55 protein-coding genes and 1 tRNA gene (1 of these 56 only partly in view) are annotated in these 55692 nt (G+C 70.4%); 31 read left to right on the top strand and 25 right to left on the bottom strand.

The window, feature by feature from the left end; all coding sequences use genetic code 11:
• Positions 1 to 24, bottom strand: partial view of a hypothetical protein gene (locus ACIBEC_RS21645; RefSeq protein WP_396288396.1) — the 5' portion only. Its footprint begins 351 nt before the window's first position; the window shows 24 of its 375 coding nt (coding positions 1-24); its start codon is at positions 22 to 24; its stop codon lies beyond the left edge, outside the window.
• A 355-nt stretch (positions 25 to 379) separates the two neighbouring features.
• Between ACIBEC_RS21645 and ACIBEC_RS21640 the strand changes: the two genes are divergently transcribed.
• Positions 380 to 715: a hypothetical protein gene (locus ACIBEC_RS21640; RefSeq protein WP_396288395.1), complete on the top strand. Its 336-nt coding sequence runs from the start codon at positions 380 to 382 to the stop codon at positions 713 to 715.
• A gap of 14 nt (positions 716 to 729) precedes the next feature.
• Here ACIBEC_RS21640 and ACIBEC_RS21635 read toward each other — a convergent pair whose 3' ends face one another.
• The 3 genes from ACIBEC_RS21635 to ACIBEC_RS21625 form a co-directional block, all read right to left on the bottom strand.
• Positions 730 to 1341, bottom strand: coding sequence for a hypothetical protein (locus ACIBEC_RS21635; protein WP_396288393.1), 612 nt, complete (start codon positions 1339 to 1341; stop codon positions 730 to 732).
• A 130-nt stretch (positions 1342 to 1471) separates the two neighbouring features.
• The gene (locus ACIBEC_RS21630) at positions 1472 to 1852 is read right to left on the bottom strand and encodes a DUF6354 family protein (protein WP_396288391.1); all 381 of its coding nucleotides are present in this window, start codon (positions 1850 to 1852) and stop codon (positions 1472 to 1474) included.
• A gap of 73 nt (positions 1853 to 1925) precedes the next feature.
• Positions 1926 to 2573 (bottom strand): hypothetical protein, encoded by a 648-nt coding sequence (locus ACIBEC_RS21625; RefSeq protein ID WP_396288389.1) that lies wholly within the window; start codon positions 2571 to 2573, stop codon positions 1926 to 1928.
• Positions 2574 to 2861: 288 nt separating this feature from the next.
• Between ACIBEC_RS21625 and tap the strand changes: the two genes are divergently transcribed.
• The 7 genes from tap (at position 2862) to ACIBEC_RS21590 (ending at position 10728) form a co-directional block, all read left to right on the top strand.
• A complete protein-coding gene (tap, locus tag ACIBEC_RS21620) occupies positions 2862 to 5378 on the top strand; it encodes a telomere-associated protein Tap (RefSeq protein ID WP_396288387.1) in 2517 nt (838 codons plus the stop codon).
• Positions 5379 to 5400: 22 nt separating this feature from the next.
• Positions 5401 to 5976, top strand: coding sequence for a telomere-protecting terminal protein Tpg (tpg, locus tag ACIBEC_RS21615; protein ID WP_060880709.1), 576 nt, complete (start codon positions 5401 to 5403; stop codon positions 5974 to 5976).
• Positions 5977 to 6014: 38 nt separating this feature from the next.
• Entirely contained in the window at positions 6015 to 8414 is a 2400-nt protein-coding gene (locus ACIBEC_RS21610; protein ID WP_396288385.1) for a Helicase associated domain protein, read from the top strand.
• 260 nt (positions 8415 to 8674) lie between these two features.
• Positions 8675 to 9325, top strand: a complete 651-nt coding sequence (locus tag ACIBEC_RS21605; protein ID WP_396288383.1) for a DCL family protein — start codon at positions 8675 to 8677, stop codon at positions 9323 to 9325.
• Positions 9326 to 9672: 347 nt separating this feature from the next.
• Entirely contained in the window at positions 9673 to 9954 is a 282-nt protein-coding gene (locus ACIBEC_RS21600) for an HU family DNA-binding protein (RefSeq protein WP_060880711.1), read from the top strand.
• Positions 9955 to 10145: 191 nt separating this feature from the next.
• On the top strand, positions 10146 to 10349 hold the full coding sequence (locus ACIBEC_RS21595; protein ID WP_060880712.1) for a cold-shock protein: 204 nt from the start codon (positions 10146 to 10148) through the stop codon (positions 10347 to 10349).
• Positions 10350 to 10654: 305 nt separating this feature from the next.
• Positions 10655 to 10728, top strand: a tRNA-Met gene (locus ACIBEC_RS21590).
• A 118-nt stretch (positions 10729 to 10846) separates the two neighbouring features.
• Here ACIBEC_RS21590 and ACIBEC_RS21585 read toward each other — a convergent pair.
• Positions 10847 to 11086, bottom strand: a complete 240-nt coding sequence (locus ACIBEC_RS21585) for a hypothetical protein (RefSeq protein WP_159057309.1) — start codon at positions 11084 to 11086, stop codon at positions 10847 to 10849.
• Positions 11087 to 11544: 458 nt separating this feature from the next.
• On the opposite strand from ACIBEC_RS21585, the gene ACIBEC_RS21580 reads away from it, so the two are divergent.
• From ACIBEC_RS21580 to ACIBEC_RS21550, 7 genes are all read left to right on the top strand, one after another.
• Positions 11545 to 13101: a protein kinase gene (locus ACIBEC_RS21580; protein WP_396288380.1), complete on the top strand. Its 1557-nt coding sequence runs from the start codon at positions 11545 to 11547 to the stop codon at positions 13099 to 13101.
• 19 nt (positions 13102 to 13120) lie between these two features.
• Entirely contained in the window at positions 13121 to 14362 is a 1242-nt protein-coding gene (locus tag ACIBEC_RS21575; protein WP_396288378.1) for a hypothetical protein, read from the top strand.
• A 71-nt stretch (positions 14363 to 14433) separates the two neighbouring features.
• The gene (locus ACIBEC_RS21570) at positions 14434 to 16125 is read left to right on the top strand and encodes a DUF4209 domain-containing protein (RefSeq protein ID WP_396288376.1); all 1692 of its coding nucleotides are present in this window, start codon (positions 14434 to 14436) and stop codon (positions 16123 to 16125) included.
• A 296-nt stretch (positions 16126 to 16421) separates the two neighbouring features.
• Complete coding sequence (locus tag ACIBEC_RS21565) at positions 16422 to 16859, top strand: hypothetical protein (RefSeq protein WP_396288374.1); 438 nt, start codon at positions 16422 to 16424, stop codon at positions 16857 to 16859.
• Between the two features lie 617 nt (positions 16860 to 17476).
• Positions 17477 to 19258, top strand: coding sequence for a hypothetical protein (locus ACIBEC_RS21560; RefSeq protein ID WP_396288372.1), 1782 nt, complete (start codon positions 17477 to 17479; stop codon positions 19256 to 19258).
• Positions 19259 to 19293: 35 nt separating this feature from the next.
• Complete coding sequence (locus ACIBEC_RS21555; protein WP_396288370.1) at positions 19294 to 19785, top strand: hypothetical protein; 492 nt, start codon at positions 19294 to 19296, stop codon at positions 19783 to 19785.
• Between the two features lie 241 nt (positions 19786 to 20026).
• Entirely contained in the window at positions 20027 to 20227 is a 201-nt protein-coding gene (locus ACIBEC_RS21550; RefSeq protein ID WP_190154187.1) for a hypothetical protein, read from the top strand.
• A 61-nt stretch (positions 20228 to 20288) separates the two neighbouring features.
• Here the strand turns inward: ACIBEC_RS21550 and ACIBEC_RS21545 are convergent, their stop codons facing one another.
• Both ACIBEC_RS21545 and ACIBEC_RS21540 read right to left on the bottom strand, forming a co-directional pair.
• Positions 20289 to 20678, bottom strand: a complete 390-nt coding sequence (locus tag ACIBEC_RS21545; RefSeq protein WP_396288368.1) for a hypothetical protein — start codon at positions 20676 to 20678, stop codon at positions 20289 to 20291.
• A 62-nt stretch (positions 20679 to 20740) separates the two neighbouring features.
• Positions 20741 to 21373, bottom strand: coding sequence for a hypothetical protein (locus tag ACIBEC_RS21540; RefSeq protein WP_396288366.1), 633 nt, complete (start codon positions 21371 to 21373; stop codon positions 20741 to 20743).
• A 262-nt stretch (positions 21374 to 21635) separates the two neighbouring features.
• Between ACIBEC_RS21540 and ACIBEC_RS21535 the strand changes: the two genes are divergently transcribed.
• The 5 genes from ACIBEC_RS21535 to ACIBEC_RS21515 are packed head-to-tail and all read left to right on the top strand — an operon-like array spanning position 21636 to position 27919.
• On the top strand, positions 21636 to 25508 hold the full coding sequence (locus tag ACIBEC_RS21535) for an SNF2-related protein (protein WP_396288364.1): 3873 nt from the start codon (positions 21636 to 21638) through the stop codon (positions 25506 to 25508).
• On the top strand, positions 25505 to 26719 hold the full coding sequence (locus ACIBEC_RS21530) for a hypothetical protein (protein ID WP_396288362.1): 1215 nt from the start codon (positions 25505 to 25507) through the stop codon (positions 26717 to 26719). The genes ACIBEC_RS21535 and ACIBEC_RS21530 overlap by 4 nt, the downstream gene beginning before the upstream one ends.
• A 47-nt stretch (positions 26720 to 26766) precedes the next feature.
• Entirely contained in the window at positions 26767 to 27069 is a 303-nt protein-coding gene (locus ACIBEC_RS21525; protein ID WP_396288361.1) for a hypothetical protein, read from the top strand.
• A gap of 38 nt (positions 27070 to 27107) precedes the next feature.
• Entirely contained in the window at positions 27108 to 27275 is a 168-nt protein-coding gene (locus ACIBEC_RS21520; protein WP_396288359.1) for a hypothetical protein, read from the top strand.
• Between the two features lie 53 nt (positions 27276 to 27328).
• Positions 27329 to 27919 carry a hypothetical protein gene (locus ACIBEC_RS21515; protein ID WP_396288357.1) on the top strand — a complete coding sequence of 197 codons (591 nt, stop codon included), beginning with the start codon at positions 27329 to 27331 and terminating at the stop codon, positions 27917 to 27919.
• A 90-nt stretch (positions 27920 to 28009) separates the two neighbouring features.
• Here the strand turns inward: ACIBEC_RS21515 and ACIBEC_RS21510 are convergent, their stop codons facing one another.
• The 3 genes from ACIBEC_RS21510 to ACIBEC_RS21500 form a co-directional block, all read right to left on the bottom strand.
• A complete protein-coding gene (locus ACIBEC_RS21510; RefSeq protein ID WP_060880727.1) occupies positions 28010 to 28375 on the bottom strand; it encodes a hypothetical protein in 366 nt (121 codons plus the stop codon).
• Entirely contained in the window at positions 28372 to 28635 is a 264-nt protein-coding gene (locus ACIBEC_RS21505; RefSeq protein WP_396288355.1) for a hypothetical protein, read from the bottom strand. The genes ACIBEC_RS21510 and ACIBEC_RS21505 overlap by 4 nt, the downstream gene beginning before the upstream one ends.
• Before the next feature lie 762 nt (positions 28636 to 29397).
• A complete protein-coding gene (locus ACIBEC_RS21500; protein WP_396288353.1) occupies positions 29398 to 29826 on the bottom strand; it encodes a hypothetical protein in 429 nt (142 codons plus the stop codon).
• Here ACIBEC_RS21500 and ACIBEC_RS21495 point away from each other — a divergent pair.
• From ACIBEC_RS21495 to ACIBEC_RS21480, 4 genes are all read left to right on the top strand, one after another.
• Positions 29770 to 30843, top strand: a complete 1074-nt coding sequence (locus ACIBEC_RS21495; RefSeq protein ID WP_396288351.1) for a hypothetical protein — start codon at positions 29770 to 29772, stop codon at positions 30841 to 30843. The two genes, ACIBEC_RS21500 and ACIBEC_RS21495, sit on opposite strands and share 57 nt — an antisense overlap.
• A gap of 137 nt (positions 30844 to 30980) precedes the next feature.
• Positions 30981 to 32969: an ATP-dependent nuclease gene (locus ACIBEC_RS21490; protein WP_396288349.1), complete on the top strand. Its 1989-nt coding sequence runs from the start codon at positions 30981 to 30983 to the stop codon at positions 32967 to 32969.
• A complete protein-coding gene (locus ACIBEC_RS21485) occupies positions 32956 to 34824 on the top strand; it encodes an ATP-dependent helicase (RefSeq protein WP_396288347.1) in 1869 nt (622 codons plus the stop codon). Before ACIBEC_RS21490 ends, ACIBEC_RS21485 begins: the two co-directional genes overlap by 14 nt.
• A gap of 57 nt (positions 34825 to 34881) precedes the next feature.
• Positions 34882 to 35760 carry a M48 family metalloprotease gene (locus ACIBEC_RS21480; protein WP_396288345.1) on the top strand — a complete coding sequence of 293 codons (879 nt, stop codon included), beginning with the start codon at positions 34882 to 34884 and terminating at the stop codon, positions 35758 to 35760.
• Positions 35761 to 36033: 273 nt separating this feature from the next.
• On the opposite strand, the gene ACIBEC_RS21475 is transcribed toward ACIBEC_RS21480, so the two are convergent.
• From ACIBEC_RS21475 to lexA, 3 genes are all read right to left on the bottom strand, one after another.
• Complete coding sequence (locus tag ACIBEC_RS21475) at positions 36034 to 37377, bottom strand: hypothetical protein (RefSeq protein WP_396288343.1); 1344 nt, start codon at positions 37375 to 37377, stop codon at positions 36034 to 36036.
• Between the two features lie 81 nt (positions 37378 to 37458).
• Positions 37459 to 37776: a hypothetical protein gene (locus ACIBEC_RS21470; RefSeq protein ID WP_396288341.1), complete on the bottom strand. Its 318-nt coding sequence runs from the start codon at positions 37774 to 37776 to the stop codon at positions 37459 to 37461.
• Between the two features lie 74 nt (positions 37777 to 37850).
• Positions 37851 to 38552: a transcriptional repressor LexA gene (gene lexA, locus ACIBEC_RS21465; RefSeq protein WP_396288339.1), complete on the bottom strand. Its 702-nt coding sequence runs from the start codon at positions 38550 to 38552 to the stop codon at positions 37851 to 37853.
• A 151-nt stretch (positions 38553 to 38703) separates the two neighbouring features.
• On the opposite strand from lexA, the gene ACIBEC_RS21460 reads away from it, so the two are divergent.
• The 3 genes from ACIBEC_RS21460 (at position 38704) to ACIBEC_RS21450 (ending at position 41643) form a co-directional block, all read left to right on the top strand.
• Positions 38704 to 39480: a GntR family transcriptional regulator gene (locus tag ACIBEC_RS21460; RefSeq protein WP_396288337.1), complete on the top strand. Its 777-nt coding sequence runs from the start codon at positions 38704 to 38706 to the stop codon at positions 39478 to 39480.
• Between the two features lie 668 nt (positions 39481 to 40148).
• Positions 40149 to 41156 (top strand): hypothetical protein, encoded by a 1008-nt coding sequence (locus ACIBEC_RS21455; protein WP_396288335.1) that lies wholly within the window; start codon positions 40149 to 40151, stop codon positions 41154 to 41156.
• Positions 41157 to 41316: 160 nt separating this feature from the next.
• Complete coding sequence (locus ACIBEC_RS21450; protein ID WP_366104440.1) at positions 41317 to 41643, top strand: WhiB family transcriptional regulator; 327 nt, start codon at positions 41317 to 41319, stop codon at positions 41641 to 41643.
• An 82-nt stretch (positions 41644 to 41725) separates the two neighbouring features.
• Here ACIBEC_RS21450 and ACIBEC_RS21445 read toward each other — a convergent pair whose 3' ends face one another.
• The 3 genes from ACIBEC_RS21445 to ACIBEC_RS21435 form a co-directional block, all read right to left on the bottom strand.
• On the bottom strand, positions 41726 to 43543 hold the full coding sequence (locus ACIBEC_RS21445; protein ID WP_396288333.1) for an RNA-binding domain-containing protein: 1818 nt from the start codon (positions 43541 to 43543) through the stop codon (positions 41726 to 41728).
• Between the two features lie 193 nt (positions 43544 to 43736).
• The gene (locus ACIBEC_RS21440) at positions 43737 to 43955 is read right to left on the bottom strand and encodes a hypothetical protein (RefSeq protein WP_396288331.1); all 219 of its coding nucleotides are present in this window, start codon (positions 43953 to 43955) and stop codon (positions 43737 to 43739) included.
• 150 nt (positions 43956 to 44105) lie between these two features.
• The gene (locus ACIBEC_RS21435) at positions 44106 to 45146 is read right to left on the bottom strand and encodes a hypothetical protein (RefSeq protein ID WP_396288330.1); all 1041 of its coding nucleotides are present in this window, start codon (positions 45144 to 45146) and stop codon (positions 44106 to 44108) included.
• Between the two features lie 245 nt (positions 45147 to 45391).
• Here ACIBEC_RS21435 and ACIBEC_RS21430 point away from each other — a divergent pair, with 245 nt between their 5' ends.
• Positions 45392 to 46195 (top strand): GNAT family N-acetyltransferase, encoded by an 804-nt coding sequence (locus tag ACIBEC_RS21430; protein WP_396288328.1) that lies wholly within the window; start codon positions 45392 to 45394, stop codon positions 46193 to 46195.
• A 38-nt stretch (positions 46196 to 46233) separates the two neighbouring features.
• Here the strand turns inward: ACIBEC_RS21430 and ACIBEC_RS21425 are convergent, their stop codons facing one another.
• Complete coding sequence (locus ACIBEC_RS21425) at positions 46234 to 46398, bottom strand: hypothetical protein (protein WP_396288326.1); 165 nt, start codon at positions 46396 to 46398, stop codon at positions 46234 to 46236.
• A gap of 192 nt (positions 46399 to 46590) precedes the next feature.
• On the opposite strand from ACIBEC_RS21425, the gene ACIBEC_RS21420 reads away from it, so the two are divergent.
• Both ACIBEC_RS21420 and ACIBEC_RS21415 read left to right on the top strand, forming a co-directional pair.
• Positions 46591 to 47046 carry a hypothetical protein gene (locus tag ACIBEC_RS21420; RefSeq protein ID WP_396288324.1) on the top strand — a complete coding sequence of 152 codons (456 nt, stop codon included), beginning with the start codon at positions 46591 to 46593 and terminating at the stop codon, positions 47044 to 47046.
• A 608-nt stretch (positions 47047 to 47654) separates the two neighbouring features.
• Positions 47655 to 48815, top strand: coding sequence for a hypothetical protein (locus ACIBEC_RS21415; RefSeq protein ID WP_396288322.1), 1161 nt, complete (start codon positions 47655 to 47657; stop codon positions 48813 to 48815).
• 51 nt (positions 48816 to 48866) lie between these two features.
• On the opposite strand, the gene ACIBEC_RS21410 is transcribed toward ACIBEC_RS21415, so the two are convergent.
• The 5 genes from ACIBEC_RS21410 to ACIBEC_RS21390 all read right to left on the bottom strand — a co-directional run bounded on the left by ACIBEC_RS21410 (position 48867) and on the right by ACIBEC_RS21390 (position 52498).
• A complete protein-coding gene (locus ACIBEC_RS21410) occupies positions 48867 to 49025 on the bottom strand; it encodes a hypothetical protein (protein WP_396288320.1) in 159 nt (52 codons plus the stop codon).
• Between the two features lie 459 nt (positions 49026 to 49484).
• Entirely contained in the window at positions 49485 to 49937 is a 453-nt protein-coding gene (locus tag ACIBEC_RS21405; protein ID WP_396288318.1) for a hypothetical protein, read from the bottom strand.
• 51 nt (positions 49938 to 49988) lie between these two features.
• The gene (locus ACIBEC_RS21400; protein WP_396288316.1) at positions 49989 to 51098 is read right to left on the bottom strand and encodes a DUF4262 domain-containing protein; all 1110 of its coding nucleotides are present in this window, start codon (positions 51096 to 51098) and stop codon (positions 49989 to 49991) included.
• A gap of 156 nt (positions 51099 to 51254) precedes the next feature.
• Positions 51255 to 51728, bottom strand: coding sequence for a hypothetical protein (locus tag ACIBEC_RS21395; protein ID WP_396288314.1), 474 nt, complete (start codon positions 51726 to 51728; stop codon positions 51255 to 51257).
• Positions 51729 to 52279: 551 nt separating this feature from the next.
• Positions 52280 to 52498: a hypothetical protein gene (locus ACIBEC_RS21390; RefSeq protein ID WP_396288312.1), complete on the bottom strand. Its 219-nt coding sequence runs from the start codon at positions 52496 to 52498 to the stop codon at positions 52280 to 52282.
• 870 nt (positions 52499 to 53368) lie between these two features.
• Between ACIBEC_RS21390 and ACIBEC_RS21385 the strand changes: the two genes are divergently transcribed.
• On the top strand, positions 53369 to 54154 hold the full coding sequence (locus tag ACIBEC_RS21385; RefSeq protein ID WP_396288310.1) for a transcriptional regulator: 786 nt from the start codon (positions 53369 to 53371) through the stop codon (positions 54152 to 54154).
• Here ACIBEC_RS21385 and ACIBEC_RS21380 read toward each other — a convergent pair.
• The 3 genes from ACIBEC_RS21380 to ACIBEC_RS21370 form a co-directional block, all read right to left on the bottom strand.
• On the bottom strand, positions 54101 to 54433 hold the full coding sequence (locus ACIBEC_RS21380; RefSeq protein ID WP_396288308.1) for a hypothetical protein: 333 nt from the start codon (positions 54431 to 54433) through the stop codon (positions 54101 to 54103). The genes ACIBEC_RS21385 and ACIBEC_RS21380 overlap by 54 nt on opposite strands.
• Before the next feature lie 80 nt (positions 54434 to 54513).
• A complete protein-coding gene (locus tag ACIBEC_RS21375; RefSeq protein ID WP_396288307.1) occupies positions 54514 to 54789 on the bottom strand; it encodes a hypothetical protein in 276 nt (91 codons plus the stop codon).
• A 444-nt stretch (positions 54790 to 55233) separates the two neighbouring features.
• Positions 55234 to 55524 carry a hypothetical protein gene (locus ACIBEC_RS21370; RefSeq protein ID WP_396288305.1) on the bottom strand — a complete coding sequence of 97 codons (291 nt, stop codon included), beginning with the start codon at positions 55522 to 55524 and terminating at the stop codon, positions 55234 to 55236.
• Positions 55525 to 55692: the final 168 nt, after the last annotated feature.

Here is a 55692-nt window from a genome sequence, read left to right as displayed (position 1 = left end):
CTCCTCCTCCAGGTCCACCGTCACGGTTGGCCGGAGGGTCGGCCGCCTCGCCGCACGCTGCTGCCAGCCGCGCCATGCTCGCCGAGGCAGCCGGCCCGCACGCGCATACTTCCGCCTGCACGTCCGCCTCGCTCATGCACAGCCGGATCGGTTCCAGCGGGCCGCAGGCATCCAGCAAGCGGGCAACCGCTTCGACGCAGCGGGCCAGGGAGAGTGACATGGCCGCCATTCTCGTCCCGGTGAGGCCGAGGATTCCTGTGTCCGGTCAAAGGGTGGTTCCATCTGTGCGGCGGCCACCGGGATTCGGACAACGCAGGAGGCAGGCGGATCCGTGTGGATAGCATGACCTGGCCAGGAACCCCGCCCGCTGCAACCGGAGATGACCCTTCTGACCGTCGCCGCTGCCCGGGAGAAGGTGGCCGCTTCCGGCCCCGCCGGGACGATCATCGTGGGCTGGACGGAGGTACGCAGCGACGCGAACGACGAGTTGATCGGATGGGAGTTCGAACTCCTCCCCCTGCACGAAGGCGCGTCGCCGAGCCCCGGGTGGATCATCCGCCACGGCACCCTCAGCACCGACGTCCGCTACCCCCGCCCCCACGCCCAGCGGCTGCGCGAACTCACCGAGCAGGCACCCGCGCGGCACGAGCTCATCGAGATGGCCTACGCCCACGCCATCGCAAAGCTCAACCATCCCCGCCTGACCGCCGGGTGAGTACGCACTCACTATCACTGGTGGACGTGCCAGTCCCACAGGTCTCGGGCGCTGTTCAGGCTGGGGCACCAGGTGACCTTGCGGCCGTCTCGGCAGATCTCGCCGGCACCCGGCGCACACCGGCACACCACGCGGAACTGCCCGGCGCGCGAGGACACGACCGCCTGCACGATCCGGCCCCGGTGCGTGCCGTGGACGACCTCCAGCCGGACGGCCGCGGTCAGCTGCTCCGGCGTGACCACCTCCAGCCGGTCGACCGCGTCCATCGTGCGCCAGACCCTGCCGTCGGGCAGCGTGTACGACTTCACCGCCACCCACTGGCCCAGCCGGAACACGGCGCCGACCACTGCGGCACGCTCCTGCTCGGGGTAGGACTGCATCACCAGGTCGCCCCGCCGCACGTGGGGAGCGTCACCCAGACGCTGCAGCGCGCTCACCGCAGCCTGCGCGCTCACCCGGTCCTCGAGCCGCGCAGACTCCACGGTCCACACGCCCGGACCGGGCTCCATCAGCTCCCACTCGCCCGGCCAGCCTTCCACGGCCACGATCTCACCGGACCGCAACACCTCGTCTCCGGACGCGGTGTCCGGGGCCCTGGCGGCCCCGGTCTTCGCCGACAACGCCATCTCTTCTCTGCTTCCTTCCATCAGCGATCACACGAATCGGCCACGAGGCCGTGGGTTAGCGGGGTGCGGGACCGGCGGCCACCCTCGGGCGGCCGCCGCGCGGCCGGATAGGCGGGTGCCGAGGGCCGGGTCAGTCCTGGCCTTTCGCTGCCTCGGCGGTGAGCTCCTTGTGTACGCGCATTGCCGCGGTCGCGTACTCCACGGGCGACGGGCTGCCGCCCTGCACGCCCGTGATCGCCGCCAGGAAGCGGGCGTAGACGAGCTGGTCGGCGTCGTCGACGCCGTCCTCGATCAGGGTGAAGGCGCTCGTCGCGAAGCGCCTCAGTGCCAGCGGACGCGCCTTGCGGCCGGCCGCGCCCGGCCTGTTGTCGCGCTCGACCACGCAGTCGGCGTGTGTCGCGCCCACGGCGACCACGCGCAGCATCCGCTTGCGGTCGACCATGTCGGGGGCCATGTCCTGCCACAGCTGCCCGGCCCGGACGGGGCCGACGGCGGACGAGGTGATGCTCATGGTGAACTCCTGGCTGGTGGGGAAGGGGTAGTGCCGGGCAGCTGGCGTGCGCCCGGTGAAGGGGAGAAGAGGTTCAGGCGAAGGCGCCCGGGGCGGGCGTCTTCAGAATGCGGAGGTTCTCCGCGTGGATCTCGGCGCAGAACCGGCTGATGAGCACCCACAGCGGCATGGACAGACCGTCGAGTTGGTCATGAAGCAGCCAGGCGGCTTCGTGCATGCCGTGCTGTGCGCGGGCGATGTCGATCGTGTCCACGCCGCGCGCCGCCCGCTCCAGCGACCGGCCGGCGCCGAGGACGTGGTCGTGGGCATCGCGGCTGACCGTCTCCAGCCGCAACGGGTGCACCGGGGTGAACAGGGACGGCGGGGCCGGGGCCGGGTCGAAGGCGGCCGGGCGGCCCGCGGTGTAGCGGCTCGCCCACAGCTCCACCATGTAGACCACGACGGCCTGCCAAGCGGCCTCGTCGTGCTCGCCGGTGCGCTCCTGGAAGGTCGTGACGGCCCGGCGGGCGAGGATCTCAGCGCGCTCCAGCGCGGCGCCGCGGCCGAGGCGGAAGTCCTCCAGCGCCTTGGCGGCCTCGATCACGTTCACCTGGGCCGAGCGGGCGTGATCGTTGAGACCTCGTCGCATCAGGATGTCGCCGGCCTCCACGGTGATCCGCGACCCGGGCGCGGCAGGCTCCCCGGGCTCAGGGGGCAGAACGTGCCGAGAGGGAAAGGCCATGGCTGTCGTACTCCTCAGGTGTCTTGCCGGACAGGAACGGGGCTCCCAGCTCGGCCGGGGGTGGGCTCGGTGTGTGCCGACCCTGTGTGGGGGCGCGCCCGCCACCGGCGGCGGCCCCTCTCAACAAGCCATCAACTTACATCTTGAAACAAGAACAAGCAATAACCATAATGCACATTGAAATGTGAACAGAACTTGCAATCGCCGACCGGTGCGAGTACGTTAGATTCGCGTTAGATTCTGTTTCTTGGGGTGGAGGTGGAAGTGGACCCGGCAACCGACCCGGTAATGGCGGTACTCGCACGGATCCCGCTCGACGGCCCCGTGCCGCCGCTGCCGGACCCGGCCGCACGTGTCAGGCTCCGGGAGGAGTTCGGCTGGACCGTGACGCAGATGGGCAAGGCGACCAGCGTGCGCCGCGAGACCGTGTGGACCTGGGAATCGGATCCACCCCGCACCCCGCGGGGAGAGAAGGGGCAGCTCTACGCCCGGCTCCTCGCCTACTTCGCCGACGAGCTCGCTCGCGCCGCAGCGACGAGCGGCGCCACCGCTCCGGTGCCCGTGCCCGATGCCGCGCTTGTGCCGCAGCCGGCGGCCGCCGCGGAGGAGGCGCAGCCTCCCCTGTTCGACTACGACATCGAGGACCCGCCCGAACTCGCCTGGCCGGACACCGACCAGAGCCCCGCCCTCGACAACACGGCGGCGCAGGACGAGTACCCCGAGTACGACGCGCCCGGCTCCGGGACCTACCTGCCCGAGGACGTCACCCGCCCCTGTGTCCGCTGCGGCAAGCCGACGTCATGCCTCGTCGCAGGCCAGCCCCGCCACATCTACCTCCAAGCCATGGCCGCCATGGGCGTGCCCCGCTGCGGCACGCAGCCCACTGCCCCGGCCGAGCCCGTCCTGCCGACCGCAGCCGAGACGGCCGCCCCCGTGCCCGCTGCCCTCGCACCGGCTCCCGCCCCCTCGGCGGACGCCGCACCCCCGACCGCCGCACCGGCAGTCGCGCTTCCGGTTGTTGCTCCCGCGTCTCCCGTTCGTCCGCCGGCCGTGCCGCGCCGCCCGGGCGCCGCCACCAGTTCGGCCTCCCGCCGCAAGACGGCGAAGAAGCCGGCCGTGAAGGCGGTGGCCCCCGAGTACGCCGACGGTCCGCTGGCCGTCCTCGACATCACCGACGGCGCCCTGACCGCACACCTTGTCGACGGCCGCACCATGCCGTGCCCGGCCAAGACGCTCCAGGCCTTGGCCGCGTGGGCGCTGGACAAGAAGAAGATCCGCCTGGGGGCAGCCAAGCTCCACGACAACGGGTTCCACCAGGACCCGCTGATCATCCTCACCGAAGGGGCCGTGGCCCACTTCGGCCTGCCCACCAACCTCGCAGACCAGGAGGACCTGCGCCTGCCGGCCGACGACAAGATCGTCAAGAACATCACGAAGGCAGGCTGGGAACTCACCAAGTCCGGCTTCGGCCCCTGGACCAGGATCTTCAAGCGCCTCGACGGAAAGCGCCACTGCGTCCAGCTCGCCCTCGTGCCCTGGGGCGCGCTGGAGACCCGCGCCTGGGGCAAGGCCGGTGACCTGCCCGCCGGTGAACTCGCCAGGATGCTCGGCACCTACGCCCGCCTGGTCATCACCCCCCGCGGCACCCTCGCCGTCACCGGCGAACAGCTCATGACCTCGCTGCGCCCGCCCACCAAGGCCGAGTGGAGCGAGAAGGAGAACAAGTACGTCTCGGCGAAGGTGCCCCACACCCTTCACACCGTCGTCGACCCCGCCCCGTGCGAGGCCCCCGACGAACACCCCGTCGTCGTCGCTGACTACCCCGAGGAAGGCTCCCGGCCCGCCAGCGAGGCCCTCGACGAGGAAGCCTGCATCTGGGTCCGCCCCGCCGAACTCATCACCGACGACGAACGGGCCCGCACCCACGTCGCCGCCCTCGACGTGCAGGTGGCCTTCCTCGCCGCCTGCCGGCGCCTCCACGTCGGCACCGGCCCGGCCATCCACTACCCCCGCAACCCGTCCTTCGACCCCGACCTGCCCGGCTCCTGGTACCTCGACCTCTCCCACATCGAGACCGACCCGCGCCTGCCCAGCCCCTTCACCTCCAGCGGCGAGCGCCCCGAGGGACCCGCCTGGTACGCCACCCCCACCGTCGCCTACGCCGTCGAATTCGGCGCCGACGTCCGCCCGATGGAGGCATGGGTCCGAGAGACCCACAGCCCCTACCTCCAGCCCTGGTACAACACCCTCCGAGACGCCTACCTGACCGTGATGGCCGACCTCGGCGTCACCACGGACCTCGACGACGAAGCCTTCCTCGCGGCGATGGCCCACTACAAGGACGGCGACCCGCTCCTGGTGACGCTGGCGAACGCCATCAAGGCCACCGCCAAGTCCGGGATCGGCAAGCTGCGCCAGCGCCCCAACCTCGGCCTCGACCACGTCTTCGGCGACCCGTGGCCGGCCCTGAAGCGGCTGACGTGGCGACCCGACATCCGCGCCATGATCCTGTCGAAGGCGCGCACCAACATGCACCGCAAGATGCAGAGCCTCACCACCGCGGGCCGGTACCCACTCGCCGTCAACAACGACTGCGTCGTCTACGCGATCGACGGCCTGTCGCCGCTGCCAATCCTGCTCGGCCCCGACGGCGAGCCGATCCGCGGCGGCTTCCGCCTCGGCGTCAACCCGGGCTCCGTCAAGCACCAGGGAAGCCAGACCATCGCCTGGGCACTGGACCTGCTCGCCGACGGAGTGAACATCGCCAACGAAATCAAGGACGCCTCGCTCGTCCGCGTGGCCTGAACCGTAGGGAAGCTGACTGACCGTGGGACTGATCGAAGACCGCCTGGAAGAGGCCGCCGAGACCGCCTACTCCCAGCCGATCCCCAAGACGCTCGGCGCGCGGATCCGCTTCCTGCTCAAGCAGGAGAAGGGCGTCAGCCGCGCCGAGGCCGCCCGCGCGGTCGCCGAGAAGATCGGCAAATCCCAGCGCACCGTCGAGCGCTACCGCGACGACGAGATCAAGGCCGCGAAGCCCGAGACCGCCGCCCTAATCGAGGCCACGGTCAAGCAGCTCTGGCAGCCGATCGTCAAGGCGAAGAAGCTCCAGGCCGCCGTCACCACCGGCGGCATCAAAGTCGACGTGAGAGGGAAATTCGGGTTCAAGTCCCCCAAGGGCACCACCAACGACCCCCGCTACCGCCGCCTCACCCGCCGCCTGGACGCCGCCACCGCCGCAGCCCTCTTCGAAGCCAAAGAGGCCGGCGCCTCGGAGGAAGACCTCGCCCAGATCGTGGCCGACGGGCTGAGGGACGACTACTTCACCGACGGCGGCTCGCGGGCCACCTCCCTTCAGACCGTCGCACTGACCGGCATCGACCACATCAAGTTCAGCATCTGATCCGCCGCCCGCACCCGGCTGAAAGGACCGGCCACCCCGTGACCGCGACCACCACCACCCCACCGCCCAGGATCAGGCTGCGCCCGCACCAGTCCAAGGCCGTCCACGCCGCGCACACCGCGCTGCGCCTGACCGCCCGGACCTCCGTCGTGATGGCCTGCGGCACCGGCAAGACGTACGTCGCCGCGCGCACCGCCGCCCGTGTCGCCCCCCAGGGCACCCGGCTGGTGCTGCTGCCCACCCTGGAGCTCCTCGCCCAGACCATCGACGACTGGCGTACCGCCGGCATGACCGGCCCGGTCCTCGCCCTGTGCTCCAAGCGCCCCAACACCGCGGGCGAGCCCGTCGCGTTCACCACCGACCCGGCCGCCCTGGCCGCCACCGTCCACCAGAACCCCGGCCTGACGGTCTTCGCCACCTACCACTCCCTGCACCGCGTCCAGTACGCCCACACCCACTTCGCTCTCCCCACCTGGTCGCTGGTGGCAGTCGACGAAGCCCACCGCACCAGTGGTGACCTGGGAAAACGCTGGGCCGCCGTCCACGACGACGAACTCATCCCCGCGCACAAGCGGCTCTACCTCACCGCCACCCCGAGGATCTGGTCGGCCGGCGAGCCCGGCGACGACGAGGACGACTCGCTCGTCGCATCCATGGACAATCCGGCTCTCTACGGCGACACCTGCTTTCGCCTCCCGCTCGCCGAGGCCATCGACGAAGACCTCCTAGCCGACTACCGGGTCGTCGTCATGGAGGTGAACGAGGCGACCATCCGCACCCGGCTCGGGATCTCCGACAAGGCCACCGAAGCCGAACTGCGCCAGGCCGCCCTCCAGATCGCCGTCCTGCGCGCCATGGCCGAGCTCGACCTGCGCCGCGTCGTCAGCTTCCACCACCGCGTGGCCGACGCCCACGCCTTCGCCGACACCCTCCGCGAGACCGCCGCCCTCCTCTACGCGCTGGACGAGACCGGAACCGGCTGCCCCGACCCGGGAGAACTGTGGGCGGCCGGGCTCGACGGCAACCAGGACCCCGCCTACCGCCGCGAGCTCCTGGACCGCTTCGACGGCCGCCCGGGCGCATTCCTCGCCCCGGCCCTCCGCACGGTGATCGCGAACGCTCGCCTTCTCGGCGAGGGCGTCAACATCCCCAGCATCGACACCGTGGTCTTCGCCGATCCCAAGGAGTCGATCGTCGACACGGTCCAGGCGGTCGGCCGCGCCCTTCGACAAAAGCCCGGCCAGGGCAAGAAGGCCACCTTGATCGTCCCCGTCTACGTCGCCCCCGGCGAGGACGCCGACGACCTCATGGGCTCCAACCTGTACCGCCCGCTCTGGCGGGTCCTCCAGGCACTGCGGGCACACGACGACCGCATCGCCGACCGTCTCGCCGTACCCCAACAGCCCTCCTACCCGCAGCCGGAGGACGAGCAGACGGAAACGAGCGTGCCCGTCGACGTCGTCTTCGACCGGCCCTTCCCCGCCGACACCATCGCCCAGGCGTTCAGGTTGCGCGTCCTCCACCCCCGCGAAGCGTCCTTCCGGCGCGGTCTGGAAGCCGCCACCGCCTACCAGCAGGCCCATGGGCACCTCGACGTCCCCCGGCTCTACGACGACGCAGGCGGCTTCGCGCTGGGCCGCTGGGTCAACCGGGCACGCAAGGCGTACGCGGCCGGCACCCTCAAGCCCTCCCAGATCAAGTCCCTGGAACACCTCGGCATGATCTGGAACCTCCAGACCCAGGCCGCCGAACGCGGACTCCTCCACGCCCGCAGCTGGGCCGACCGCCGCGGCCATCTCGCCGTACCCAGCGACGAGATGATCGGCGACTACGCCTTCGGCCGCTGGCTCACCAACCGCCGAGCCGCCGCCCGCACCCGCGCGGACAACGGACTCGAACCCGACCCCACCGACACCGCGCTCTCAGAGATCGACCCGTACTGGAACCCGCCGTGGCCGATCACCTGGCAGCGCCTCTACTACACCGCCCGCACCTACGCCGAAGCCAGCATCACGCTCGACGACCTCCCCGCCGACTTCATCACCGACGACGACGAGCCCCTCGGTGAATGGGTCACCGCGCAGAGCACCGCATACAGCACACTCCATCCCGAGCAGCTCCGGCTCGTGAGCGAACTGGGCATCACCCTCATCGAACCCGACGATGAGCCGCCGCAGCCCACCGGCCGAGCCGCCCGCCAGCAGCGGCAACTGAACCAGGGACTGGCGGCCGTCGCCGCCTTCCGGGACCGCGAAGGTCACGTCCTCATCCATCAGCGCGACACCGTCACCGTCGACGGCGAGGAGTTCAAGGTCGGCCAGTGGCTCAAGAACCTCCGCCGACGTTGGGACAGCCTGCCGCCCGAACACGTCCAGGCCGTCACAGCCGTGGGCCTCACCCGCCACCCACACGCACCGGAGGCCGCGGTCAGCGGCTGAACGCCGCCGCACCCCGCCGAAGGCCAGGATTCGCCGGCGGAAGAGGGCACGACAAGGGCGTACTCGCACCCTGCGACCGCGCGGGGTCACCTACCCGATCACCCGAACGAGTGAATGCGCGGTGATCGGTGGGCAGGCTCTCCCATCCCCTCCACGCTGATCACGGGTGCGTGAAGGCCGCACTACCGCGGAGTTTGGGGATGCTTTCGGCGTAGCGTCGCCGGGTGGTGGCGTCACCGAAGAAGGGAAGGGCCAGGTTCATGGCCGAGTTCTTGATTGGGCATCGCAAGTACCGGACCAAGGGGGATGCGCAGGAGGCGGTACGGGAGGTGCTGTACCGGTACTCGGTGGGCAGCATCGTGGATCAGGAGGAGGACCACCTTCTTCTGCTGGACCTTCTGAACATGCACCGGGAGGCGGAGGACAAGATCGGCCCTGGTGTCGAAGCCTTCGCGATTGCCCCTCCGCCGCGCGGTCCGTACCCCTGCTTCGAGGTGGTCCGGGTGGACGGCAGCCGCATCGACTTCTCGTACAAGGACTGTCTGAAGCCGAAGACATACCGCCAGCAGGTCCTGAACGTGATGCGGGACGAGGTGAAGCCGACCATCAATACGTACTTCGACTCCCGGAAGCAGGCCGGCTCCCTCGTCTCGGACCTGTCCGGAACAACGCTGGAAAGTTCCGACACGGCCGTGAGCTACTTCGGCGGGCCCTCATTCAACGACATCGCCGGGGAGTTCGCCGACCGCGTCGGCGGGTGGGAAGCGATCGAACTGACGCCCTCCACCGAGCCTGGACTCGGGCGGTTCAAGGACCGCGACCTGGCCGAGCAGTGGTTCAGCTACCACCAGGAGCATGCGGTTCTCGGGCTGTTGTCGACGAAGGAGAACCAGCGTCGTCCTCGCAGGTAATTCGGGTGCCTGAACGCAGCCGCGCATCCGCTCCGACGTGGCGCGGCTGCGGCCGGGGAGTCGGCCGGGTGGGGGAGGGGCGCTCTACGGGGACCTGGACGAGCGCGCCGGCGCCGGGTTGGTCGAGGGCGAGCTCTGTCCGTGGTGCGGGGTCCTGCCGGGTTCGGCGTGCTGGGCGAACTCCAACGGCTGCTCCTCCGGCGCGACCGCCTACTGGCCACCAGCTTCGCCGAAGCGTTCCGCCGCTGGTGCCGGGCACAGCGTTGTCAGACCTCGGTGCAAGGATGGCGAACGAAGCGTCTCGTCCGCGCAGCGGTCGCGACAACCCGAACGTCACGGAGTACCGCATGAACCGCAGTGAGCTGATCGCAGCCCTCGCCGAGCGCGCCGAGGTCACCCGCAAGGATGCCGACGCCGTTCTGGCCGCCCTCGCAGAGACCGTCGGCGACGTCGTCGCCAAGGGCGATGAGAAGGTCACCATCCCCGGCTTCCTGACTTTCGAGCGCACTCACCGCGCTGCCCGTACGGCCCGCAATCCCCAGACGGGCGAGCCGCTCGAGATCGCAGCCGGATACAGCGTGAAGGTCTCGGCAGGCTCCAAGCTCAAGGAAGCCGCGAAGGGCAAGTAGCCCCCAGCCGCGCCGTGAGCCTCCAGGACCACGCCCAGACTCACGGACGCACTGCGTCACGCGATCACCGCGTGGAGCCCGGATAGTTGTGGCGCCGACGGGGTAGAACGGACGCCGGGTGCCCTCCGTCTACGGAGGGCTCCGACTCCACACCAGCCGGGATTTCTCGGCAAGATCGAAGGACACGCAGTATGGCCAGCGGCACCGTGAAGTGGTTCAACTCGGAGAAGGGCTTCGGTTTCATCGCCCAAGAGGGCGGCGGCCCGGACGTCTTCGCCCATTACTCCAACATCGCCGGCAGCGGCTACCGCGAGCTGGCGGAGGGCGACGCGGTCACTTTCGACGTGACCCAAGGGCAGAAGGGCCCCCAGGCCGAGAACATCGTCCGGAGCTGACGGCTGTAGGTTCCGCGGATTCGTGAGCACTCGCGAGCTTCTGACCTGCAGCGTCCGCGACGGTGAGCACTGGGGACGCGGGCGTCCGTCGGCGGATCATGAGCAATCGAGTCCTGCGAGCGCGGCCTTCGTGATCGAGAGCCGCGCGAAATCCCCAGGTCGCAAGATCGATTGCTCACCGAACCGCGGAATTGCTCGGACAGTGCTCATGATCACGCGGAATTGCTCACGAATCAGCGGAACCTACAACGGCCGCACGGCACCGCCCCGCCCGCAAAGATCACTGTGTAGAGTGGCCTCACCGACGCGGGGTGGAGCAGCTCGGTAGCTCGCTGGGCTCATAACCCAGAGGTCGCAGGTTCAAATCCTGTCCCCGCTACTGAACCGACGGGCCCGGCATACAGCCGGGCCCGTCGTCGTATCCGCGCGGTGAGCGGCTGCGCTGGGGCCCTTGCGCCGCGTCCGGCAGCTGATCTGGCCTTTCCGCGTACAGACAGTCAGCCCGGCAGCGGCGGGGGCCACACGAGCCGGGCTCGGCCGTAGCGGGCTCTGGCCGCATCCGCGCTCAGCCCGTGCGGGCGCCCGATCTGCTCCCAGGTGGCGCCCGCCTCCCGATCCGCGATCACCGCGCACCGCACCAGTTCGCTGGCCAGGTTCCGGAAGTCCGCAGCGGCGACGCTGTGCAGACCAGCCTCGGCGCGTTCGTGCTCGACGGCGTCGGCCAACAGCAACTCCACAGCCTCGCACCGCGCTCGGATTTCCCGCGAGATCTGCAGCAGAGCGATCCGGGCCCGAACGGCGGCCGCGGCCCGCCTCCGATCCCGGTACGCCTCTTGCCGGCAGGGACGCGGACGAGGGCAGTACCGGCGCCGCCGTCCCCCGGGGAGCCCGGCACCACACCACGCACATCTGTCGTCCATATCCGAAGGATTCCCCCGGAACCAGACGACATCACCAAGCCGGCCAGCTGCTGCAGCAGCCGCATTGCAGACGGGCACGCGCCAACCCAGCCGAATGCCCTGTGACCTGCAAAAACAGGCACCCGAGTAATGCACTGACCCCGGGGGCAACGCTGTCGCGCCGGGCCGCGGGAAGTCGTTTACGTATGCTCCTCCGCACCACGGGCGCGCCCTCGCCCACGGTGCGCTGCGGCCGGCCGGCCCCAGCGCTCGGACATGCAGGGCTGGAGGATTCAATGCGCGGCACGACGGTCGCCGGCCGCTACCGGCTGAAGGAGGCCATCGGCAGCGGAGGCATGGGCACGGTATGGCGCGCCCAGGACCTCCACGAGAATCACGACATCGCCCTCAAGATCATTCCCGGCGGGGAGGGCGACCCCCTGCGTGAAGCAGCCTTCCGCCGCGAGGCACAGGTCGCCGCACGCCTGTCCCACTCGCACGTCGTCGCCGTCCGCGACCACGGCGCCGCCGACCTTGACGGCCGCCGGGTCCTCTTCCTGGCCATGGACCTCGTCGACGGACGGCCGCTGAACACGCTGACCGGCCGCCCGCTTCCCGTCGCCGAGACCCTGACCTGGGCGATCCAGATCAGCCAGGCCCTGGAGGCCGCCCACCAGTCGGGCATCGTCCACCGCGACCTCAAGCCATCCAACATCCTCATCGACCCGGTGGCCGGCGGCACCGCGAAGCTGTGCGACTTCGGTATCGCCCGCCTGGCCGACGCCACCCACCACACCCTGACCATGACCGGCGTCGCCATCGGGACCCCCGCCTACATGTCGCCCGAGCAGGCCCGCGGAGACACCACCCTGGGTGCACCCAGTGACCTCTACTCGCTCGGCTGCCTCCTCCACGAGCTCGTCACCGGCAGCATCCCGTTCACCGGTACGGGCTGGCAGATCCTCGCCCAGCACCTGAACGACGCGCCGGCCCCGCTGTCCGCCCTGCGCCGCGGCGTCCCCCGTGAGCTCGAGCAGCTGGTCCTGGAGCTCCTCGACAAGAACCCCGACCGCCGGCCGACCGCGGCCGACACCCGCGCACGGCTCACCCAGCTGCGGACCGCACTGGCCGCCTTCGCCGACGCACCCACCGCATTCCCGCACCCGCAGCCGCCCACGGTGGTCGCCACCGCCATCGACCGGGCCGCTGGAGGCCGCGAACCCGGCACCCGGCTCGCCGCCGTGGTCGCGGGCGCCGTGACCGCCGCCGCCATCGCCGGTGAACTCTCGCTCACCACCACACTGCCGACCGCCTGGACGGCTGGCCTCGGCAGTCTCGCTGGGCTGCTTCTCGCCGCCCTCTACCTTCTCGACCCGCCCCAGTCGCCGCACCCCGAGCAACTGAGGATCACCACGGCCTGCCTGCTGACCACCCTGCTCCTGACCGGCGGCATGGCGCTCGCCGTCCTGGTCAACGCCCCCGGCCTGTGGGCGAGCGCCCTGGCCGTCGCAGTCCTCGGTGGCCCTGTCCTGCTCGCTTTCGTCAGCGGCGTGCGCCGCCTGGTCGAGCACAGCCTTTACCGGAGCGCCTGGCACGCCGATCTCGCCACGACCGCCGGCATCCTTCACACCGCCGTCGTCCTACTCGCAGGCCACCACGCCGGCCTCTCGGTGCTCACCCTCACCGCTGTCGGCGTCGTGCTGTGGCCGGCCGCGGCACTGCTCACGGCGATGCTCACCCCGGGCCGCTGCCCCCGTCAGACGGGCCCCGGGAGCAAGCTGTTTCCCGTCGTGCTGGTCGTGGAGGCGCCGGGCGCCCGTGTGGCGGGAGAAGGTCTGGCCGGACGGCCTTAGCGCCCGTCATGATCACGGCATGGGTGCAAGCGCGTGGGACACCGAGACCAAGCGGCCGATCTATGTCGATCTGGGCGTGGAGGGGCTGCCGATCGGCCTGGCGGGCGGACGGTACCTGTGCAGAGCCTGCGCGGATCCGCTGATCCTCAGGGGCGCCCGACCCGAAGCGAAGGTCACACCGCACTTCTCCCACCAGGAGGGAGGTCCGTGCCGACTGGCAGAACGGGAAGCGCAGATCGACGCGGACGACCAGGTCGTCATCCAGCTGAGCCACCAGATTCGCGCCCTGCCCGGCATCACCGGCTGCACCCTCGCCTCCCCCGGCGACGACCCCCGCGACCCGATCGGGCTGCCGCCGGTCGTCATCGCACAGTGCGGCGACACCGCCGTGGTCATCGAACGACCCGGCACGCTGCCCAGCCCTCAGGCCGTCCGCCGACGCATCCTCGCCGTACGCGAGCACTACGCCGGAGCCGCACACGTCTGGTTCCTGCGCCGCGACCCTGGCCAATTCGGCCAACTCCCCAGCCACAAGGTCCGCCTGAGCGGACGGGACGTCGAGCGCCAGCGTGTCGCCCCCACCGAGCAGCAGCTGGCCATCCTCGACGCCGGCGGCCATGTGTACTGGCTCGACGGGAAGCTCGTGCTGGTGCCCTACGGCTACCACGCCTTCCGGCACCCCGCCCGCCCCGAGCAGGACTGGACAGCCTGGCCGAAGTGGCCGCGCCACAAGGACCCCCGGGACGACTGGCGGATCAGCAAGCCCCGTCCGGCCCCCACCGCGGACTGCTGGGGCCTCGTCCCGATCGCCCTGTCCTCATTGACCCGCAGCCGGGCGGTCTTCCACCCCGCCGACGCGCACAAGGTCATGGACGAGCTGTATGCCGCCCAGGAGGGCCGGCACCGCTGGCGCGACCGACGAGCCCGCGAGGTGTACGCCGAGCGGCACGCCCCGCCCACTCCTCAGCCCGCCGCGCCGATCCCACCGGCCGAAGCCCCCGCCACCGACGCTGAGACAGAGCAGCACGCCGCCCCCCAACTTCCGGAGCCAGCCGACCAGCACGATGCCGAGGCACCCCCGCACGGGAACGTGATCCCGTCCGTCGCCTCGTCCACGAACCTCGCGCCGGCCTTCCCGCCTCCGCCTGTGGCCCCGCCCACGATCCCTCCGCCCCCACAGCTGCCCCCCGAGCCCCGAGCGCCCCGGCAACGCCGATGGGCAGACACCCTCCGCATGCTGCGCCGACGGCGTGAGCGTTGACGAACTCCGGAAAAGCAGTGGGCCCGGTCCGAAGGCCTGTCGATACTGGCGACGGAGGAAGTGAGGCGCCCATGCCGCAAGTCGAACCGTGTGTGCTCGACGTGCTCACGGAAGCGGCGACGAACGCCGCTTCCTGCGAGGACATCGCCGCCGTGCTCGCGGCCGCGGACACCGGCACGAACGCGGCCGCCGAGCAGCAGCGCGAATGTCTACTCGCCGCGCTGCGACTCCGACCCGCCGGGACCGGCAGGGCGCAGACCTTCACCGGGGCCGTCCGTGGCCGGCCGCTCAGGGCGTGGCCTGCGAGCCTTTCCGACGTCGCCGCCGACCAGATGGAGATCTGGAGCGCGTACGCCGAGGCCGTGACCAGTTCTTTTGTCCGGGGTCGCCTCCATCACCTTCTGCTGGTCGCAGGACACGGTCCCAAGGTCGACCACATCCGGGGCGCGGCCGCCGGGTACCTGGACGCGGTGCCGCTTCTGCTGGCGGCCCGCAAGCGCTTCCCCGGCCTGGTGGGTGCGACCGAGTGTCTGCGCTGGGCCGGAGACATCGCCCGGACCTATAACCAGACCGAGTTGTGCAAGCGCGTCACCGACGGCACGGTCGCCCTGGCCGAGCGCGTCCTTGCCGCTCCCGAGGACGAGCCGGGGATCATGGCCGATCTCCTGGAGGGGCTGCGTGTCCAGCGCTATGACATCACCGACTTCGCGGAACGCGCCGCCCGTCGGTATGACGGCGATGTGCACGCCCGCGTCGGCTTCCTCAAGCTGCTGCGGGAAGAGGCGTCCGAGTTCCGCCGTGTCGGCATCGACACCGAGATCGTCAGCGCCTTCCTCGACGCCGCCGATGCCGAGACGGGGTTTCGTCGCCACAACCTGCTGACCCAGGCCGCGACCATCGCGCGGGATCGAGGTCTGCCCGAGCTGAGGGTGCGTGCCGAGATGGCCCTGCAACAGACCGATCCGGACTCCCTGGGATGGACTCGGATCCGTCGCCCGCTCATCCCCCCGCCGGGACTTTTCGCCGGGGCCCGGGCGTACGTCGACGCCGCCTCCAGCCTGCGAGAGGCACTGTGGCGAACCGCGCAAGACGCCCATCCGGCGATGCGCGAGCACACCGACGACGTGGATCTCCTGGACGGTCTGCTCCGGATCCCGCGCACGCGCATCAACACCGCCGGACCCGTCCAGGTCGCTCCGCCCGTCTACGCCGCCGACGACCACCTTGTCGGACTGCAGGTTCTCGCGATGGACTTCCTCGGGCACCTCGCCGCCCATCAGCTCGACCGTATCCAGGAGCGCTTCGATCCGGACGAGGCCGAGCTGATCGGCGCCCTCGTCCATGACGTCGTCTTGCCGGAGGCGCGCGCCCGAACGCTGGCCTACGCCTTTCGGTACTTCTGGCTGGGGGAGTTCGACGCAGCGGTGTGCATCGCCCTGCCTCAGGTGGAGCAGATCCTCAGACAGCTCCTGCGCTGGCAAGTCTCGATGTTGTCCGTGGCCAAGGGCCCGTCCCCCGGGACCGTCGACCAGCTGGGCGGACTCATCCGCAGCATGCGGGACGCCGGGTATCCCGCGGACTGGAGCCGCGCCCTGGAGCTGCTCCTGGTCGACCCAGACCGCGGGATGAACCTGCGCAACGAGGTCTGCCATGGCTTGATCGACAACCCGCCCAAGCACCGCGTTGCGCTCGTCCTCCAGGCGGCGCTGTACTTGCTCAGCTACGCCCACGGACATCGAACCCTCGCCCCTCCCGCTTCCTGAGCGTCCAGCAAGGCTGAACCCAACGGGGGACGTCACCGCCTGCGGGTCCTGTCGCGGTGAAGGCTGAGCATTCCCCCTGAAGTCCGAGTGCCTTTCGGGGGACAGCCGGCTTTGTCGGGAGCTGCAGAGTGGCGGATAGCGTGCGGGCATGACGATGACGGGGAAGCGGCGGGTCTTGTACCGGCAGGGCACTGGGTTCTGGCGGATGACGGCGAAGTGGGTTGTGGTCTTCGGGGCCCTGTACCTGATGGACGGGGGGGCTGTTCCGATCGTGGGGCGACGCTCTGGTCTGGCCGATGATCGGGATCCTGCTGTGGGTGCCGTTCGGGATCGGTGTCGTCTGGTATCCGAAGAAGGACCAGCGGATCACGCTGACGACGCGTGAACTGCGTGTGCGGCGCAAGCGGCTGGCGATGGAGCAGGTGAACCTGCTGCACGTGGCGCGGCTGTGGCTGGAAGGGCGGTCGACTGCGGACGACCAATCGGTGCTGGAGTGGATACGGTTCGACCGGGTGGTGTGGGTTCCGCTCCAAGACGGCCGGGCCTTCGGCGTGGAGTTTCGCGACCCGGCCGCCTTCGCCAAGGTTTTCGGCGCCTTCGCGGTCGAGGCGTGCGGCGGGCCGGAGGTCGTCCGCGCTCGAGCTGCAGCGGCCACCTACCCGGAGCCGCGCCCGATGCGGCCCCGCTCCGCCGACGACGGCTCCTGGCTGGACGTCCTCGACATCTTCAGCTGAGAGCCGGAAGCGCGCGGCATGGGCAGCGGTCCGTGAGAGGCGCGGAGAACCACACAGGGTCGGCGTTCTGGCCGACCCTGCCCGGGCTCTTCCGCGGTCAGGAGCGAGAGGCGACAACCCCCTGGACGGCGAACGCAACCGTCGGAGAGAAGGTGAAGGCAAGCCGGCAGGCATCCGCTGGGACTCGCTCAACGCCCGGTGCGACGGGACACTTCGCCCCGCGTCCGAACGAGCTTGGAAACTCGTCCGCTCTGACTGTCACACCGCGCGTCGTCCGCACACCTGTAGCAGGTGACAGCGGATCTCACAGCGGGAGTTGCACGTGACTGACACCCTCACCCCGTACACGCCCCGACAGCAGTGGGGCCTTCGCACGACCGACACGGTCCTTGACCCGGTCGTCCTGCGCCAGATGGCCACGGGCGAGTCCGAGGAGACCGCCCGAGCCGAGCTCACGGACGCCCAGCACCTCATCTCGACGCCCACCCCCGGACAGGCCCGAGGCGAGGCACGGGTCTTCCAGGCACTCATCACCGCCTACGGCCGCCACCGCCCCATACTCACCGGCGGCCCGTTCGGCATCCGCAGTCTCACCCCCCCGCGCCGACGAACTGGTGGTGAGGATCGCGCCCTCCCAGGTGGATCGGTGGATCGACGCCCTCGCCTACCGGCAGGGCGGGACCGGCGTCGCAGGACTGCGCTGGGCCGGCCGGCGGGACGGGATCATCCTGACCTTGCCCGGAACGAAGATGCTTCTCGCCGACATCAGCGAGAGCAACTGGCGCGCTGCCCTCGGACGCCGGAGCGCCGACCAGAGCAGCCTCATGCCGCACTGGATCCCGCAGCTCCCCGGCGAGGCCGAGCACACCGCCACCCAGGACGCCGAACTCGCCGGCGCCGGCGACCACCTCTGCGCCACCCTGCGCCGGATCCGGCTTGTCGACGCCCTCACCCGCGGGAGCGGTCACGTCCACCTGTTCACCACCCGCGACCACGGCGGCCTCCACCTGATCGAGGCGTGCGAGGCCACCCCCACCGTCCTGCCGTTGTGGACCTCCCGGTCCCTGCCCCTGGCGCTGTGGCCCGCCGGTTCGATCCCCGCCCCGGGTCCGAGGGACCCGCGCACTGCTGTGCTCGACCTCCTCACCGAGATCGAACCCGCCCATGCCCCTTCCAGCGCCGTCGACCACCGCGCCGCCCGCGCGCTGTGCCACCTCGCCGGCCTGAGTACCGCCCCCGTCCTTGTCCAGGCCGCCGAGCACGTTCTCGACGTCGCCACCCACGTCCTCGCCGACCCCGCCCACGCCAGCGTGTACGCCTGTGGCGGCTGGGCAGGCAGCTGCCGCACGTATGCCCAAGGCACTGTCCACGGCACCGACCCCTGCCTGCCGCCCGGCGCCGAGCAAGTCACCGACCTCCCGGAGGACGCACTTCAGCGCCTCGGCAGGCACTTCTCCAGCCGATCCTCGGCCACCTCGCGCACCGACCTCGTCAACGCCGGCCAGGAAGAACTCGTCTACCTGCTCGACTGGGCGCTCGCCGCCGCGACCCGCCCCACCAGTCGTCGGGACTGGAACCCCAACGGGGCCGACGGCACGCTTCAGCACCGGCAGCAGCTGCCCGACCGCGACGGCACCCTGACCCTGACCGCCAGCACCACCGGCGTCTACCGCGTCAGCCTGGAAGCTCTCGGCCTGAGCGACCTCGCCGACGAGGACGACACCGTGGAATGGGAACGCGAGGCCGCACCCTCGCAGAGCGCCGCCGTCCTGCTGGCCGAACACGCCGCGATCGAGGCGGCGGTCTGCCTGCCCTTCCAGCGCGAGCACCGCAAGCAGCGCCTCCTGCTGCCCAGTACGGTGTCGGCCGCGGCCGAGCCCACGATCCGGTCCGTCATCGCCGAAGCCGATCACGTCCTGGGGTTCTTCACCCTCGCCAGCCTCCTCGGCCGCCTCCACGACCGCGTCGGCCTCACCCAGGGGACAACCGACGGCCACTGGCGAACCGATCCTCACTCCGACACCCCGCGCGACCACCCGGCCACCCTCACCGCTCTCACCAGCGACTGGTTCGAGCTCCCCTCACCCCACCACGGCGAAGCCGCCAACACCGCCGCGGTCGACAGCCCCGCCTACCTCCGCCACCTCGCCGCCCACCGCGCAGCGCTCGACCCGTTCGTCACCCGCTACCTCGCCGCAGCCGACAGCCTCGCCGGCGCGCGCACCTTCGAAGAGCGCCACGTAGCCGGCTTCGCAGCCCTGCGCACCACCGACCTTTCCGCCCTGGCCTGCACGGAGGTCCGCCCCGTCCGCGAAGGACTCCTCCGCCTGATCAAGTCGATGCCCCAGGACCCCGCCCAGCTGAACGCCTGGTACGAACGCCACCTCGACCGGGCCTGATCCCCGTCGACCCTTGGAAGAAGGAGAGCCCCACGATGAGTGAGCAACTGCCGGACCCGGCCATGTTCATAGGCCCCATGGGGCGTGGGAAGACGCCGTTGCCGGCTGACGCCGACGCCGGCGAGCTCGCGTCCGTGCTGAGGCGCGCCCTGCACACCGTCGAATGCCGCGCACTCGGGCCAGCCGCCGCCGAGCAGACGTTGGGACCGTTCGCGGACACCACGCAAGGCCGGATGATCGTGTTCATGGACGAGGACCAGCTTCGGGCCGACCGTCGCGGCCGCGAAGAGCTCCAACAACTGGCGCGAGCGGTCCGTGAGCGAGGACCGGCCGTGGACGTCGTCTTGGCGCCGCTCAAGCCGTCCGTGCTGCTCCTGGACGAGATGGCCCACGTCGTCGGCAAGAGCGCCGGGTCGGCCTCGGGCACCGGCGAGGCCGGGACAGGCTGGCTGTACGCGATGCGGCGGCCGCTGGGGCCGGACTTGCCGTACTCGGGTGCTGCCCGGGTGGCGGCGGTCGAGCGGTGAGAGCAGCGGGCCCGGGGGGCGCGGCAGACCCGGAAGGCCGAGACGGCGAACGGGAGCCCGCGGGGCCGCTGCTGGGCGGAGCGCCGCCTTGCCGCCGATCAGCAGCGAAGAGAGCCTGACCTGCGGGCACGGCCCGGGGAAATCCTCGCGGACCGTAGTTTCGAATCTGGGTACGCTTTCGCAGCCGGCCTGTGTGTCGGCCTTCAAGCGGGCGTGGCCCGCGACGCATCAGGGGGAGCAGATGACCACCACGAAGACATCAGGCGCGGCAGCACCCGCGCCCGCCCACACTTCGGGCATGCCCGTCGCCTTGTTCAGCGACGAGGCATCCGCCGTGATGACGCCCGTGCCCGGCTCGGGCCAGCGCCTGCCGCGGCCGTTGGACACCCTGAAATGGCAGGCGCCCCCCGCCCTGGAAGGCGTCGACGACGACTTGCAGTGACCACAACGCGAGGGTGGCCCGGTGCCGTGGATCTCCACGACACCGGGCCACGAGGGGCGGGTCACTTGGCCCGGGTGCTCCAGCCGAAGAAGAGCCAGCTCGGCTCGGGTTCGGCGGCATCGAGCAGCAGCGCTCCGGCGCCGCCCAGCCGGACGCACGGGGCGTCATCCTCGATCAGGCGGTCGGCCAGCCACTCGGCGTCGTCTTCGTTCAGGGGCTCCCCGTCACCGGGCGACGACGGGACGTGGGAGGCGTTGAAGTAGCCCGCCGCGACGGCGTGCAGCGCGGCGCGTTCGCGTACGACGGTGACGCGGTCCACCTTCGACAGGTCCGCGCGGGGCGAGAACAGGTCGACCGGGAGTTCTCGGTCTGCGGCGGCGTAGAGGGCGAAGGCGTTCTCGGGCGTGGCGCCGCTCGCGATGAAGCGGAACAGCATGGGGAACGGGTGCATGGCACTCCTTGGGTGGGGCCCAGCCGCCGGGAGGACTGCCCGTCGGCCGGGACGGGTGATGATCAGGCGGGCTGACCGGGAATGACCTGTTCGCCGTTGCGCATGGCGTGCATGATGCGGGCCAGAGCGACGGAGACGGTTCCTTCCGGCCCCGCCGCGTCGTCCCGCCCACCGGCGATCCGTACGTCCGCCTCTCCACCCCGCTGACGCTTCACGTGGAAGGTGCGCTGGTTGAGATCGACGGCGTGCACGAGCCGGACTTCCCGCCGGTTGGGCAGCAGATGGTTCACCCGCACGCCCATCTGCCGGAGCCCCTCCACCGCCGGGGGCAGCGGGACGGTCGTGTCGCGCATCCAGCCCTCAAACATGAACCCGACCGCGCAGACGGGCGCCTGAGACGCGTCGGCGGGCAGGAGAAGGTCCGGGACGGGCGGCAGCGAGCTGCTCAGCCCGCTCAAGGCATCGGCGGGGTTGACGCCGCCGGGGTTCCAGATGGCCTCGGGATACAGAGCCGTCTCCACCCGATCCCCGGACAGCAGACGCAGCGTGAAGAGGCGGGAGGGACGGTTCCACCCCTCCCGTTCACCGCACTGGGCCTCGATCGCCACGATGGCGGCGGCGATGGTGTTGGCGTGGGGATCGTCCGCCGAGACGATGGGAGCGGAGAAGGTGAAGTCGCGGGGCTTCCTGGACATGGCAAACGCGCCTTTCCGTGCAGCCGTAGCCGAGTACGGCCGCGCTGATGCGGTGAGGAAGAAGGGAGAGAGGCCGGAGAGCCCGGCTCGATACGACAAAAGTACATCTTGAAATACGAATACGCAACAACGTTTCGCCCTGACCCCCTCCCGGGACGGTGGCGGACGAGGCTGCCTGGCGTGTGTATGGCACCGGGCTGACGCACCCGCAGGTGACAATGGGGGCGGTCTCGACGGCGTCCGGTTACTGGGGGAGTGCTCTTTGTCCATCGACCGCCTGCAGCCCATCAGCCCCGCAGCGCTGGCCGCTCGTACGTCCGGACCCGGCATCCCCGCCTCACGCACCGCGCCCCGCGCCGACGGCACCTCCTCGATGAGTACCGAGGCCTTCCGCGCAGCGCTGAAGCGCGGCATTGCGCGCGATGCCGCGCCGACCGTTGCCGCGGCGGCCGCCGCCGAAGCGGCGCGCCGGCTCGCCCAGGGCCGCTTGGAGGTATCCGACCTGCGGGTGCTGCTCCTGGAGGCCCCCGGCTCGGAGGTCTGGGCGGCGGTTCGCCGTGCAGCGCTCACCACGGTCACCGCCAGCCCGGAACTGGCGCCGAGCATCATCTCCATGCACGCCCAGCTGCTCCGGCTGCCGGCGGCGACCGTCCGCGAGGGCCAGGACGCCGGGAGCCAGGACGGCTTTCACGCGCAGGCCACGCTCACGGTCGACGACCAGCAGGTCATTGGCAGCATCCAGCGCTCCCGCACCCGCAAGGGTGCCCGGCAGCAGGCCATGACCACGCTCGTCGCGGCGATCGCCGGCCTTCCCGACCCGCTCGCCGACCGTGCCGTAGAGGCATGGGGCGCATCCGTAGGCCCCGCCGTCCCGCCGTCGGCCCCGACGTCTCGCACCGGCTCGACACCCGCTGCGGGCCGCAGCCCCATCTCGGTCCTTCACGAGTTCGCCCAGGCCGGGCACACCACGGCACCGGACTTCCGGGTCACGGGGGCCGCTTCCGCCTTCACTGCCACGGTCACCGCCGTCCACCGCGGGCAGAAGCTCGCCGCGACAGGTGAGGGAACTAGCAAACAGGGCGCCCGCGCGGCCGCGGCCAACAGCCTCCTGGAAATGCTCCGGCAAGCACTGGCCGCCGACCTCCCCCCAGCTCCGGCGCCCGAGCCTCCCGCCCCGTCCGACGCCCCGGCGCTGCTTGCGCCGCTCGGCCTCGCCCGTACACAGGAGCCGCCCCCCGCCCTTCCCGCCGGCGCAGCCGAGTTGTTCCGCGCGCACCGCGTCCTGGAGCAGGATCTCGCCGACGGCGTGGCGCTCACCCTGCTGCCGGCCCGCCATCCCGCTCACAGCACCTGGATGATGTTCCGGCCGGACGGCGCACCGCTCCCCGATCTCGAACTACTGCCGGCGCCCCTTCAGCCGGTCACCCGTGACCTCGTCCTGGCCGGGACCGGCGGCATCATGCCGCGCCGCGCCACCGTGACCGGCGTGGCCGTCCCGCTCCGCCTGGCCCTCCCCCTGATCCTTGACCCCCGGGAGGGAGAGCACGCCTCGGTCGCCGGATGGCGCCACCCTCTGCGCCTGGCCCTGACGTGCGTGGCCCAGCAGCGGGTCCACCCGGCCCTGACCGACCAAGGCCAGGGCTGCTGGCGCGTCGGCCCGATCACCCAGGCCCTGCGCACCGCCGTCACCGACGTCGCCGCGCTGATGGCCCCCGAAGGTCACTGCCTCCTCGCCGGCACCAACCCCATCCGCGTCCCGTCCCCCGAACACGCGGTGTGGCCCCTGCTCGACGCCGTCGCCGACACCATGCTCCGCACCCCCGGCACCCCCACTCTCCTGGGATCCGGTCCCCACACCGGGCCCGCCGGCCAGGACGCCGATGCGACACCCGAGTTGTGGAGGTGGGCGGACGCGATCGAGGACACCGTCGATCCCCATCCCACCCCGCGCCTGGTGCTGCGCATCAAGGACCCCGACACCGCGGGCACCATCCCGTCCGCACCTGCCGTCCTGCACCTCGCCGCCCCCGATCAGGACGACACCGTTGCAGCGATCACTGTCTGGGACGGGGCTCGGCACACCCAAGCCGAGCTCACCCCCGTCGCCCTGCCCGCTGTACGCCGCGCGCTGCGCCGGGCCGCCCGCCACTACCCGCCCCTGGCGCACCTCGCCGCCCAGGAACGCCCCCACCGCATCTCCTTGACCGCCCAGGACCTGGCCCGCCTCCACGACCACGCCAGCGCCCCGCTCGCCGAGGCCGGCATCACCGTGCAGTGGCCCCCCACCCTCCTCGGCGCCCTCACCGCCACCGCCGTCATCGGCACCCACGACGACGAGGACGAGTCCCCGACGGGCGGCGGATACCTCGCTCTGGAGCGGCTGGTGGACTGCCGCTGGCACATCAACCTCGACGGTGACCCGCTGACCGAGCAGGAGATGACCGCGCTGGCCGACGCCGCATGGCCGCTGATCCAACTGCGAGGCCGCTGGCTCCTGGTCGACGCCGACACCGTTCGCCGCGCCCGCGCCCGAGACCTCGCGCCCCTGCCGCCCCTCGACGCGCTGACCGCGGCCCTGTCCGGCGCCCTCACCCTCGACGGCGAAGCCCTCGAAGCCCGGCCCGCCGGCGCCCTGGCCACCCTGGTCGGCACGCTGCGCGGCGCCCCCGACGACCCCCGGGACGTGCCGTCGCCGGCCGCCCTGAAGGCGACGCTGCGCCACTATCAGCAGCGCGCCCTGACCTGGCTCGCGAACATGGTCGACCTGGGCTTCGGCGCGTTGCTCGCCGACGACATGGGCCTCGGCAAGACCCTGACGACCATCGCCCTGCACCTGAACCGCGTCGAGACCACCCGCGCCGCCGGCCCGACGCTGGTGGTCTGCCCGGCCTCCCTGATCGCGAACTGGGAGCGCGAGATCGCCCGCTTCGCGCCCTCCACCACGGTCGTGCGCTACCACGGTGCCGGCCGGACCCTCGACCGTGACGCCCTGGACCCCAACACGGTCGTCATCACCACCTACGGCACCGTCCGCCGTGACACCGCCTTCCTCGCCGCCGCCGAGTGGGGTCTGGTCGTCGCGGACGAGGCCCAGCACATCAAGAACCCCACCTCGGCCACCGCCAAGGCGCTGCGCGCCGTGCCCGCCCGCGGCCGGATCGCGGTCACCGGCACGCCGGTGGAGAACAACATCACCGAGCTGTGGGCCATCCTCGACTGGACCAACCCCTCTCTCTTCGGCACCCGCAAAGCCTTCCGTACCCGCTACGGCGCCGTGGAGAAGGACTCCGCTTCACCGGCCGCAGCGCAACTCGCGCGGCTCGTCGGCCCGTTCATGCTGCGACGGCGCAAGACGGACCCCGGCATCGCCCCCGAACTGCCGGGCAAGGTGCACCACCACCGCATCGTCGCCCTCACCGAAGAACAGATCGGCCTGTACGAGGCATCCGTCCGCGACACCATGGACAAGATCGCCACCAGCACCGGAATCCAGCGCCGCGGCCTGGTCCTCAAGCTGCTCCAGGCCCTGCGCCAGATCTGCAACACCCCCAGCCTGTATCTCAAGGAGCCGCTGGAGAACGCCGACCCGGCCGGCCTCGCCCGCCGCTCGGGCAAGCTGGCAGCCCTGGACGATCTCATGCCCACCCTGGCCGAGCGCGGCGAAGCCTCCCTGATCTTCACCGGCTACGTACAGATGGGCCGGATCCTCGAGCACCACCTCCGCGCCCGTGGCCGCTCCGTCCGCTTCCTTCACGGCGGGACGCCCCCAGCCCGCCGCCAGGACCTCGTCGACGCCTTCCAGAACGACCCGGACCTTGCGCCGGTGTTCATCCTGTCCGTCAAGGCCGCCGGCACCGGACTGACCCTCACCCGGGCCGAGCACGTCGTTCACTACGACCGGCCCTGGAACCCGGCCGTCGAAGACCAGGCGACCGACCGCGCCCACCGCATCGGCCAGCACCGCACCGTCCAGGTCCACCACCTGATCACCGAGGGCACCGTGGAAGACCACATCAACGAACTCCTCGCCCGCAAACGCGCCCTGACCGAAGCGGTCCTCACCTCCGGCGAGAGCGCCCTGGCCGACCTCGACGACACCGAACTCAACGCGCTCGTCGCCCTGGGAACCCGATGACCGGCTCCGGCAACACCCGCAACATGGCCCCCCTCGTCGCTGCCTGGAAACAAGCCTTCCACCTGGCGACCAACGGCTCCGGCTCCTACGGCAAGGGCCTCAACCTCCACCGCAACGGCGCCGTCGCCCAGATCCACGCACAGCCCGGCCGCCTGGCCGCCGCCGTCTCCGCGAAGAAGGCCACCCACCAAGCCGTTCTGCTCCTGCCCGAACTGACCGACAGCCAGTGGGACACTCTCGCCGGCCGCCTGGCCGGCAACCCCCAAGCCGTCGCCGACCTCCTCGCCCACCGGGTCCCCGCGGCGATCGCAGACCCCGGACACGCAGGCGGCGTCGCCATCGTCCCGGACGCAGAAGAGATCACGTTCTCCTGCTCCTGCCCCACCGGCCACGCGGGCCGTGTGTGCGACCACAGCGCCGCCCTCGGCCACGCCGTCACCGAACGCCTCGCCGTCACGGCCTCCATCCTGCTCGGCGCCCGCGGCATGTCCGCCCGCAGCCTCGCCGCCCTCGTCCGCGACCTCATGGCCGACACCGACCCCGGCACCCTCCCGGCAGACGCCGACGGAACCGTCCGCGCCGACCAGCTCTACTCCCTGGCAGCCCATCGGCCACCGCACTCCCCGCCCGACGTCGACCTCGATCCCATCGTCCCGGTCACCACCACCCTCGACGACCCGCCCATCCCCGGGCCCCGCGCCCACGACCTGGCCTGGATGACCCAGGACGCCGCCGACCGCGCCCGAGCGCTCCTGACCGCCACCCCGGGCCCGCCCCACGACGACCTCGCCGACACCGTGCGAATCCTCGCCAGCCCCCACGGTATCGACCGGCTACCCGCCGCCGCCGAAGTCACGGGCTTCAGCGAAACCACACTGCGCGCCATGATGATCGGCTACCGCCACGGCGGCCCGGCCGGCGCCCATGCCACCCTCGCCGCAGCCACAGTCCCGCCGGGCACCCTGGAACAGGCCGCAGAGGCCCTCCGCACCTCCCGCGCCGTCACCCTCGGCATCATCGACATCGCCGACGGAGCGATCACCGACTCGACCGCAGGCGTCCAGATCCGGCCCGGTCTCGACGGTCGGTGGCACCCCTTCACTCTCTGGCGAGCCGATGAGTGGCGTCCCGCCCCCGGAGCCTGCGACGATCCCGCCGAAGCATTCCGCGCCGCTCGGCGCGCCCGCGCCGCACGACCGCTCAGCCGGTAGACCGACCCACAGCCGACCAGGTCACCCCACTCCGAAAGATCCACCGCATGCTCTTGGACCCGCAGACCGGCGTACGCGCCTACCAGTTCATCGTGGACCGGCTCGACGACCGGCGCCGCGAGCAATACCCCGACGGCCGCGAGACGTACGAGGACGACTGGACAGCCGCCCACGCTCTGGAGAAGTCCTACGCCGAGGCCGTATACGCCCAGGACCCCGACACAGCCGAGCACCTTCTCCAGGAGCTCATGACCATGGCCGCTCCGTGGCGAAACCATCCGCACCACCCCGACAACGACACCGAGGGCGGGCACCAGCCCGACGACGCCGTGCCGGGCAGCCGGACATGAGGCGGCAGTGGGTCCTTCCGTGCGGCATGATCGCCGCCATGGTGGTGCTCACGCCCACCGTGCTCGACACCCGCAGCACACCATGGACCATGGGATGGGTCGCCATCCTCCTCGGCGCCCTCACCGTGCAGATGCTGCTGATGCTCGTGGACCATCTTGCCCCCGATGTGGACGGCCCCGAGCACGACGACGTCCCGGAAGCCTGAACCCTCCTCCCGGTCGCGGCCAGGCTGTCGGTGCCGGGCATTACAGTCCGCATGTGCGTGACATGACAGCGGTGAGTGCGGAGGCCGCCTGGCTTCTCTTGGTCGGTCTGGCGGTGGTCGGTGCGATGGTGACCCTCGCTGACGGTCGCCTACGTTGGTATCCGAGGGGTCTGCTGCAGTGGTGCGTGGTCATCGCTCTGGCACAGGGGCCGTACGGAATGCTCCTGGCCAGCGGGTTGATCCCGCAGGCCGAGACTCCAGCCGTCCGCATCGTGATGCTGCCGACGTGGATCGCCGGCGTCGGGTTCGCGGTCTGGAAGGGCAGACATGCTGTGCTCGGTAGATGGGCGGATCAAGAGCTCGTCCGGATTCTGGGCAACCTCAACGTGTTGACCCGGATCACCGCGCTGCACCGCCGAGCCGAGGGCGCGGATACCAGGGAGCTCACTTTGCACGAGGCCCGGACCGCGCTGGGCCGCCGCCGCGGCCGTGTGGCCTTGCTGTCCTTCGAAAAGGTGATTGATCAGATGGAGGCGGAGCACCGATCCACCGAGGAGTGGTCCGAGCTCCGCTCCCGGATCCGCGCGCTGGTCACGAACTTCGTCGGCAGACCACAGCCCGACCAGGCGCCCTCTGGCGTGTGACCGACCTTGCGCGATGCGTCCGCAGGAACGCCGGTCCATGACCAAATGCGTGTTGATGGCTGAGCGACGCTCGCCCACGGCCATGCCCGATCAGCTCGTCCAGGTCTTGATCTGAGCGGCGACCTCCCGCACCGGGAGCCCGTCCCGAGCGGCGCGGGCCAAGGGAATCACGGTGTCCAGCCCAGGGCTCACCGGGAGGCCGCATGCCGACAGGTAGGCCGCCGTCACCGTGGCCGCGAACAAGAGGTTGCGCACCTCAAGACTGGGGTTCCTCGCCAGTTCACACAGCAGCGCCGCGGCCTTGTGATGGGGCTCGGGATAGACCTCGTGGTCCAGCACCTCCGCCCGATGACGCGCTTCGGCTGCGACCGGCACGCCGTAGTCGACGACCTGGGGATCCCCTGGGATCTGCTGCGCTACGGCCAAGATCCATGCGAGATCGATGCGGAGATTCACGCGGCGTCCCTCGGCGCGCGCTCGGCCAGCCCTTCCGGAAGTCCGGGGTACCGGTCTTCACCGACCTCCGCCTCGAACGCGTCCGCGTACTGGGCCAGGAACGTCGCGGCGCCGGCCATGAAGGCGGCACGTGCCTGATTTACATCGGCCTCGATCAAGTCAGCCACGTAACCCTGCAGGGTCAGGCCGCGGCGCTTGGCCCGGTCCTCGGCGGCCGCCTTGACGGCGTCGTCCAGTCGGATATTCGTCTGCTTTCCCATGCAGACCACCTTAGCTAGGTGCTGGTACCAGTGGATAGCAAATCGAGGCACGGACTCGATGCGGCACCGCCGGACCGGACGTCCCGCCGCCTCCCGGCATCGCACTCAGTCCATGAGGAAGCCCTCGCCGACGAGCTGCACACCCACCGGGACCGACCGCGACCTTGCCCATCGCCGCCAGCCCCTCTACGACGCTGACCATGACCGTAAGGCGATGAGGGCCCCCTCTGTCCGGGCAGCCTGTACGTGGCTCCAGCTCAGTGTCAGCATCAGCTCTGCCCCCCGCCGGCTCCGGGCGGGGCAGGCACTAGCACCGTCTGGGCGGTCTACCGTCCACGCTCCCAAGGCCACCGCCAGGCACGCTGCGGCGTAGGGCCGGCGTCGATGGGCGTAGGCTCGCGCGGCGCTGCGGAGCGGTCAGGCGGCAGCCCGAGCTTGTGCGGGTGTACACAGGCCGGCTCCCCGGCGAGGGTGTACCGATGTCCGTCAGCCGGGTTGAAGGATGCCTCGCGACACGGCCGGTCTAAGACGACGAAGGCCGTACGCGGGTACCGAAGGGCGGGGCAGATCCCACAGAGGGGATGGTCTGAGGCGGGATCGACATGGGGAGGGCTGCCATCCATGCCCGCACACGGTAGCGGCGCCGTCGTGGCGAGGTCGCCTCGCCCGCCCCACCGGGACCCCGCGCCGCCAGCCGCCACCTGGAGCCGGCGAAGCCGAAGGGGATCGGAGCCCCGAGTACGGCTGGTGCGGCGTCCGGTCTCAGGACGGAACCGTGACCTCCACAGGTTCGGGGATCGCAGCCCACACGGGCGAGGTGAAGCGGGCCATGTCGGGCGCGAACTTCGCCAGGGTGGGAAGGAACCGGTCCGGCTTGCCGTCGACGCCGTGGATGACCCGCACGGGCCTGCGCGTGATGTCGGCGAGGTCCTGCGCCTGGTCCATCACGGCGGTAACCGCCTGTGGGAACCGGCCACCGGCCGGGACAACGACCGGGCCCGTGCACTCCGGTCCGGCGCGCCCCACCATCACGCGGGCCTGCCAGCCGATGGGCTCGCGGTGGTAGTCGACCATGACCCGCAGAAGCCACGCCTGCGCCTCGGCGTCGGTCAGGCCGTCGATCCCGTCAGCGCCGTGCAACTGCGCAAGCCGTTCCTCGCTCGGGCCAGCCTCAGCCGCGACCTGCGCCATCCACTCATTGAAATCCGTCATGGCCTGTCAACGAGGCAATCGACGCCAGGTCGCCGCGGCTGCGTCCATTCGAGGAAGGGACAGGAAGGGGTTCTGGCACCTTGCGATCAGTGCGGCGCCAATCGACGCGCACGCGGTTACCAGCCGTACTGGAAGCCCCAGGCACCCTCGTTGGAACTGCTCGCGGCCGTGGACCGGATCCTGAACCGATACACGGACCACCTGCCCCTCACGATCAGGCAGGTCTGGTACTCGCTGATCTCCGACGGTGTACTGACCAAGGAGCCCCGCACCTACAAGCGGCTGATCGAGGTGATCGGGATGGGCCGCCGGTCGGGACGAATCCCATGGGAAGCGCTCCGCGACGACACCGAATTGAAAGCGGAACCCGCCTTCTACGCCGGACCCGACGACTTCCATGCAGCGATGCGGCAGGCGGCGGACGGCTACCGGCTGGACCGGCAGACAGGCCAGCCGATCCGGCTGGAGCTGTGGTCGGAGACCGCCGGGATGGTCAGCCAGCTCCGCGCTGTGGCTGACCCGTACGGAGTGCCGGTGTACTCGGGCAGCGGGTTCAGCGGTCTACCGGCGAAACGGACCGCGGCGCTGCGCATGGCCGCTGATCCCCGGCCCGTGAGGGTGTTCGTTGTATCGGACTGGGATCCGAGCGGAGTGCACCTGTTCTCCGCGCTCGCGGAGGACGTCGAGGCGTTCGCCGCCGTCGACGCCCCCGGGTCGGGAGTCGTCTTCGAACGTCTGGCGGTGACCGAGCAGCAGATCGAGGAACACCGGTTGCCGACCGCACCCACGAAAGCCACCGACAACCGCTCGTTCACCGGAACCTCCACCACCCAGGCTGAAGCCCTGCCGCCCGACGTCCTCGCCTCCGTCGTACGGGATGCGATCACCTCCCACCGCGATCCGCTGATCCTCGCGGGGCTCCTGAATCGCGAGGAACGCGAACGCCGCGCCCTCCTCGCTGACCTCAACATCCGCACCGACCCCGGGCCCGACTAACGACAAGACGCCGGGCGCAGCCACAGAGATCGCATCACAGGAGGCCGGCAGACCACCGGACGCTGAGAAAGGGCCCACCGACGTGACAGTCCTGGAATGATGAATCACCACATCGCACCAGATCGCCAAGGGGACGAATGGGCCTGCACATTTCGCGGATCGAGATACACAACTTCCGCAACTTCCGGCACCTGGTCATCGACGACTTCCCCGCCCACGCCGTGATCGTCGGCGAAAACGGCGTCGGCAAGTCGAACCTGCTGGAAGCGATCCGCCTGGTCCTCGACCCGTCCATCTCCGACGCACGGCGCATGCTGCGCGAGGAAGACATCTGGGAAGGACACCCCACCGGCCTGGCTGGCGGAGCCGAGGTGACCATCGTGGTCGAGCTACGAGGCTTCGACGACGACGCCGACGCCAAGAGCATTCTGTCCAGCGCCGCGGTGGACTTCGACCCCTACGTAGCCCGGCTGACCTACCGCTTCGCCCCGCGGACGGAGGTGGCAACTGCCGATGGCTCCCGTGTGCAGCCGACCGGCCGGCCGCTGACCGCGAAGGATTACGACGTCATCGTCTTCGCCGGCGACCGTGAGACCAACGACGTGCGCGCCATCCGTCGCGAAGTTGCCCTGCGCGTCCTGCCGGCCCTGCGAGACGCCGAGGCAGACCTGCACAACTGGCGGCGTAGCCCGATGAGGGATCTCCTCGAACGACTCCCTCTTGACCCGGTGAATCTGGAAGCCACCGCCTCGGCCATGGCCACGGCAGTCGACCAGCTCACCAAGGACGACAACGTCGCCAAGCTGGAGGGGCACCTGACGGACCGGCTGACAGCGATGTTCGGGCCACGCCTGGCGGTCCAGCCAACCCTGGGGTTCGCCTCCTCCAAGCCGGACGAACTGATTCGCGCCGTACGCCTGTTCTTCGACACGGCACGCCGCAGGAGCATCTCCGACACCAGCCTGGGCAGCGCCAACGTCATCTACCTCGGCCTGCTGCTCGAAGCCCTCAGCCAGCAGCGAGACGACGAGGAATTCATCGCCACCCTCGTCGCCGTAGAGGAGCCCGAAGCACACCTCCACGTCACCCTCCAGCGGCACCTCTTCGGGTACCTGCTGCGCAGCGGACCGTCGCTCGTCCTCACCACCCACAGTCCGCACATCGCCGCCGTTGCCCCGGTCCGCTCCTTCATCGTGCTGCGCGCAACGGAGAGCGGCACTACCGGTGCCACGACGTCCGCCCTCCCCGTCAGCAGCGAGCAGGCCGCGGACCTGGAGCGCTACCTCGACGTCAGCCGCGCGGAGGTCCTCTTCGCCTCCGCCGTCGTACTGGTCGAAGGACTGGCCGAGCTGTACATCCTCCCCGCCCTGGCCGAAGCCGCCGGCTTCGACCTCGACGCCTACGGCACCGTGGTGGCCAGCGTCCACGGCACTGACTTCAAGCCCTACCGGGCGCTCCTCGGTCCGAAGGGCCTCAACACTCCCCACGTGGTCATCACCGACGGAGACGCCGCCCGCGACAAGCGCGGCCGCCGGGAAGCCGGCCTCAAGCGAGGCGCGAACCTCCACCCCGAGGAAGCCCGCAGCAAGGCGCTCCTGGACCAGATTGCCCTCCTGCCGGAAACCGACGCGGCCGGCTACCAAACGACCCGTGATCCCCTCGCCTCGGAACTCCAGAACTACGGTGTCTATGTCGGTGCCCAGACCCTGGAGACCGACCTGTGCTCCATGTTCGGCGAGGAGATCGTCCAGGCTTTCAAGGAGTTGAACAGCTACGCCACCGCGATCGACGACGTGAGCCGCGGGGTCGCCAACGAACTGAACACGACGGTCGACCCCGAGCTGCGGAAGAAGATGCTCAAGCGCATCGGCGACCTCGGCAAGGGCCGCTTCGCACAGCGCCTCGCCGCGCACATCGCCCAGGTCGACCTGGACGCCCGGATCCGGTCCGAAGCTCAGATCGCGGACGAGGTCCCGCTGGACGAGCATGCCCTCCGCCGTCTGGGCACGGCTTCCTACCTCTTCCTGGCCATGGAACGCATCAGCCTCGCGGCCCGCGGAACCTCACTGCTCACCGGCCACACGGCGCCACAGGTCAATGGGCAGGGCAGCGATGCAGGTCAGTGACACCCTGCTCGCGGAACTCGACAGTCTGCACCCCAGGCAGCGGACCGCCGTTCTCCACGACGGCAACGTCGTTCTGCGGGCCGGTCCCGGAAGCGGGAAGACACGCACCCTCGTCGCCCGGATCGCCTACGTGCTCCAAACACAGATCTCGGCCTTCCGCGGCGTGGCCTGCATCACCTACACCAACGCGGCGGCCGAGGAGATCCGCCGCCGCGTGCTGCGCAGCGGCGTGCGCGCCGAAGGGCGGATCACCTGCTCCACCGTGCACGCCTTCTGTCTGAACGAGATCCTCCGCGCCTTCGCACACCTGACCGGGCAGTCGGCACCTCAGGCAGGACAGGTCCTCAACAAGACGGCCACCGAAGCGCTCCTTCAACACTGCTTCGACCAGGTCGGCATCGCCGAGGTCCTCGCCCAGCACCGCATGCCCCAGAGCACCCGGATCCGCCGGGCCCTGGCCTGCAACGAGAACCTGGACAGCTTCGACCCGCGGGAAGTCCAGGCGGCACGCCTCTACGAGGAGCAGCTCATCCTCCGAGGCGAGATCGACTTCGAGGCCATGGTCACCCGGGCCGTGCACATCGTCAGGGAGCACGCACATGTCCGCGACCTCCTGCGCTCCCGCTTCCCCCACCTCGTCGTCGACGAGTACCAGGACCTCGGCGGAGTCCTGCACGAACTCGTCCTTGCCCTGCGCGACCTGGCCGGCATCACCGTCTTCGCCGTTGGGGACACCGACCAGTCCGTCTACGGATTTACCGGAGCCGACGCCAAGTACCTGACCGAGCTGGCAGGCCGAGCGGACTTCCTTGATCTCGAACTCGAGGTCAACTACCGCAGCGGCCAGGACATCATCACGGCCGCCGAAGCCGCCCTTGGCCTTTCCCGTGGCCGCCTCGCCCGCGAAGGCGCGCCCCCAGGCGACGTCAACCTCGAACGGGTCGAGGGAGGGCTCGCGGACCATGCCCGCGTGACCTGTGATCTTGTCGAGCAGGCGCAGAGCAAGGGCATCAGCCCCGAGCGGATCGCCATCCTCTACCCCGCTCGCGGTCGCCTGCTTGACGAAGTCCGCAGCGAGCTCACCCGACGCGGGCTGGACTTCCGGCACGAGGGTGACGACAAGCTCCCCGCCGGCAGCCTTTCCCGCTTCGTCCAGCGGTGCGCCAGCCGTGCCGTCACCAATTACCAGATCCACACCGCATCTGGCGCCGATCGCGCCGACATGCTGCGCCGTACGCAGGCGCCATCGCTTGCCTCCCTGGCCCGCGCCTTCACCACGCTGCGTACCGAGGCCCAGCTCGCCCCGTCCTCCTCGCGGCTCTTCGTGCCCAGGGCTCTGCAGCTGTGTCTCGACCCCGAGGAGCTCTACCCAGCCGAAGACCCTGCCCTCGCCTGGCTGGAGCAGTTGCGTGCCGGCTTGGCTCTCGACGAGATAGCCGCGGGGCACCCCGACCAGGACAACATGAGCAGCCTCGACGGCCTGGCCGGCCTGTGCAGGTCCAAGGACCTTCTGCTGCAGGACCTTGCGCGCGGCGAGGAAGTCATCGGGAAGGTGTTGCTCGCCACCTACCACGCAGCCAAGGGCCGAGAGTTCGACACCGTGATCCTGCCGGGCCTCCTCCAGGGCCTCATTCCGCGTGATGTCCCGAGCGGGAAGCAGTGGCGGAAACCCACGGAGGCGGAGCTCGCGGAGCAGAGGCGCACCTTCTATGTCGCCCTCACCCGTGCCGAGTCGACCGTGACCATGATCGTCGGCCCGGGGTATGAGACCAGAAACGGGTACTGGATGTCCTTTGGGCCCTCAGCCTTCGTGATCGAGATGGTGCGGCGGCTCTTCCCCGACGAACAGACCTGACCAGGCGGCCGTCCCCAGCCCCGTCCGACGCTCCGGCCTCCGACTACGGTGATCACCATGACACTGGGGGAGATGCTGCAACGCCACGCCGGGCAGGCGGTGGTGGCGACGGCGATCATCAGCGAGGCCGTCATGACACAGCTGCGCGGACCGGCGGCCGGCATCGCCGTCGGTGTGGCGGCGGCGGCCGGCGGACTGTGGGCGGTGCAGGGCCGCGCCCGGCAGAAGTCGGCGATCGCGATGGGGCCGTCGGTCCAGGCGTTGACCTGGCAGGTCCACGCAGGCCGCAAGCCCGACCCGTCCGACAGCGATACGTACCGCCATATCGCCACAAGGATGCGGCAGACCACCGAGCACGTACGCCGCACCACCGCCGAGCGCGGACTGAAGAAGATCACCCTGGCCACCTCCAGCGAGACCGACAGCTGGGCCGACGCCCGCTCCACCGGCCACGGCCGCCGAGGCCACGTGTGGCTGGGCATGCGGTGGCTCCACCCACGTCACACCAACCACCTCCCCGCGGTCCTGGAGCACGAACTCGCCCACCTCCAGCGCCGCGACACCGGCAAGCGCATCGCCGCCGAGTCCGCCGCCGTCGCGGTGGTCGGCCTGGCCGCGGGCCTGCTGTCCCTGCCCGCTTTCGCCCTGACCGCAGCCGCCGCCTGGGCGCTGAACACCATGTTCTTCTGGTGGGGCGAACTCGCCTGCGACCTCGCGGCCGTCCGTGTCTGCGGCCGGGCTGCCGTGGCCGACATGTGGCGCGAGGACCTCCACCTTGAACGCGCCCGCGCCGTGCTGCCCCGGATCTGGGTGACGGTGCGGAGCCTGCGAACGCACCCGCCACTGCGTCTGCGGATCCTGTGCGCCAACCACGTCCCGCTGCGCGACGCACGCGAGCAGGCTGTGCACCCACTGCAGACGCCGGCCGCCAGCTGATCCGACCCCCTCGCCCACCGTGTCCCGGCCAGACCGGCCACGCGCGCGCACACGCTGCGCCCCGACGCGCGATCGGATTCCCCGATATGTGCGATAAGCGGCCGGTTGGCGCGGTACTTTGACGGCAGTCCCCCTGGACGCCGCGTCCCCCCGTGCGCTGCGTCCGGGGGCGTACTCCGCCGGGCCCGGCGTGATCAGCGGCCCCGCCCCCGACCGCGGCAACCCACTCTCGCGACGGCCTGCCGCGACCGGCTCTCTCCGTTCACGAGGAGGTCACCGGTTCGCAGCGCCGGGGTTCGGGATCCGGTACACCGGCGTGGTGGGCGCGAGCGGGAGGTCGGGGCGGACCCGCGCGCGGGGGAAGAACCGGCGCTCACGAGTGAACGTGAGGCCCTCGACCGCGCCGTCCTTGTAGACCGGCCCGACGAGCTGCCCGTCGTTGTTGCGAATCCCGATCCGCACTCCGGGCTTCCAGTGCGCGCGCCGCCATGTGCCGACGACGAGCGGCCCTCGGGAGCCGGCTGGCGCCGGGCGCTGCTCGGGCGGTCCCTCGGGGGGAGGGGTGAAGTCCAGGACACGGACCCCATGGAAGCCGCCGGCCTGCCCGGCCTCGCTCGTGGCGATCCTGCCCAGGGCGCTGCGCGACGTGGGGCGCGGCCCGGGTTCCGGGAGAACGGGCGGCGGCGTCCACCGGGCGAACGCCAGCTGCGCGGCGTACCCGTACAGCACGCGCCCGCCGCCGTGGTCGCCGTACGCGGTCGGCTGCAGCACCTGGCACCGCTTCCCTGTCGCGTCGAGGGAGGAGATGAGCAGGAACCCCGACGTCGTGTCGAGCCGGCCATCGGGCTGGGAGGCGAGCAGGCCGCCGAGGATGACCGGCTCCGGTCCCACGCACACGCCGGCCTCGACGAGCGCGGCGAGCTCGTCGTCATCGGCTTGGGCCGCGCGCAGGGGGACGGCGTCGTGCGTGATGAGCGACCAGGGGGCCGGCAGCCGCAGAGCGTCCCGGGTCGGTTCGTCCAGCGGGGCGGTGGTGACCACGTCCAGGGCGAGCGGGGCGGGGACCATGTGCGCGGCGGAGAGGTAGGCCGCGGTGCCGGTCAGGGCGCGCAGCCACCGCACGGCTCGGTCCTGCTGCACGGCGTAGGTGCTGGCGCGGAAATCCTGCTCGTCCAGCAGAGCGGACCGCAGCGCGCCGACGTCCGCGGGCACCAGGCCGGACAGGTCCGAGGGCAGGCGGCGATGGATCCGGGCGAAGCGCCGCTCGAGCTCCCACTGCTCTTGCTGGGTTGCCAGTGCGGCCGCGGCGACGTCGATGACGACGTCGTCCGGCCCGCACAGCGCGAGGACCGCCTTCGACTCGTGAGGAGCCAACTCCCAGTCGATGTCGTGCTCGTCCGCGAGCCGCTGTGCTGCTCCGCACTCCGCGACCACCCGCTTCCACAGCACCGCCAGCTGCTCGTCCCAGGATCCCGATCTGCCCGGCCCAGCGCCTGGACCGAGAAGGAACTCCTTCCAGGCGCCCGAGCTCAGGGCGGTGAAGGTGAGGCCGCTGTCACGCCTAGCCGGGGCGGCCGGCTGCGCGAAGGCCGCGTCGAGGAGGTTCCGAACGCTCATGCCCTGGTCAACGACGACGCTCGGTCCGAAGGCACTCTTGTCCGCCCCGCGGCGGTTCAGCGGCGGGCCGCCTGCGCCTGGTCACTCCTCGCGTCGCTGCTGAGCCTCTTCGAAGGCACGCAGCGCGGCCTGACGAGTCTGCTCAATACGGGCAGGATCCCGGGGTGGCTGGTCCTCCTCGTCGCCCGCGCCGCCGTCAGCCGCCGCCATCATGACGTCGAGGGCCTTGCGTCGCGCGGCCTCACTCAGCGGCGGCCGTCCGCGCAGCGCCCCGATCGTCATCAGCGTCAGCACGTCGTCGCTCGTGGTGGGCCGCATGCGGCCTTCGAGAAGTTCGTCCAGCCGCCAGCTGTCCGCGATCTCTTCCCACGTCACGTCCGGCGTTGCTTCGTCGCTCATGCTTCCCCCATCCCAAGATGAATCACCCACAGCAGTCACCGCTTCCGGCCTGCCGAAATCCCCGACCGGCGTGCTCACACGCTGCGCATGACCGCCACGACCTTGCCGAGGATGGACGCTGCGTCGCCGCAGATGGGCTCGAAGGCGTCGTTCTCCGGCATCAGCCATACCGTCGAGCCCTCCCGCTTGAGCCGCTTGACCGTCGCCTCGCCGTCGATCATGGCGGCGACGATCTCGCCGTTCTCGGCGTCCGGCTGCACCCTGACGGCGACCGTGTCGCCGTCCATGATGTGTGCCTTGATCATCGACTCGCCGCTGACCGTGAGCGCGAACACCTGCCCGCTGCCGACGAGTTGCCTCGGCAGCGCGAGCACATCCTCGACCTGCTCGTCGGCGGTGATGGGAACGCCGGCGGCGATGCGGCCGACGAGGGGGGTGTGGACCACCGCGGAGTCGGACACCGCGTCGATGGGGCCCGGCTCCACGGCGGGCTCGCCCTCGGGGGCGGCGGTCGCGGTGGGGACGTAGGCGCGAGGGCGCTTCGGGTCCTGCCGCAGGACGCCCTTCTTCACCAGAGCGCCGATCTGATGCGCGACGGACGAGGTGCTGGAGAGCCCGGCGGCCTGGCCCAGCTCCCGCATCGACGGCGGGTATCCGCGGTCCTTGATGCTGGCCCGGATGGCGTTGACGATCCTGTGCTGCCGGTCGGTCAGCCCGTCTTCCCGGGTCACGATGCCCGGCGGGCGTCCGACGTACCGAGACGTTGTGGCCTCCATGATGTCCCCCTTCGTGCTCTTACAGGTACGAACCGTAACCCGAGATTCCGCGAAAGGGCACAGGTATTCGAGCTGTTTTCCCTGGCCAGACGGCCGCGAGGAGACAGCCCACAGACCGCAGCGGCGAGTGGCGCTGCGTACGGTTACGCCCATGACATTGCCGCTGGAAGACGATTCGAGGCCGCCCTACCTCCAGGCGGCCGAGGTCCTGCGCGCCGGGATCCAGACCGGGGAGTATGCGCCCGGGAGCCGACTGCCGTCGGCGCGGGTACTTCAGGCGCGCTTCGGAGTCTCCAGCTCGACGGTGCAAAACGCGCTGCGGGTCTTGAAGCAGGAAGGCATCGTCTACTCCGTGCTCGGGCGGGGCAGCTACGTCAGCAGTACACACCCCGGCCTCCCGCCGGCGGCCCGGGCGGAGCCCTCACCCGTCGCCAACGACGTAATCGACGAGGAACACGACCCCAGGCCCCCTTACGTCCGCACGGCAGACCTGCTCAGGGAGGAGATCCGGTCCGGCAGCTTCGAACCGGGCGGGCGGCTTCCCTCCGCGCGGGAACTCCAAGACCGCTTCGAGATCGCCAACTCGACCGCACAGAACGCGATGCGCGTACTCAAACGCGAGGGCCTGGTCTACGCAGTCAAGGGCAAGGGCGTGTTCGTCCGCCGCTCCGCACGGCAGGACGCGCCCCACCTTGGTGCGACGGAGCACTCAGCACAGGCCGGCTTTCGCGCGCGGCCGCGAACCGATGCAGAACTCGCCGCAGACCTGGCCGCCGCCGAGCAACGTCTCGCGCGCGCCGCCGCCGCCTACACCGCCGCCGGTGCCCAGCTCGACGCCCTCACCCGGGAGGCCCTGCGCCGCGGCATACCCGTACCGGCCGCCGCTCCACCGGGTCCGGAACACCTCGCACCCCGCGTCGGGGCCTGACCCGGGAGCAGCCGATTCTCGGTTCCCGCCCCGAGGGGGCCCCTGACGGTGAACGATGGGGGATCGTGATGCACGGGGACGTAGGAACCACGCCGCCACTCGACCGCACCGACTGCTCCACGGCCTTGGACGCCGCCGTCCGGTGGTGGGGAGCCGATGTGCCGGAAGACCCGGGAGCGGGTGAGCTGGCCCAGCTGCTGGACGAGGTCGTAGAACGCCTGAGCGGGGATCGGAACGCCGAGCAGGCACGATCGGCTGCCGAGCTCCTGGCCCAAGCGGCTGAGGCGCTGAGAGCCGTGGCCCGGCTCGGCGGCCTCCTGCCGGCGATCTCGTTGTGGCACCTGAGGACCGCGCTTCGACAAGAAGCCCTCGCCCGCGGCCAACTCGCTGAGCACAACTATCCCCAGCCAGCCGCCTCCCCCCTGTAACCCCACGCCCAGAACCGGCGAACGGCGTGGCGCCCCCTTCGAGCTGAGACCGAGAACTACAGTGGCACCCTGCGGCATCGGTCTGCTGCTCCTCACGCGAACCTCGGCCCACTGGTTCAAGGCGGAGGCGAAGAAGCGCGGCTTCGATCAGCTGCACCCCACCGACCGCAACACCGCACACCAGTGCCTGTTCCTCACGCTCCGCGGGCCGACGGAGCTGAGCGAAAGGTGCCTGAAACCATGTCGGCCACCCAGACCAGCAGCCGGGCCCGGACCTACGCCCTCTACACCGGCGCCCCCCGCCAACTCGCATGCGAGACCGTCGCCGGCCTGCCCCGGCACGCCCCTGTCATCCCGGCCCCCGCCCACCACGCGCAACTCCTGCTCGAATCCGAAGCGTTCTACTGGGTCCTCAACTCCCAGCGCGACTACTTCGAGTTCCCCTTCGGCATCCGGTACGTACAGCCCACCGCGGAGGGCATCCGGCTTCACCTGGAGAGCAACGCGAGCCTCGACAGCCTGCTGGCCGGACTCCTGCCCGCCCGCGTGTGCGTGGGCACCGGCGACGACGAGATCCACGGCCTCAACGGGTGCCGGATCACCGCACGAAGCGAGCACGGCATCGAACTCCGCCGCCTCGGACAGCCGACCAGCATCCAGCTCACCGGCCCCTCCCGACGCGCCTTCCACAAGGCCGAAGCCACCCTCGCCGAACGCATCCGCGACCACAAAGGCGAGGCCAGCTGGCTCGCCGGCGACACCTGGACCGCCCACGAACGCCGGTGGGAAGACGAGCGCCAGCCGCTCCCGTACGAACCCACCTGGCGTGAGGCGGCCTGGCTCCCCAGCGGGCTGCTGCGCCGCCTCGGCCTCCTGCACACGGTCGCCGTGCCCCAGGTCGCCACCGGACACCAGTCCCGCCTGGGGGCATGGTGGATCCTGGAGCTGGACCACTACTCCGACACCGGCCTGCGCCGGGCCGAGTTGGTGCAGGCCCTTACCGACCCCGAGCACGGTCTGCCGCTGGAATTGCGCGAGCACCGCGACCTGACCGCCGACGGGGGCCTCGGTGTGGTCCTCCTGAAATCCCAGGACGCTACCGCCACCCTCCAGCTGCGTTACGACCGCTTCGACTACCCGGTCAAGGCGGAGCGGGCCGAGATGTTCGCGGCGATCCGGCGCCGGATCAGCGCCCTGACGGGCGAGGCCCCGTTCCCGGCGATTCCCGGCTGCTCGCCCACCGGCTGACACGTCAGGGGCCACCCGAGCCGTCGTCAAGTCCCCGTCACCCGAAGGGATTGCCGTCACCATGCGATCTCCCCCGCTCTACGGGCGTGCCGTACCGTTTGCGGACTGCACGTGCCCGGGGGAGGGCAGGCGGCCGGGCTGGGGAGAGGACGGCATCGGGGTGGTCGGGGATGAACATGAGACCTGGGGTGAGAGGGCGGCCTGTCGCACTGCTGATCCCGACGAGCTGTTTGTCGAAGGAGCGGCCCAGAACAAGGCCAAGGCCGCCTGCAGCGGCTGCCCGGTGCGCACCGAGTGCCTGGCCCATGCTCTCGATCAGCGCATCGAGCACGGGATCTGGGGCGGGATGACCGAGCGTGAACGGCGGGCTCTGCTGCGGCGGCGCCCGCTGGTCACGTCCTGGCGTCGCCTGCTCGAAGCAGCCCGATCCGAACACGAGCGGCTCACCGGTGCCGGCGAGGGACAGACCTGGGATGCCACCGGATGACACCCTGCGGCCCCCGAAAGGACGCCCAGTAGGCCTCGTCAGACCAGGCCATGCTGTACAACGCTGGTGCACGGGCCGGTTCTTACAGCAGGTCCACTTCCGCGTCGACGTACCCGAACTGGCGGACCATGTGCACCAGTGCCTCCCGCAGCAGGCTCTGGCGCTCCCTCTGGCCCATCGCCGGCGCGGCCGTGATGGTGACGGCCATCCGCGGCCTGGTCCCGCCGTCGTTGGCGCCGAGCGACTCCAGGTCGACGAGGGAGTCCAGGGCGGGCAGGACGCCGTTGTCGGCGGGCTGTTCGCACGTCATCCGCAGTTCGGTGGTGGGCGGGGCGGACCAGGACAGCCCGGCCGGGTCACCGACGACGTCGGGCAGCAGCGCGGCGGCCGTCTCCCACGTGCTCAGCAGCACGGCCTGGACCTCGTCGAAGCCCAGGCGGGTGTCCCAGCCGGGGCCAATGGCCGCCGCCCACGCCTGCGGGTTCTCGATCAGAACGTCGGAGCAGGCGACCACGGTGGATTCCATCGTGGTGGGCAGGGCGAGCATGACGGACGCTTTCAGGGCCGGGACGCCGTCCGGTCCGGCGATCGTGCAGGAGTAGCCGACAGATCGGGCCGAGTTGCCGAAGGGCCCCCGTTCCCAGCGAGCGGCGGGAAGTTCCGCGCCCCGGCGCCTGGACAGGATCGTCACTGCCCCGGCCACCGCGCTGTGCGGAAGCTGCTGCTCGAGCAGAGTGCGCCGGGGTTTGCTGATCCCCAGCGCGCTCGCCTCGGCCCAGGGCAGGTTCACCACGGCGCGCAGGCGTAGCGCCGGTGTCTGCCCGGCAGTCCAGTTCTCGGCCGACCGGCCCTGGTTGAGGCTGAAGCGGGGGAGCGGCTGCCACCGCCACACGCCTCGCCCGGAACACGTCAGGCGGCCCGCGCCCCACGATCCGCCGTCGACGTCCACACTCCGTGAGTCGGCCGCGATCACCCACGGGGTGTCCGTGGCCTCGGGCGGGCGGGGAAAGCCGATGGCTGCGAGCGGATCATGGCCCGGCGCGTGCCGGCCGGCTTCGACGATCGCCTGCCAGATGGGCGCGGCGACAACGCCCGGCGGGCGGCCGGCCACCAGACACAACACCCAGCCAGGCTCGCCGTCGCGCTCGTGGTGCAGATCCTGGAGCGTGGTCGACCCGTGGGCCCATGCTTCCCCGGCCGGTTCCCCCAGCTCGACCCTGGCCAACTGACGGTATGCCTCTTGCATCTCCCGCTCCCGATCCGGGAGCCCCTGGCCGATCCGCAGCCCTCCCCCCGACCCGCTACCGGAAACGGCCTGGCGCACGAGGTCGGCGAGGGCCTCGGCGGTCGGCATGCCGGAAGCCCGGACACCCGCAGAGAGCAACGCCTGAATCTCGGCGCGCGGCAGCCAGTGCGTCTGGTCGCCGTCCCGCACCGGCACGGCGACGGTGTCCGTCCGCTGGGTGCCCGGTTTCCCGGTCGGCGCGGCCACGACGAAGAGCGTGGCCGCGGGCTGCGCGGGAACGTCGATGAACAGCACGCGCTCCTCACCGTCGCCGGACCAGCCGATGCGTACCCCGCGGGGCGCGGGGGTGACCCGGGCGCGGATCACCTTCCGGACCTGGTCGACGTTCACCGCATCCTGGGCAAGCCCCCTGATGTGGTCGAGGACTTCCTCGTCACTTTCCATGCGGGTGGCGATGCCGATCACGATGACCCCGCCTCCCCCGTTGGCGAAAGCGGCGACATCCTTGGCGAGTTCCTCGGGCGCGCGGGGGTCGGCATCGAGCTGGTACGAGGCAGCCTTCGCATCGAGCCACTGTGTCTCGCGCAGCCCGAGCAGAGAGCCGGGCTGGTGGGCCTCCAGCGCGGCCAGTGCGCTCTTCAGATCGGTCGGCATCCCGGCAGTATCCTCCGGCCCTGCGGACCTCCGCCGCCTGGTTTCACAAGTTCACCGTCTCCCCGGAACGCCCGATCAGGTCATCCGAGGAGGGGACGGCCGGACCATCACGGACACCAGGGGCCTACGTACGGAAAACCGTTGATCCGACTGACGGAACGTGAGGCTGTTGCCCCGCTGCACGGTGCGGTCACTACGGTGCGGGCGGCCCGACCTGATCGATCAGACCAGCGGCATCGATCTGGTCGGCGATCGCGCGGATCTCCGTGACGGGGTCCGTGACTCGCCCCGATTGCTGCCGGGCATCGGCCCTGTCCGCGATCTGCCGGAGGATCGCGGTGACCGTGGGCAGGGGGAGGACGAGGGTGCCGTCCGGGAGCCTGGTCGCCTCCACGTCGATGTTGTCGCTCACAGGGCTTCCCCAGTCGAGGCGGTGGTTGGCAACGTCGGCGAATTCTGGCAGTTCCGTCCCCGCGACTGGGCCTCAGGGTCGCCCCGCCGGGGTGAACGCCCGACGGGCACAGTCACCATTGCTGTGGTTGCATCACCGAGTTCCGGGTCCCTACGCCTTCGGGCGGTCGTCCGGGCCGGTCACGTCGGCGAGGCGGAGAACGCCCGTGCTGCCGAAGACGGTACGGAACATCACCTCGCCGCCGGCTTGGCCGGTTCCGGAGACTGCGTCACTGAACCAGCGGCTGGAGCGCAGCGCCTGGACGATGCACTCGGCCACCGCGTCCCCGACGGGAGCGACCGAGGTATCGGGCGACACCAGCTCGGGCAGGTCCTCCAGGTCCATGCCGTAACGCTCCAGGTGCTGGATAAGCAGGTGGGCCAGGGCGCGAGAGGGGTCGCTGGTGTGGCGCTGCCCGTCGTCGGGGTCCATCAGCCCGGGGAAGACCACGGCGCGGGTGAAGAAGTCGCACAAGGCTCCGAACAGCTCCGGGTCCGGGTCGTGGCTGCGGTCGTCGCGTGCCTTGAGCGCCCACTGCAGGATGACGTCCACGTGCGCGCGCCGGGCCCGCTCCGCCGCGTCTGGCGTTTGGGCGTCACCGGAGCCGAGTTCGGCGACCCCGGCGGTGCCGTCGGCCTCCACGGGAAGCGGCGCCGTGACGGGCAGGACGTCGCCCAGCTCGGCCTGCCACCGGTCGAATGTCGCGGCTTCCTCCTCGGCGCGTTGGTAGGCCGCGTCGTACTTGTCGTCGCCGAGGACAGCGGCAGACTCCGCCCACCTCGCGAGGTTCGCGGCGTGCTCCCACCGGTCCTCGGATGCGGGAAGCTGGTCGCGGCGTCCGTCCATGAGGGCCGGCAGCAGCGCGGTGATCGCCTCCGGTGCCGCGAGCACCGGGACCGGCAACGCGACGAGCTTGCTGCCGTCTCGCTCCTGGTACGCCCAGCCCGCGGACGAATTCCACACCAGCTCCAGCCCGTCCGGCCACTCCTCGGCGGTCAGCTCGGCAGCTCCGCTGATCCAGGCCCACCGGGCTTCCGCCGTACCCCGCGCCTCTCCCCGACGGACCGCGAATTCGGCATCCGCGTAGCCGGCGCGCGCGAGAGCACCCTCCATGGCGCGCGGGTACTTCTTCCAGCCCCTGAACTGGTCCACGGTGCGACCTCTCCTGCTGCTCCAAAACGGCCTTGCCTCTGTCGCGGTCAGACTGCCAGCCGACACCGACAACGCCCCCGCCGGTAACCGAACATGAACCGAAAGCACGAGCATTCGTGCGGTCCCTGCGGTGGACCGGCTCCGCCGCCAGGACCAGCCCCGGAGCCGCTCGCTCCCGTCACCCGCCCGTGCGCCTCCGTACGAAGCCGGCCCGCTCCGAGCCGCCAGCTGCCAGGGTGACATTCATGGAATCCGTCGACACCGCCCTGGACCGCCTCTGGCCCGCCGAGCTGCGCACCGACCATCTCCTCCTGCGGCCGGTCACCCACGAAGACGGACTCCTCGTGCACGAGCTGCTGACCGACGACCGGGTCCGCGCGCACCTCGGCGGTCCGGTCACACAGGAGCGCGTCGCCGCCCGGCAGGCCGCCTACCCGACGACGGCCGGCGCGTGGACCGTCGTCCGCGTCGCCGACCAGCAACCGATCGGCCTGGTGACCATCGGCGCCGACCACAGGTGCGAGGGCCGCGCCGAAATCTCCTTCCAGCTGCTCCCCGCCGTCTGGGGTGAAGGGCTGGGCAGGGAGGCCGTCGCGGCGGCCGTCAGCTGGTGGACGGACGCCGTCCCCGGCGGTGGTCCGCTGGTTGCGGTCACCCAGAAGGCCAACCTGGCCTCGTGTCGCATGCTGGAGTCGATCGGCATGATCGTCGTCGACGAGATCGACGAGCACGGTGCGCGCCAGTGTCTCTACACCCCTGCGGGCGACCAGGATGACAGCGATCTGCGCTGGGTCCGTCTGCTCGCCGAGCACCGGGACGCCGTCGAACGCGGCCGAGGTGCCCAGGCACGCGCGACCGCGGCCGGCCAGGACCTCCCCGACGACCTCGCGGCGCTCACCCCCGAGGAGTTGGCCCGGCTGTGCCCCGCCCGCCACGGCGCCTACGGACGAGTCTGCGCCCGCATGGCCGATCACACGCCGGCCCTTCACCTGGGCCGGGCACAAGACGGCGCGTGGATCGCCTGGCTGACAACGGCTGGAGCCTCCTGACCGCTCGCCCCGGCGCGGCCAGGGGAGCACGCCGGCGCTCAGAACTCGCTGGCGCGCATGGGGACGAGTTCGGCGACCTCGAACTGGGTGGTTTCCGGGTGCAGTTCGAGGAAGCGGGCGATGACCTGGGCGTGCGCCTGGCCGACGAACAGGTCCAGCGCCACAGGGTCGAGGGGACCGTCGTCCAGCTGCAGGTACGTCATGGCCAGATGGGCGCCGTGATGCAGAGCGTCTTTCTCGGTGGGATAGGTCCAGGTGCTCAACTTAGGGTGAAGGTAGCCGGTCGGTGGTGTCCCCGTCATCGTCGACCAACTCTCAGACGGAGTGCGCGCAGCACCGCCCGGTGGGGGGACAGGGGGACGGGACTCGAAGTGGTCAGGGGAACAGGACTCGAAGTGGTCAGGGCCTGGCATATCGACGAGGGTGCGCGTCTGACGGCGCTGGATCTGCCCGCGGATGACGCGGGTGCGCAGTATGCGCAGATCCGCAGTGCCGTGGGCGGTAGCGCGGAGGCGGCCTACTACCACCGAGGAACAGTGCTGCATGTCCCCGCGACCGGCAATACGGACGGGTTGAACCCGAACCTGGTCGCGTGGGCACTGGCCTGCGGCTGGCGGAAGATGGAACTGCCCTACCTGCTGTACGGGCCGATTGTGATCACCGGCCCCTACGACGCGGACGGCGCCGCGGTCGGCGAGCTGTCCGAGCAGCTCACTGCGCAGGTGCGCACCGTGTGCGACACAGTCCGGGAGACCGTCGCAGGTTGGCGTGTCCGGCCACCGGTCTCGAACGAGGCAGCCGTAGCTGAGCTCCTGGCTTACACCCACCGCGATCGCACCGTCGTGAACTGACTGCGTACAAGGCGCCGTCCATGCAAAGAGTGCGCACCCCGAATGAGGTGCGGAGCCGTCGACGGTGCACGACGTCCCTCGTAGCGAGGAATACGCACCGTGCAGTCCCTGCCGACCGCGCTCCGCGCCGTCCCGGTGGTCGGCGTATCGGAATCGCTGCAACGCGGCGCGGTCGCCCAGCGAGGGCGCCTCCCCGTCGCGCGGCTGTCCAAGTTCGCTGGCACCAACGCGGTCAGTGCAACTCCGCTGCCAACCGGTCAGGTTCCGGGGAACAGGAGAACCATTGCGCAGCAGGCACGCGAGGCGCTCACTGCCTGGCCGGGCGTCCCCTAGATTGAGTGCATCTTCTCGGTAACTCTGGTGCGCGGGAAGGGCAGCGCGCTACCGTTGGGTTGGCCGAGCGCTTCGGCCCAAGCCAGTACCCGGTCCCATGAGCGGGGTGCGCAACGGCGAAGGTGCCCACCGCGAAACTGACGGTGGCCAAGCTGCATCAACGCGCAGGCATCACCTTTGGGACGGCCCACCGCCAGCCCGAAAGTCCTCCCTCTGCGCTGACTGCTTGGTGCGCATCGGGTCATGGGGCCGAAGCGCCGGAAACCGAGAGCAGCATGACCAAAGATCACGCCCGTAAGAACCGGGCCCGCCGTACGATGGCAGCCACTGGCACCGCCTACACCACCGCCGACGCTGGCCTCGCCTCTCCCCTCCTGGGCCATCAGCACGACCGCAGCACCGTCTTCACCCCCGTCGACGCCCGCGGCTTCGGCCAGAACCGCACCGTGCCCATGGACGCCGCGACCGACCTGCTCGGGGCCACTATCGACTGGTGCACCCCGTGCAAGGTCCGGGCCACCGCCGTCATCGTCGACGGCGACCCCGTCGTGATCGCCGCCGTGGCCGGGCTGATGGGCATGGCTCCGGGTGCCGGGCCGAGGATGAGCGCGGCGACGCACGTCGTGGATCCGCTGTTCCAGCTCGCCCGGGTGACCCTTGACGGCGCCCCGATCCTGGCCGCTGTCACCGCCATGACCCGCGAGGACCGCGCAGACCTGCTGGAGGACAGCATGACCGTGTGGGCAGCCGTGTCCAAGGCCGGGCCGCCCCGCGGCGACACCGACATGTCCCCGGCCCACGACGGCACCGGCTACCAGGTCACCGCCTACACCACCTGGCACACGTCCCGCCGCGGCCCCGTACCCGCGCTGTTCGTCGCCACCCGCAACGAACTACTGCCGGGCGACCACCTGCGTCAGTGCGGCTGGCAACCTCGAATCGGCACCGTCACCCCGGTCATCAACGACCACTGGACGGTCACCGTCGACGCCGCCGGCGCACCCACCGCCATTACCGGACTGCCCTGGCCCGACTACCCGCAGGCCCTCGTCACCCTGTGGCAGCGCACCCCTGAGACTCCCGCAGCGCCGACGGAGTGGCTCCAGGCCGCGGTCAAGGAGCGCGCCCTCGTGCTGGTCGGAGCGCTGGCCGACGCGGAGCCGACCACCGTGGATGCTGCGAAGCGAGCTGGCACCCTGTTCATGGTCCGTGCCAAGGTCATGCGCCCTGCTCCCGTCAAGCGGCACTACGAGGTCCTGGCCGAGCGCGCTGACGACAACACGGACGCCTTCATCACCAGGACCTATTACGCCTACGCCGTCACTCCGGGGGAAGCAGCCGGCCTGATCCAGAAGAAGCGCCTGGACAAGCTGAGCACCCCGTATCGGATCATCAGCGTGGAAGAGGAACCGGACTATGACCGAGAAGACCTATGAGCCCGCAACGCACGGCACCGGCTTCGCACAGCTGACGACGGAGATACGAGGTCAATAGCCCTCAGCACGTTGTCCGACTCCCAACAGACTGTCGACGAGGCGTTCGGTCTCGGGATCCAGCAGGCACTGATTGTTGCGGCTGATCTGCTGGACGCGGGTGCACGCGGTGAACAGGCCGGGCCGGTTACCAGCGGCGTGTTCGATGCGCATCCAGTCGCGGTAGATGAGTTCGGCAGTCTCGCCACCTCAGGGCCAGTTGCTGACTCTCACTTGGTTGCCCGAGACCTTCTCGTTCTGGTGTGCAGGGAGACAGTCCTGAGCGCTGACTCCTCGGCACCTGCCGAGACGATCAGAGACGCTTCGTGAGAACGCTCAGCACAACGAAGCGAGAGTCAGCGATACCTCAAGGAGATCCTGGTAGAACTCGCCTTCACTCGCCTGGACTGAGCAGTCGGCAGGCGCGCGAGCCGTGAGCAGGGTGGTGCGGCCCCGGCCGTACTGCGTCCCGTCACGGGGACCGGGGCCTGTCCCGCACACTCCATTCCGGTACGGGCCTCGGCGAGCCTAGTGGGTGAGGCGAGAGCACCTATACGGCTCCCTGCGGTCTCGGCTCGCCGGCCGGGACGAGGTACCGCGGACGGGCGCGGCACCGGGACGTCCTGGACGCGTTCACGCGCCCGGCCTCCGTACCGGACAGGTGCCACGAGCGGCGCCACCGACTGCACCGTCCTCCCCGTTCTGGACGCGGGCCGTGTCGGCCTCAGCGGGCCGAGCGGCGACGCCGTAGAAGTTGCCGAAGGCCTCGACCCCGCTTTGCCCCTCCAGCTGAGCAAGCAGCGCTGCCGCTGCCACGCCGCGAGCAAGCTCACTGGCCGTCCGGACCACACGGTTCTGTGCGCGTCCCGACCGAGGTCGACCATCACTGAACTGAATCACGTCCCCGTTCTCGCCCAAGGTGCCGCCAGCGCGCTCGGCTTCACCCCGTAGCCAGTTCTTGGCCTGCTCGCGCGAATGACCCCATTGCCTGAGCTTGTACGCGATGTCAGCGCCGCACAGCGGAACAGCGAAATCCAGAAAGAGCCGCAGCTCGTCAACAGCATCCAGTGGTTCAGGCTGGCGCATGAAAATACCCCCTAAAGCGACAATGAAAGAAAATGAGAACCCTGAAACCGGCTAGAGAAGCGGTTGCGTTCCGGGCGAAAGCGAGCAAGAGGCATCAGTTGGGAAGGCGCCGTCGCGATCGGGCCACACGGCCTGCCAGTACGGCACAGCGGCATCCCGGCCGTACACCGCCCGCAGCATCGCGAAGGGCTCCAAGGAGCCCACGGGGTGCATGAGCAGCCGGAATCCGTTCGCGAGAAGCCCGTCCAGGACCTCGCCGGCGACCGGGCCAGACGATCCGGCGAACCGCTCGACGACGGAATGGAGCACGCCCTGCATCGCCCTGACGTCCAGGCCGGCCATCACGAACTCAAGCCCCAGAGACTTGTGCAGACCGACCGTGTAGCAATAGGCGGCAGAACCCTCATCAGCAAGAACCGCCTGGACGGCGAACCCGTGCTCCGCGATAATCTCGCGCAGTCGAGCAACGTACTCCGTCATGAAATCGGGCAGACACACAAGGCACTCCGCGTCCCCGCAGGAATCGTGAGTTCGGCCCTGCGGCAAAACACTGGCCGCGACAGTGGGTGTGAAATCCAGATCGCGAACAACCAGCTGGGACAGGTCGCCCTCCTGATGGAACGACTCCAGAGCCGGAAGATCGATCACACCCCACCGGCCCTGCGACAGGTCACCGCCCAGGCACGACCACCCGTAAGCCTCACCGCTCGCGTCGTCGACCTCCACGACGTACCACTCGCCCCAGGCGGAGAAGTACCGGAGGCCGACCACCCTGTGCTCATGCGGCTCCAAGGCCGTTGACCACAGACCCGGGATCTCGGCCAGCACCGCCGGAGCCGGGTAGAAGTCGTGGCCGCGCTGCTCGCGCCACACCTCCGGCGGCCGTGTCCTGACCGGAGCACCTCCCTGGACGGAACGCTCGGGCGCGGGCTGGGTGCGGAAGACGACCTGCTCCACATCCGGGTGGTAGATCGACGCCTCGTCGCCGTCCCAGCGCACGGTGTACGCCTCCAGGTCGCCGGGCAAGGCGCGCAGTTCGGGGACGGTCTCCATCGCCCGGAGGAAGAGGGCGATGAACACCTCCTCAGGGGTCCCGGAATCGGCAGAAACGGTGGTTCGCTCCAAGGGGTGCCCGAGGAAGCGCATGCGGATGTCCGCCATGATCAGTTCTCCAGTGAATCGTGGGTGGGGAGGCCGGGGAGCGGCTGGCCGTTGTGCGCGTCGTCGATCCGGGCGATCGAAGAGCGGCGGCGCCGCGCCGCCGCATGCATCACCGGCCAACCGGCCCCAACGGGGTGCAAGGGGGAAAAGCCCGGATCAGGAGTCGGACGGCTGCTGCGCCTGGTACTCGCCCACCACGGCGAGCACCGCGATGCCGAGAAGGCCGGCCCCCTCGCCCGCCATCCAGTCGCCGAGCGTCGCTCCCGGGTTGTTGCTCAGCCGTTGGATGAGGTCGTGCACGCCGACATGCGGAACGCCCTCGGCATCGCAACCAGCCTCGAAATGTCCGAACTGAGGGACGTGCGCGTGGTAGTGCCCGTCGGCGCTCCAGTGAGGGTCCTGCCACAGCTCGAACACGGCGTTCGGGGCGTCCTCCTCCAGCCGCGCGGCGACCTCTTCGCAGAGGCCCAGCGCGGCGTCCCGGGAGCGGTAGACCTGCCCTAGCGTGAGGACCTCGGCAGGGCCACGCTCGTACTCGCCGCGGAGGCCGTGCTCCCGCATGAGGTCGAGAAGCGGAACGAGTTCGCCAGCGGGTGCCGAATGGATACGGAGCTGCAGATCAGCAGACACGTTTCTTCCTAGGTTCGAGCGCCACGACGGGCGCGCACATAGAGGGGGGACGGGGAGGGCCAGGGCCGCGCGTTTTCGGGAGAGGCAGAGGCCGAAGCAGAGGGCCTTCGGCTGTTCGGCCGGCGCCCTCGCACCTGCGGAGACCGGCGGCGGGAGGCGGCTCTCCGGCGCGACGGGGAGGACCGGTTGACGGTGGCCGTCAGAGCCGCGATGTCTCACGCTTCCAGTCGCGCGTCTCAGCGCGGCGAACCAGACGCCGGAACCAGGGCCCTTTTTCGCCCTCGTCGCTGTACCGTCCCGGCAGGATCTTGCTTCCCACGGAGCCGGTCCGAGCGTTCTTGACCTTGCGACGCCTCGCGGGACGCTTCTTTGCCCCGGTTCCCGGGACGGGGGTACTCATGTCGAGATCAACTCCGTATTCGCCCCGATGTCTTACGCGTGGTCGTTCTCGGCGCAGTCGGGGCAGTCGTCGGGACTTCAAGCGGTTCGGGGGTTCGGGCACGGCCCGAGAGGGTTAGAAGGTCAGCGACTGAGGCTGTTCAGCTCATGCTTCATTCGTCACTGACCACCACCCGCACACCCGACATGCGGCACTCCTGGCCGCGCACGATGTGGCCGTCCAGCCGACCGCTGATCAGGTCGACAACCGCTCCGCACCCGGCGGACGGACAGCGGACGGCCATCACCCGGCCCTCGTCGTCGAGGAGGGGCATCTCGTGCGCGAGAGCCATCGCGGTCTGCTCGCCCTTCAGGCGTACGGAGAAGGTCACCGCTCGCCCGGCCCGTATGTCATCGAGACACGACTGGCACAGTGGCTGCTTGCGGGCTCTGGCTGTGGCCGCTGGTGAAGGGGTCGCATGGTGGCCGTCAGGAGAGACGCCGGGCGGCAAGCCCGTCTCGGGGTCGATCAAGAGGCTCGGGGCGGTGTGGCGTTCCAGCTCGTGAAACATGGTCGGGCGGCCGCAACAGGGGCATTTCATCAAATAGAACAACGCGAGCTCTCAGGATCGTCGGAGTGGGTGGGCGCGGACTGCCCCTGAGGGGAGGGCTGTCCTGCGGTGACTTGGGGCTGTCACGGGGAGATGCAGCCGGTGACCCCGGTCGGGTCGACTTCCTCGACGAGGCCGCGGGCGGCGGCCTGTTGGTCGGGTGGCTTCTCGGCGGACTCTGTGCTTCCCCCGCCCTCACGAGAACAATAATACACATTGGAACGCTGATACGCAACGATTGGCGCCATCCCTATGCCGCGCCGCGCGAGTGCCCGATACCCATGCGGCGCGCCGGGCCTCTGCGCCCCCACATCCGCCTGCCCAGACCCCGGAGTGCCAGAGCAGAAAGGGGCGCGCGGAGCCGGCAGATGTGCGCCCTGCCCGAGGCCCGGCCAGGCCCGTACCGTCGCAAGGACGGCCGAAGACCCCGGCGTGACGCCCGGAACAGCGGTCGAGGAGGATGGTGGCATCGTGATGGAGCGCAGGAGGGTACTGAGCGCCGGGTTTTGCGCGGCGGCACTATGGGCGGGCGACACGACACCGGCACTCGCCAGCGGACTCGGCCAGCGCCTGGCGGACAGGGAACTTCCGGCCGCCCGCGGTTTGTTCGCCGCTGGCAGGTACGACCGGCTGCACCAGGTGCTCCCTGGGATGGTGACCCGCGCGAGCGAGAGCGAACGAACGGGCCCGGTCGGCGCCAGCCGGGCGGCATGGGTATGGGTGCTCGCCTCTCAACTGGCGGTCAAGGAAGGCGACGTAGACACGGCGGCCTCCTTCGCAGTCCGGGCCGGAACGGCGGCCCGCCGCTCGGGCCACCCGGTCATCCTCGCGGCCGCCGCGCGTGCGGCGGCGACGCCGCTGCGCCGTACGGGCCGCCCAGATTGCGCCCTGCAGCTGCTCCAGGAAGCACACGATGAGCTGAACGCCGGCACCCGACCGTCCGCGGTCATCCTGAACGCATCCGGCATGGTGGCCCTGACCGCCGCGTACACCGCCGCCCAGGCCCGCATGCCCTCCGCTGCCGAGCAGTTCGCGTGCCTGGCCGAACAGACCGCGGCCCGCCTCCTCCACGACCGGGGGCGAGTTCCGGCGGACGGGGAGCTGTCGCCGACGCAGTGCATGCTGTACCGGGTCGGGATCCACCAGAAGCTCGGCGACATCGACCGCGCCCTGGCGTACGCCGCGGGCCTGGAGCCAGCTGTGCTGCCCACGCCGGAGCGCCGAGCCCGCGCGGCGACCGACACCGCCCGCGCCCTGCTGGCCGCTGACGACGTGCCATCCGCGTTCGGCCAGCTACAACTTGTGGAGCGAGCCGCACCGCTGGAGGCCCGCCGCCCCTCGGTGCGCGCGCTGACTGCCGAGGTCGCCGCGCGCCGGCCGGACCTACAGGGCCTCACCGCCTTCGCCCGCCGCACCGCCCTGCGCGTCGCCCTCTGACCGCTCCGCCGACCGAAACCCCACCGCCTCTGCCTCGTACAGCTTGATCAGGGTCGAGCAGACCGTGCAGTCCGTTGCCGGGAACTCCTCCAGCTCCGTATGGATACGGCAGTTGCCAGCCGTATCGACCGGCCAGCCGTGGCGGTGTTCCAACCAGTCGTTGTAGTCCATGCCAGTCAGCCCGAGGAACTCGTACTGGTCAGTCGGCTGCGTCTCCCACTGTTCGCGCAGCCTGTCCATGAACTCCTGACGATTCACTGTGCTGCTGTCCTGGGACACTTGTTTTCCTTTCATTCGTTGCGGGCACCACGTCCGCATGGACTCCGAGCAGGACGTTGAGCCCGGCGTGCTGGGCGTCGTCAGCCCAGGTAGTAGGTGTGTGTCGGGCGAAAAGTCGGGTAGAGCAACTCGAACCAGCCCGGCCCACGAGGATCGTCGAAGGCGAGCAACGCCGGGTCGTCCAAGGTGCAGCAGCCACACTTCGGATCCATCCACGTGATCGTGGTGTGGGGAATCTCGACCGACATCTCGCGGATGGCCTCATCCCACGCTCTCTTGTCCTCGTCGCGCCAGTCGTGCTGAGCCCCGTCCATGTAGACCCGGTCAAGGCGCTCGGCCCACTCGTCGAATGTCATTCCTGCGGCCTCTCGATTCTTGTGGTGCTGTGAGTGGCCCGGTCCGGCCGCGGCTAGAAGAGGTGCGGGGGCCGGCGTCGAGCCCGGTGGGGTCAGGCCGTTTTGCCTTGGTTGTGAAGCAAGTGGTGCTCCTGACGGGATTCGAACCCGTGCCAAAGTAGGTGAGTCTGGATAACGCGCTTCCCTGCCGGGGGTTGAGGTTCCCCAACCCTGGAGCTTTTGGCTGGCCAGGGCCCGGTCCCGGTGCATCCGCAACCTCTCACCATGACGCCGTTCCGTTTTACGGCCGCTCTGTCCGTTCCTGAGCTACAGGAGCGTGGTCCCGGCCGGGGGCGGCCCCCCGGCCGGGCGGTCCCTGGGGGCCCTGTGCCGGGCCCTCAGGGGGTGCGTGGGTGGAGCGGTCCCCGGTGGGGGTTTCAGGGGGCCGCCCGCTGAGCTTCTTGCTCAGGTGGGCCCGCCATCCGGTGCTGCTCGGGGTGCGCGCTCCGGCATCCCGGTCTCCTTGAGCCGGACGATGCGGGTGTAGCTGACGGTGGAGCGGTAGTTCTCCATGCCGTCCTCGATCTTGAACTTCCGGCCGTCCGACGTGTGGATCAGCTCCCGGCCGATCTTGGCCACGGTGACCATCGTGTAGCCCCAGTGGACCTGGCACGTCTCGTACTGGGCGACCTGGTCACCGACCTTGACGCCCTGGAGCCGCGGATCCGGGGTCCGCACTGCCTCGCTGAAGTCCATGTAGGTCTCTCACTCTGGATCTCGCCCTGGCCCGCCGCGCCCTAGCTAAGGCGCTCGGTGTGGGCGGGCCCCGTGGGGGTCTCTGGGGGGCCGGGCCGGGCGGGCCGTGGGGGGTTGGGTCGCCCGGCCCTGTGTTGGGGGGTTAGGCGGTCTTGTAGGTGTTGAGCT

This window comes from Kitasatospora sp. NPDC051164, assembly GCF_044455625.1.
GTDB lineage: Bacteria > Actinomycetota > Actinomycetes > Streptomycetales > Streptomycetaceae > Kitasatospora.
This window is presented reverse-complemented; position numbering and strand designations above follow the sequence as displayed.

What these genes read in the sequence shown, in the direction of transcription:
- ACIBEC_RS21640 (WP_396288395.1), top strand. Translation starts at nt 380, where the DNA reads ATGACCCTTCTGACCGTCGCCGCTGCCCGGGAGAAGGTGGCCGCTTCC.
- ACIBEC_RS21635 (WP_396288393.1), bottom strand. Translation starts at nt 1,341, where the DNA reads ATGGCGTTGTCGGCGAAGACCGGGGCCGCCAGGGCCCCGGACACCGCG.
- ACIBEC_RS21630 (WP_396288391.1), bottom strand. Translation starts at nt 1,852, where the DNA reads ATGAGCATCACCTCGTCCGCCGTCGGCCCCGTCCGGGCCGGGCAGCTG.
- ACIBEC_RS21625 (WP_396288389.1), bottom strand. Translation starts at nt 2,573, where the DNA reads ATGGCCTTTCCCTCTCGGCACGTTCTGCCCCCTGAGCCCGGGGAGCCT.
- tap (WP_396288387.1), top strand. Translation starts at nt 2,862, where the DNA reads ATGGCGGTACTCGCACGGATCCCGCTCGACGGCCCCGTGCCGCCGCTG.
- ACIBEC_RS21605 (WP_396288383.1), top strand. Translation starts at nt 8,675, where the DNA reads ATGGCCGAGTTCTTGATTGGGCATCGCAAGTACCGGACCAAGGGGGAT.
- ACIBEC_RS21600 (WP_060880711.1), top strand. Translation starts at nt 9,673, where the DNA reads ATGAACCGCAGTGAGCTGATCGCAGCCCTCGCCGAGCGCGCCGAGGTC.
- ACIBEC_RS21595 (WP_060880712.1), top strand. Translation starts at nt 10,146, where the DNA reads ATGGCCAGCGGCACCGTGAAGTGGTTCAACTCGGAGAAGGGCTTCGGT.
- ACIBEC_RS21580 (WP_396288380.1), top strand. Translation starts at nt 11,545, where the DNA reads ATGCGCGGCACGACGGTCGCCGGCCGCTACCGGCTGAAGGAGGCCATC.
- ACIBEC_RS21575 (WP_396288378.1), top strand. Translation starts at nt 13,121, where the DNA reads ATGGGTGCAAGCGCGTGGGACACCGAGACCAAGCGGCCGATCTATGTC.
- ACIBEC_RS21570 (WP_396288376.1), top strand. Translation starts at nt 14,434, where the DNA reads ATGCCGCAAGTCGAACCGTGTGTGCTCGACGTGCTCACGGAAGCGGCG.
- ACIBEC_RS21565 (WP_396288374.1), top strand. Translation starts at nt 16,422, where the DNA reads ATGATCGGGATCCTGCTGTGGGTGCCGTTCGGGATCGGTGTCGTCTGG.
- ACIBEC_RS21555 (WP_396288370.1), top strand. Translation starts at nt 19,294, where the DNA reads ATGAGTGAGCAACTGCCGGACCCGGCCATGTTCATAGGCCCCATGGGG.
- ACIBEC_RS21550 (WP_190154187.1), top strand. Translation starts at nt 20,027, where the DNA reads ATGACCACCACGAAGACATCAGGCGCGGCAGCACCCGCGCCCGCCCAC.
- ACIBEC_RS21545 (WP_396288368.1), bottom strand. Translation starts at nt 20,678, where the DNA reads ATGCACCCGTTCCCCATGCTGTTCCGCTTCATCGCGAGCGGCGCCACG.
- ACIBEC_RS21540 (WP_396288366.1), bottom strand. Translation starts at nt 21,373, where the DNA reads ATGTCCAGGAAGCCCCGCGACTTCACCTTCTCCGCTCCCATCGTCTCG.
- ACIBEC_RS21530 (WP_396288362.1), top strand. Translation starts at nt 25,505, where the DNA reads ATGACCGGCTCCGGCAACACCCGCAACATGGCCCCCCTCGTCGCTGCC.
- ACIBEC_RS21525 (WP_396288361.1), top strand. Translation starts at nt 26,767, where the DNA reads ATGCTCTTGGACCCGCAGACCGGCGTACGCGCCTACCAGTTCATCGTG.
- ACIBEC_RS21520 (WP_396288359.1), top strand. Translation starts at nt 27,108, where the DNA reads ATGGTGGTGCTCACGCCCACCGTGCTCGACACCCGCAGCACACCATGG.
- ACIBEC_RS21505 (WP_396288355.1), bottom strand. Translation starts at nt 28,635, where the DNA reads ATGGGAAAGCAGACGAATATCCGACTGGACGACGCCGTCAAGGCGGCC.
- ACIBEC_RS21500 (WP_396288353.1), bottom strand. Translation starts at nt 29,826, where the DNA reads ATGGCGCAGGTCGCGGCTGAGGCTGGCCCGAGCGAGGAACGGCTTGCG.
- ACIBEC_RS21490 (WP_396288349.1), top strand. Translation starts at nt 30,981, where the DNA reads ATGGGCCTGCACATTTCGCGGATCGAGATACACAACTTCCGCAACTTC.
- ACIBEC_RS21485 (WP_396288347.1), top strand. Translation starts at nt 32,956, where the DNA reads ATGCAGGTCAGTGACACCCTGCTCGCGGAACTCGACAGTCTGCACCCC.
- ACIBEC_RS21480 (WP_396288345.1), top strand. Translation starts at nt 34,882, where the DNA reads ATGACACTGGGGGAGATGCTGCAACGCCACGCCGGGCAGGCGGTGGTG.
- ACIBEC_RS21475 (WP_396288343.1), bottom strand. Translation starts at nt 37,377, where the DNA reads ATGAGCGTTCGGAACCTCCTCGACGCGGCCTTCGCGCAGCCGGCCGCC.
- ACIBEC_RS21470 (WP_396288341.1), bottom strand. Translation starts at nt 37,776, where the DNA reads ATGAGCGACGAAGCAACGCCGGACGTGACGTGGGAAGAGATCGCGGAC.
- lexA (WP_396288339.1), bottom strand. Translation starts at nt 38,552, where the DNA reads ATGGAGGCCACAACGTCTCGGTACGTCGGACGCCCGCCGGGCATCGTG.
- ACIBEC_RS21460 (WP_396288337.1), top strand. Translation starts at nt 38,704, where the DNA reads ATGACATTGCCGCTGGAAGACGATTCGAGGCCGCCCTACCTCCAGGCG.
- ACIBEC_RS21455 (WP_396288335.1), top strand. Translation starts at nt 40,149, where the DNA reads ATGTCGGCCACCCAGACCAGCAGCCGGGCCCGGACCTACGCCCTCTAC.
- ACIBEC_RS21445 (WP_396288333.1), bottom strand. Translation starts at nt 43,543, where the DNA reads ATGCCGACCGATCTGAAGAGCGCACTGGCCGCGCTGGAGGCCCACCAG.
- ACIBEC_RS21430 (WP_396288328.1), top strand. Translation starts at nt 45,392, where the DNA reads ATGGAATCCGTCGACACCGCCCTGGACCGCCTCTGGCCCGCCGAGCTG.
- ACIBEC_RS21425 (WP_396288326.1), bottom strand. Translation starts at nt 46,398, where the DNA reads ATGACGTACCTGCAGCTGGACGACGGTCCCCTCGACCCTGTGGCGCTG.
- ACIBEC_RS21415 (WP_396288322.1), top strand. Translation starts at nt 47,655, where the DNA reads ATGACCAAAGATCACGCCCGTAAGAACCGGGCCCGCCGTACGATGGCA.
- ACIBEC_RS21410 (WP_396288320.1), bottom strand. Translation starts at nt 49,025, where the DNA reads ATGCGCATCGAACACGCCGCTGGTAACCGGCCCGGCCTGTTCACCGCG.
- ACIBEC_RS21405 (WP_396288318.1), bottom strand. Translation starts at nt 49,937, where the DNA reads ATGCGCCAGCCTGAACCACTGGATGCTGTTGACGAGCTGCGGCTCTTT.
- ACIBEC_RS21400 (WP_396288316.1), bottom strand. Translation starts at nt 51,098, where the DNA reads ATGGCGGACATCCGCATGCGCTTCCTCGGGCACCCCTTGGAGCGAACC.
- ACIBEC_RS21385 (WP_396288310.1), top strand. Translation starts at nt 53,369, where the DNA reads ATGGTGACCCGCGCGAGCGAGAGCGAACGAACGGGCCCGGTCGGCGCC.
- ACIBEC_RS21375 (WP_396288307.1), bottom strand. Translation starts at nt 54,789, where the DNA reads ATGACATTCGACGAGTGGGCCGAGCGCCTTGACCGGGTCTACATGGAC.
- ACIBEC_RS21370 (WP_396288305.1), bottom strand. Translation starts at nt 55,524, where the DNA reads ATGGACTTCAGCGAGGCAGTGCGGACCCCGGATCCGCGGCTCCAGGGC.